This window comes from Rhodococcus aerolatus (assembly GCF_054783215.1).
In genome coordinates, this window is sequence record NZ_BAAGQZ010000018.1 from 1 (window position 1) to 55816 (window position 55816).

Below are 55816 nucleotides of genomic sequence, written 5' to 3' on the forward strand. Positions count from 1 at the left end.
CGCGGCGGCGCGGGCGACCGGGGTCAGCCGGGTCCGCGCGGCCAGCACCTCCCCCACGGCGCCCCGGCGCCCGGCGGCGACGGCGGCGAGCTCGTCGCGTGCCTGCGCCGCCGTCGGCCGGTCCGCCGGGTCGGCCGCCAGCATCCGCAGCAGCACCGGCTCGAGCGCCCCGGCCCGGGTGGGCGGCAGCGTCGGCCCCGCGGCCGCCCGGGCGACCACCTCGAGGGCGTCACCCCCCGGTCCGTGGGGCGGCACCCCCTCCAGGCAGGCGAACAGGGTCGCGCCGAGGGCGTAGACGTCGCTCGCCGCGGTGCTGGGCCCGCCCCGCGCCACCTCCGGCGCCAGGTAGGCGGGGGTGCCGGCGACGAACCCCGGGAGCACCGCGGCGTCGTCCCCGGGGGCCAGGGCGATGCCGAAGTCGGCCAGCTTGACCACGGCGTCGCCCGGGCCGCCCTCCCCGACCAGCACGTTGTCCGGCTTGACGTCGCGGTGCACGATGCCGGCGGCGTGCGCGTCTGCCAGCGCGTCCGCGACCTGGGCCCCGACCTGGGCGGTCTGGGCGACGGGGAGCACCTGGTCCGCCTCGACGACCTCGGCGAGGTCCCGCGAGGGCAGGTGCTCCAGGACCAGCCAGGGGTCGTCGTCGTGGAGCACCACGTCGAACACGGTCACCGCGTGCCGGGTGGCGAGCCGGGCGGCGGTGCGGCCCTCGTGCATTGCGTGGTCGCGCTGCTCGGCCCGGTCCGCCGCGCTCGCGCCGGGCACGGTGCGGACCTGCTTGAGCGCGACCGTCCGTCGCAGCACCTCGTCCTGGGCCAGCCACACGGTGCCCATGCCCCCGCCGCCCAGCCTTCCCCGCACCCGGTAGCGCGACGCGACGACGTCCGGCGCCCCGTCCCCCGGACCGGGGGCGTCCGACGACGGGTCGAGCGGGACCGTGGGGGCGCGGTGCGCGCCGTGCGTCCGGGGCCGCGGCGTCACCTCACCCGTCCCGGACACGGCGGTGACGCTAGATCGGACGGCGACGGGGACGCAGCGGGGAAGGAGGCGGGAGCCGCCGGTGTTGGACCCGGCATGAGCATGACGGTGGAGATCTGGTCGGACGTGGTGTGCCCCTGGTGCTACGTGGGCAAGCGGAAGTTCGAGGCGGCCCTGGAGCGCTTCGAGCACGCCGAGGACGTCGACCTGGTGTGGCGCAGCTTCGAGCTCGACCCCGGCGCGCCCGAGAGCCCCGCCGAGGCCGGCTCCTACGCCGCGCGCATCGCCGCCAAGTACGGCAGCACCCCCGAGCAGGCCCAGCAGATGGTCGACACCATGACCGCGAACGCGGCCGCCGAGGGTCTCGACTTCCGCTTCGACCTGGCCCGGCCCGGCAACACCTTCGACGCGCACCGCCTGCTGCACCTGGCCCGGGAGCACGGCCTGCAGGACACGCTCAAGGAGCGGCTCGACCGGGCCACCTTCACCGAGGGCTCGCCGTCGTCCGACCACACCGCGCTGCGCGGCCTGGCCGTCGAGGTGGGGCTGCCCGGCGACGAAGTCGACGCGGTGCTGGCCTCGGACCGCTACGCCGACGCGGTGCGGGCCGACGAGGCACAGGCCCGGGCCTACGGCATCTCCGGCGTGCCGTTCTTCGTCATCGACCAGAAGTACGGCATCTCCGGCGCGCAGCCGTCCGACGTGGTGCTCGACGCGCTGCAGCAGGCGTGGTCGGCCCGCTCCCCGCTGAGCATGGTCGCGGCGGCGGGGGACGCCCCGGGCTGCGAGGGCGACTCCTGCGCGGTCTGACCCCGGTCAGGGAACCGTCCGGACGACGGCCGCGACGGCCCGGGCCAGCGCGCGGGCCAGGTCGTCGGCCCCCAGCGGGTGCGGCGAGACGCTCTCGTCGTCGACCAGCGCCTGCGCGGCGCCGAGGGAGTACAGCACCCGCCAGGCGGCGTCCGCGTCCTGCGGCGAGCAGCCGAAGCGGTGCTGCAGCCACTCGGTGACCAGCACGGAGAGCCGGTGCGCGCTGCGGACCGTGCGCGCGGTGAACGCGTCCCCGTCCGGGTGGTGGCGCGCCTCGACGAGGAACGCCCGCATCGCGGCGCGGTGGTCGGCGAACACCGCCAGCGCGGCCCGGGCGAGCTGCAGCACCGCGGCGTCGTCGTCCGGCTCGGCGCCCGCCGCGTGGAACGCCGCGGCGGTGGCGGCCTCGACCCGGTGCAGCACGCGCTCCTCGACCGCCAGCAGCAGCCCGGTGCGGTCGCCGAAGCGGTGGTAGAGCGCGCCGTTGGAGGCCCCGGCGCGCCGGGCGACGGCCGCGACGGTGACCGCCGCCAGCCCGCCCGCGGCCAACAGCTCCTCGGTGGCCGCCAGCATCCGCTCGGACGAGGACTCGCTGCGGGTCTGGACCGGGGTGCGCACGCCCCACCCTAGCCAGAACGGAGCGAGTGCTCTAGTTTCGGGGCATGCCGACCTTCACGGTGCGTGGCCAACGGTTCGGCGGCCTGCCCCGCGACCACTGGGCGCGGGCCAACGCCGAGCTCGACCCGGAGACCGACTTCGTCGAGATCTACCGCAACCTGGCGGCGCGCGAGTTCCCCTGGGACACCACCCAGGCGCTGTCGTTCGCGCTGTTCCGCACCTACGCCGTGCCGGGCATCGGGCGGCTGCTCGACGAGACCGGCGAGTTCACGACCCGGGTGCAGAAGCGCTACGACGACACGGTGCTGCTGCTCGAGCCGCCGTTCCATCTCGGGTTCGCCGACCCGCAGGCTCGCGCGGCCATCCGCCGGGTCAACCGGATGCACCGCAGCTACGCCATCCCCGACCACGAGATGCGCTACGTGCTGGCCACGTTCGTCGTCGTGCCCCAGCGGTGGCTGGCCGAGCACGGCCCGCGGCCGCTGACCGAGGGCGAGACGCGGGCGTCGGTGCAGTACTACCGGACCCTGGGGGCGCACCTGGGCATCCCTGACGTCCCCGAGACGTTCGCCGGGTTCGCGGAGCTGATGGACGGCTACGAGGCCGAGCACTTCGGGTACACCCCGGGCGGGCGCCGGGTCGCCGACGCCACCCTCGGGCTGATGACGACGTTCTACCCGCGGGTGGCCGCCCCGGGGGTGCGGCTGCTCAGCCGCGCGCTGATGGACCCGCCGCTGCGGGACGCGCTGGGCTACGCGGCCCCGCCCGCCCCGGTCGAGCGCGCGCTGCGGGCGGCGGTGCGGGCGCGGGGACGGCTGCTGCGCCTGTTCCCCACCCGGGTCACGCCGGTGCGGGCTGCGGACTCCCACCGGGTGCGGTCCTACCCCGACGGGGCCGACGTCGAGGAGATGGGGACCTTCCCGGTGCCCGGACGCGCGGGCTGCCCCGTCCCGCACGCCTGAGAGGCTGTCGGCATGGACCGTGCCTTCGCCCAGGTCGACGTCTTCGGCTCCGCGGCCTACCGCGGCAACCCGGTGGCCGTGGTGCTCGACGCCGAGGGGCTCGACGACGCCGCCATGGCGCGCTTCGCGTCGTGGACCAACCTCAGCGAGACCACGTTCGTGCTGCCCGCGACCGACCCGGGGGCGGACTACCGGCTGCGCATCTTCACCCCGAGCCGGGAGCTGCCCTTCGCCGGGCACCCGACGCTGGGCTCGGCCCACGCGTGGCTCGAGGCCGGCGGTGCCCCGGCCCGCGACGGCGTGGTGGTGCAGGAGTGCGGGGCGGGCCTGGTCACGCTGCGCCGCAGCACCTCCGGCCTCGCCTTCGCCGCACCGCCGGTCACCCACGGCGGCGACGTGGAGCCCGAGGTGCTCGAGCGGCTGGTGCGCGGCCTGCGCGTCACTGCGTCCGACGTCGTGGCCTCGCAGTGGGTCGACAACGGCCCCGGCTGGGTGGCGGTGCAGCTGCCCGACGCGGCCGCGGTGCTCGCGCTCGAGCCGGACCACGCGGCGCTGGCCGGGCTGAACGTCGGCGTGGTCGGGGCGCACCCGGAGGGGGCGCCCGAGGCGTTCGAGGTCCGCGCCTTCGCCCACCGGGCCGGGGTGACCGAGGACCCCGTCACGGGCAGCCTCAACGCCAGCCTCGGGCAGTGGCTGACCGGCACCGGCCGCGCCCCCGAGCGCTACCTCGCCCGCCAGGGCACCCGGTTCGGGCGCCACGGCGTGGTCGCGGTGCAGCGGGTCGACGGCGAGGTCTGGGTGGGCGGCGCGACGACCACCTGCGTGCGCGGCACCGTCGACCTCTGACGTCGCCCCCGGCCGGCCGCGGTGGGAGGCTCGGGGGCATGCGCATCTTCTTCACCGGCGGCAGCGGCAAGGCCGGTCACCACGTCGCCCCCTTCCTCGCCTCCCAGGGCCACCACGTCACCAACGCCGACCTCACCCCGCTGGGGCACGACGACGTCACCGACCTGCGGGTCGACCTCACCGACGCGGGGGAGACGTACTCGGCGATGGCGGGCGCCCCGACGGCGGCCGACCTCGACGACTCGGACCTCGACCTGACCCACGGCTCGGCCTACGACGCCGTCGTCCACTACGCGGCCATCCCGGCGCCGTTCCTGTCCTCCGACGCCGAGACCTACCGCACCAACGTCCTGGCCCAGTACAACGTGTTCGAGGCCGCGACCCGGCTCGGCATCCGCAAGGTCGTGTTCGCCTCCTCGGAGACCACCTACGGCATCTGCTTCGGCCAGGGCGACCGCAAGCCGCTCTACGTCCCCGTCGACGAGGAGCACCCCGTCGTCCCCGAGGACTCCTACGCCATGTCCAAGGTGGCCGGGGAGGTCACCGCGCGGTCCTTCCACGCCCGCACCGGGGCCGACGTCTACGGCCTGCGGATCAACAACGTCATCGAGCCGCACGAGTACGCGGAGCTGTTCCCGGCGTTCCTGGAGGACCCCTCGTTGCGCCGGCGGAACCTGTTCGCCTACATCGACACCCGCGACCTGGGCCAGATGACGCTGCGCTGCCTGGAGACCGACGGCCTCGGCTTCGAGGTGTTCAACGTGGCCAACGCGGACATGTCCGTCGCCGCCACCACCAGCCAGGTCATCGAGCGGTTCTACGACGGCGTGGAGGTGCGCCGCGAGATGGGCCGCGACGAGACGTTCTACTCGATCGAGAAGGCGCGGCGGGTGCTCGGCTACGAGCCGCAGCACTCGTGGCGCGACGTGCTGGCCGACCCGGGCGCCGGGACCGAACCGGGGAGCTGACCCGCGCCGGGGGCGGACCGCGTCGCCGCGATCCCGCGGCGACCGGCCGGGCCCTAGGGTGGTCCGAGATGTCCGGTGTCGACCCGGTCGTCCCCTCCGACCCCCGAGGAACCCCATGTGCCGCGTGCTCGCCTTCCTCGGTCCGGAGACGCCGCTGGAGATGCTGCTGCTCAACCCGGACAACAGCCTGGTCAACCAGTCGCTCGACCCCGAGCGCCACCCCGAGCTGCAGCTCGCCGGCTGGGGGTTCGGGCTGTGGAGCGAGCACCTGCTCAAGCCGGAGGAGCCCTTCCTCTACCGCCGGCCGATGGCGGCGTTCTACGACGACAACGCCGAGCGCATCATCCCCAGCCTGCAGGCCAGCACGATGCTCGCGCACGTGCGGGCCGCGGCCTACGACGCGCAGGTCGTGCTGGTCGACGAGAACTGCCACCCGTTCTCCTTCGAGGGCACGCCGTGGATCGTCGCCCAGAACGGCTACCTGCCGCGCTGGCAGCTGCTGCAGCGCGAGCTCCTGGCGCACTGCCAGGACCGGTACCTCGAGCAGATGCGGGGCACGACCGACACCGAGTTCCTCTACGTGCTGCTGCTCTCCCTGCTGGAGGGCGACGGTGACGAGGACGTCGCGCGCGCGGTGGAGACGATGCTCGGGCTCATCGCCCGGGCCATGCGCGACCTGGACCTGCCCGGCCTGACCAAGCTGAAGATGGCGCTGGTGTCCCAGGACCGGGTCATCGGGGTGAACGTGGGCCTCGGCCTGCAGGGGGAGACCGAGCCGGCCGGCGACTGGCGGGAGCTGCGCAAGTCCGACCCGGGCAGCGACGAGTTCTCGCTGTCGATGCTCCTGGAGCCGATGTACCTGCTGATGGGACGCAACTTCTCCGACGTCGCGGCCTCCTACGCCTTCGAGGAGTGCGCCGAGGAGGACGCGACGGGCGTCGTCTTCGCCTCCGAGCCCCTGACCGAGGACGAGGCCGGCTGGACGCACCTGGAGTTCGGCCACATCGTCTTCCTGGCCAAGAAGGACGGCCGCATCACCAAGACGGTGCGTCGGCTCGACGTCTGACCGACCAGCCCCAGGCCCCATCGGATAGACGTTACGGCGGGTATCAGTTACTTTCCGTCCATGGACGGAGCACCGAGGACCGCCCGGGACCGCACCGTGGTCTCGGCCGACGGCACCCGGCTCGCCATCCAGGAGTCGGGTGACCCGTCGGCCCCGACCGTCGTCGCCGTGCACGGCTACCCCGACCACCACACGGTGTGGGACGGCGTCGTCGCGATCCTGTCGGCGCGGTTCCACGTCGTCACCTACGACGTCCGCGGCGCGGGAGGGTCCGACAAGCCGACGGACCGCGCCGCGTACCGCATGGAGCGCCTCGTCGAGGACCTCTCGGCCGTGGTCGACGCGGTCAGCCCCGACGAGCCGGTGCACCTGCTGGCCCACGACTGGGGGTCCATCCAGACCTGGCCCTCGCTCACCGCGCCCGGCCGGGAGGGCCGCTACGCCAGCTACACCTCGATCTCCGGGCCGTCGCTCGACCACGCCGGGGCCTGGGTGCGCGACGCCCGCCACCACCCCGGCGCGGCCGTGCGCCAGCTGCTCGACTCCTACTACATCGGCGTGTTCCACGTGCCCGGCCTGGCCGAGAAGCTGTGGCGCTCGGGTGCTCTCGACGGCCTGCTGACGCTGAGCGGCAGGCTCGGCCGCGGCGACAGCGCCCACGCCGCCGTGCCCGACCGGACCGAGGCCGACAAGGTCAACGGCCTCGAGCTGTACCGCGCCAACATCGGCCGCCACGTGGCCCGGCCCGCACCGACCCCCACCGACGTGCCCGTGCAGGTGCTCGCCCCCACCCACGACATCTACGTCAGCGCCGCGCTGCAGACCCAGGCGCCGGTGCCGTGGGCGCGGCGGCTGCACACCCGGTCGGTCCACGGCGGGCACTGGGTGGTCAGCGACCGGCCCGACGTCGTGGCCCGCTGCGTCACCGAGCTCGTCGACGCCGTCACCGGCGGCCCGGTGGTGCGCGAGCTGCGGCCGCGCAGCCGCACCGGCCGCTTCGCCCACCAGCTGGCCGTCGTCACCGGGGGCGGTCGCGGCATCGGTCGGGCCACCGCGCTCGAGCTGGCCCGCGAGGGCGCAGACGTCGTTCTCGTCGACCTCGACGCCGACGCCGCGGCCGCGGTGGCCGACGAGGTGCGCGCCCTCGGGGTCGAGGCCGACCACCAGCGCCTCGACGTCTCCGACGCCGACGGGTGGGAGACCTTCGCGCGGTGGCTCGCCGAGACCCACGGCACGCCCGACGTCGTGGTCAACAACGCCGGCATCGGCATGGGCGGGCCGTTCCTGGGCACCACGGTGGCGGACTGGCGACGCGTGCTCGACGTCAACCTGTGGGGCGTCGTGCACGGCTGCCGGCTGCTGGCCGCGCAGATGGTCGCCCGCGGGCAGGGCGGGCAGGTCGTCACCATCGCCTCCGCGGCCGGGTTCGCCCCGTCGCGCATCTACCCCGCCTACGCCACGTCGAAGGCGGCGGTGCTGATGCTGACGGAGTGCCTGCGCCCCGAGCTGCGCCGCGAGGGCATCGGCGTCACCGCGATCTGCCCCGGCTTCGTCGACACCGACATCTCCGCCACCACCGTGCACGTCGGGGTGGACGCCGACGAGCAGGCGCGGCGGCGCGAGCACGCCGTCGCCTCCTACGCCCGTCGCGGCTACACCCCGGAACGCCTCGCCCGCCACGCCGTCCGGGCCGCCGCCCGCAACCGCCCCGTGGCCGCCATCAGCGCGGAGTCCAAGCTCTTCCTCGTCGCCAACCGCACCGTGCCCCCGCTGGGCCGGCTGCTGGCCCGGCTCGACCTGAACAAGCTGTGAGAGGACGGTTCTCGTGACGACGACCCCCGAGCGCAGGACGGCCCGCCCGTCGCCCGACACCAGCGCGGACAAGGTGGCGCTGCACGCCCGCAACGTCAGCTTCGACTGGGACGGCCTGCCCGTGCAGTGGATCCCGGGCGAGGCGTTCGCCTCCCACCTGCTCAACGTGCTGCACCTGCTGCTGCCCGAGGGCGAGCGGTTCTTCGTGCGGGTGTTCTCCGACGCGCTGCCGCTGATCCGCGACCCGCAGCTGCGCGAGGACGTCATCGGCTTCATCGGCCAGGAAGGCATGCACGCCAGCGCCCACCAGGGTGCGCAGGACCACCTCGCCGCGGCCGGGCTCGACGCGGACGGCTCGCTGTCGACCTACGTCGACGAGATCGCGACCCTCTTCCACCGGCTCCTCGGTGACCGGCGGCTGTCCGGGAAGGCCAAGGAGGAGTGGCTGGTCGAGCGCCTGGCGATCATCGCCGGCATCGAGCACGTCACCGCGTTCCTGGGCCACTGGGTGCTGAACTCCCCGGGCCTGGACCGGGCAGGCGCCGACCCGCGCATGCTGGACCTGCTGCGCTGGCACGGGTCCGAGGAGGTCGAGCACCGCAGCGTCGCCCACGACCTCTACTCCCACGTGGACGGTCGCTACCCTCGGCGGCTGCGCACCTACTTCCTCGGCGGCCCGGGCCTGATCTGGCTGTGGATCAGCGGGATCAAGGTCCTCATGGCCGCCGACCCGTCGGTGCCGGCCGGGGTGAAGCCGCGGTGGCGGGACCTGCGCCGCAGCCGCCGCAAGGGCATCACCCCCGGGTACTGGGACCTGGCCAAGTTCTCGGTGCACTACCTCAAGCCCAGCTACCACCCGTCGCAGGTCGGCTCGACCGAGCAGGCCGTCGCCTACCTGGCGCAGTCGCCGGCCGCGCTGGCCGCGGACCAGCCCGGGTGAGCCACCCCGCGGGCCGGCCGACCCGGCGCCCCATGACCCCGACCATGCGGGCCGTGGCCGCGGCGCTGGTCGGCTACCAGCGGATCGCGCTGGCCTCGGGCCGGGGTCGTCGCGAGCCCCGCGAGGTCGACCGTGACCTGCGGGTGCGCGTGGACGCGGTCACGCCGGTGGCCGACGGGGTCGTCGAGGTGCGCTTCGTCCCCCGCGAGGGCGAGCTGCCCCGCTACCACCCAGGGGCGCACGTCGACGTGGTGCTGCCCTCGGGCACGCTGCGGCAGTACACGTTGTGCGGCGCGGTGCCCCGCGCGGACGAGTACCGCATCGCGGTGCGGGCCGTGCCCGACGGCGTGGGCTCCGCCGAGGTGCACGCCCTGACCCCGGGCACCGAGCTGGTGCTGCGGGGGCCGCGCAACGCGTTCCCGTTCATCCGGGCGGAGCGCTACCTGTTCGTCGCCGGGGGCATCGGGGTGACACCGATCCGGCCGATGGTGCACGACGCGCACGCCCGCGGGGCGGACTGGCGGCTGGTCCTCACCGGCCGGGACCGGGCGTCGATGCCGTTCGTCGACGAGCTGGTGGCGCTGGACCCGACGCGGGTGCACGTGCGGCCGGACACCGAGTTCGGCATCCCCGACGGGGAGGACCTGCTCTCCCTCGCCCCGCCCGGTGCGGCCCTGTACTGCTGCGGTCCGCCGCCGATGGTGGACACCGTGCGCCGGGCGATCCCGGACCCGCGGGTGACGACGCTGCACACCGAGCGCTTCTCCCCGCCCCCGGTGCGCGGCGGGGAGCCGTTCGAGCTGGTGCTGGCCCGGACCGGGGCGGTGGTGCCCGTCGGGGCCACGCAGACCGCGCTCGACGCGGTGCGCACGGTGCTGCCCGACGTGGCCTACTCGTGCCGGCAGGGGTTCTGCGGGACGTGCGTGGTGCGGGTGATCGGCGGTGAGGTGGAGCACCGCGACCACTGCCTGACCCCGGCGCAGCAGGCGGGCACGGCCGAGCGGCTCGCCGAGATGGCCATCTGCGTGTCCCGCGGTGCCGACCGCCTCACCCTCGACCTCTGACCGCGCATCCAGCGGGCTGGATGCAGTCCTGAGCGCCCCTGGGGTGCATCGAGCCCGCGGGATGCAGGGGGCGGCGTCAGGACCGCAGCTCGCGGCGCAGGATCTTGCCGGTGACGGTCTTGGGCAGCTCGTCGACCACCTCGACCTGGCGCGGGTACTTGTAGGCGGCCATCCGCTCCTTGCAGTGCGCCACCAGCTCGTCCGTCGGCACCGCCCGCCCGGGCTTGAACGACACGAACGCCTTCACCGTCTCCCCGCGGTAGGGGTCCGGCACGCCCACCACCGCGGCCTCGCGCACGGCGGGGTGCTCGTAGAGGACGTCCTCCACCTCGCGCGGCCACACCTTGTACCCCGAGGCGACGATCATGTCCTTGGTGCGGTCGACGACGAACACCCAGCCCTCGGCCGTCATGAACCCGACGTCCCCGGTGTGCACCTCGCGGCCCGGCAACGCGTGCGCGGTCTCCTCCGGCTTGCCCCAGTAGCCGAGCACCACCTGCGGCCCGGTGGCGCAGATCTCGCCGATCTCGCCCGGCGGCACCGGGTCCCCCGCCTCGTCGAGGATCCGCACCACCGTGTTGTTCACCGGCACGCCGACCGACAGCGCCCCCGAGGTCGGGTCCACCGGGGACCGTGCCCCCCGCGGGGTGGCCGTCATCGGCGACGTCGTCTCGGTGAGGCCGTAGGCGTTGTGGATCGGCACCCCCGTCGCGTCGAGGAAGGCGCGCGCCGTGGACGGGGCGATGGCCGCGCCCCCGGAGTAGACGTGCTCGAACGAGGCGAAGTCGTCCCGGTCGAAGCCGGGGGCGTTCATCAGCGCGATGAACGCCGTGATGGCCCCGATGGTGAACGTGGGCCGGTGCTCCCGGACCGCGTCGAGCACCACCTGCGGCTCGAACCGGTACGCGAGCACCAGCGGTGAGCCGGTCAGCAGGCAGACCAGGACGTGGCCGACGAGGCCGGTGATGTGGAACAGCGGCGCGATGCCGAGCACGGAGCCCTCCGACCCGACGCCGACGAAGTCGCGGTACACCTGGGCGGTGAAGCACACGTTGCCGTGGGTGTTCATGGCGCCCTTGGGGGTTCCCGTCGTCCCCGAGGTGTAGGTGAGGAACGCGACGTCGTCCGCGGTGTAGCGCTGCGGCGGGACGTCAGGGCCCCGGTGCTCGGCGATGAACGCGGCCAGGTCGGTGGTGCCCTCGTGCCGGGCGCGGGAGACGCCGGCGAGGAGCCGTGCGTCGTCCCGGGTCTGGTGCTCCAGCTCGGAGCAGGTGAGCACCAGCCGGACGTCGGTCTCCGGCACCACCGTGCGAGCGACGCTGTCGTACAACGACTCCAGGCACAGCAGCACCGTCGCCCCGGAGTCGACGAGCTGGTGGCGCAGCTCGCGCTCGCGGCTCATCGGGTTGACGCTGACCATGGTCCCGCCGGCCTTCCACGTGGCCACCACGGCGAGGACGAACTGCGGCACGTTCTGCAGGTACACCGCCAGCCGGTCGCCGCGGTCGAAGCCGTGGGCCCGCAGCCCGGCCGCCAGCGCGGTGGTCTGCTCGTCGAGCTCGCGCCAGGTGAGCGCGCCGTCGAAGTAGCGCACGGCGTCGTCGTCGGGCCGGGCGGCGACGGTCGCGGCCACCATGGCGAGCGCGTCGGTGTGCTCGGGCTCGACGTCGGGCCGCTGGTCGGCGGTGTAGTGCACCAGCCACGGCCGCGCCCGGTACGGGTCGGGGGCACCGGGGGAGGGGGCGTCGGTCATGGCCCCAGTGTGATCCACGCCATGCCCTCGCGGCCGTCGGGTGGGCGCGGGTGTCAGGCGGGGTCGACGGGGCGGATGCCGGCGGCATGGCGACGGGCCAGGTCCCGGTAGGTCTGCGGGTTGTTCTCCACCCACCACGACGCGCCCTCGGTGAGCGGCCCACGCTCGGTCGCGGGCGAGCCGGCGGCGAGCATCCCGGCACCGATGACCGTGCGCGGCACGACCAACGAGCCCGCGGCCACGAGGGCGCGGTCGCCGATGCGGGCCCCGTCCTGAACCACCGCGCCGTTGCCGACGAGTGCCTCGGCGCCGACGACCGCGCCGTGCACCACGCACAGGTGCCCGATGGTGGCGCCCGCGCCGATCGTCGTCACCGGGTCGTCCCCGCCGTGCAGCACCGAGCCGTCCTGCACGTTGGCGCCGTCCTCGACGACGATCGGGCCGAAGTCCGCGCGCAGCACCGCGCCGTACCAGATCGACGCCCCGGCGCCGACGCGGACGTCGCCGACCAGGGTGGCGGTGGGGGCGACCCACGCGTCGGGGTGCACCTGCGGGCTGTGGCCCTCGAAGCTGAACAGCGGCATGGGCCGGACGCTAGCCGCCCGAGCCCCCGCCGACACCGGACAGTGCGCCCGGCGCGGTCTCGGCGGCGCGCGGACACCGGGAAGTGCGCCCGGCGCGGTCCTGGGGGGCGCGCCAGCACCGGGAAGTGCGCCCGGCGCGGTGAGCGCCAGGGCTAGAGCGCGCTGAGGTCGTCCGGCACGTCCACGGCGTGCTCGCGCAGCAGCTCCAGCGGCACCACCTCGAGCACCGCCGCGTTCGTCGCGGCCAGCACCACCCCGGCCGCGGCCCCGGCCTGCGCCGCCTGCAGCCAACGCGCGGCCACCACGCACCACCGGTCGCCCGGGGTGAGCCCGGCGAAGCCGTACTGCGGGCGCGGGGTCTGCAGGTCGTTTCCCACCGAGAGCTGGTGGGCCAGGAACTCCGCGGACACGACGGCACAGACACCGTGCACCCCGACGTCCTCGGGCCCCACCGTGCAGCAGCCGTCGCGGTAGAACCCGGTCACCGGGTCGCGGCCGCACTCGGCCAGCTCGCCCCCCAGCACGTTGCGTCCCTCGGTCATGCCCGCAGCCTCCCGCACGGAGGTGCGCCGCGTCGACGGCTTGCGTCGGGTTAGGCCAGCCTCATCTAATGACGGGGTGACCGCCCAGCACCCGACGGACCTCCTCGACGGCCTGCGCCGCCGCGGCGACGCCCCCGCCCTGCTGACGCCCGACGGCACGACCACCCACGCCGAGCTGGCGCAGCGCGCCGCACGAGCCGGGGCCGCGCTCGGCCCGGGCCGGCGCCTGGTGGTGGTCGCCGCGCGGAGCACACCCGGCACCGTGGCCCAGCTGCTCGGCGCCCTCGCCGCGGGCCACGTCGTCCTGCTGGCCCCCGCCGACGACCCCGCCCGGCTGCGCGACCTCGTCACCACCTACGACCCCGACGCCGTGCTCGAGCCGTCCGGGGCGCTGCGGCTGCGCACGCCCGCCACTGCCCCGCCGCGCCACGCCCTGCACCCCGAGCTGGCCCTGCTGCTGCCCACGTCGGGCTCGACGGGCACGCCGAAGACCGTCCGCCTGTCCCGCGAGAACCTGCGCAGCAACGCCCGGGCCATCGCCGAGGTCCTCGACGTGCGGTCCACCGATCGTGCGGCGCTGACCCTCCCGCTGCACTACTGCTACGGCCTGTCCGTGCTGACCAGCAACCTGCTGGCCGGCGCGGCGGTGTGGCTGCCGGGCTGCTCGGTGGCCGACCCCGGCTTCGTCGACGCCGCTGCGGCCGCCGGCGCCACCAGCCTGCACGCCGTCCCCCACACCCTCGAGCTCCTCGAGCGCACCGGGTTCGCCGACCGCACCCTCCCGACCCTGCGCTACGTCACCCAGGCCGGGGGACGCCTGGAGCCGGCCGCGGTGCGCCGGTGGGCGGGCCTCGGCGCCCGGGCGGGCTGGCGCTTCGTCGTCATGTACGGCCAGACGGAGGCCACCGCGCGCATGGCCCACCTGCCCGCCCACCTGCTGCCCGCCGCGGCCGGTGCGGTCGGGGTGGCGATCCCCGGGGGCAGCCTCGAGGTCCGCGACCCCGGGCCCGACGGCACGGGTGACGTCGTCTACCGCGGCCCCAACGTCATGCTCGGCTACGCCACCGGGCCCGCCGACCTCGCCCGGGGCCGCGACGTCACCGAGCTGGTCACCGGCGACCGGGGACGGCTGCGGCCCGACGGCCTGCTCGAGGTGACCGGCCGCCGCGACCGGGTGGTCAAGCCGTTCGGCATCCGGGTCGACCTCGACGAGCTCGCCCGCGACCTCTCCCGCCCCGGGGCGCCGGTGGCGGTCGCCGGCTCGGCCGCCGGGCTGGTGCTCGCGGTGCGGGGCGACGACCCCGCCCCGGTGCGCGCCGCCGCGGCCGCGCGCACCGGGCTGCCGCCCGCCCACCTGCGGGCCGTCGCGGTGGCCGAGCTGCCCCGCACGGCGGCCGGCAAGGTCGACCACGCCGCCGTCGCCGCGCTGGGCGCCGGGCGCGAGCGCACGCCCACCACCGTGCGCGGCGTGCTGGAGGACGTGTTCGACGAGGCGGACCTGCCCGGCGACGCCAGCTTCACCAGCCTGGGCGGGGACTCGCTGAGCTACGTGCGCACCGCGGTCGGCCTGGAGCGGGTGCTGGGCCGGGTGCCCGCGGGCTGGGCCGACACCCCGCTGGCCGAGCTCGAGCGCCTCACCCCGCGCCGCGGCCGGGTCTCCGTCGTCGAGCCCGCCCTCGTGCTGCGCGCCCTGGCCGTGCTCACCATCGTCGCCTCCCACGTGGGCCTGGTCCACGTCCTCGGCGGGGCGCACCTGCTGCTGGCCGTCTCGGGCTGGGTGCTGGCCCGGGTGGTGCTGCGGCCCGGGCTGCCCGGCCGCTCCCGGGCCGTGCTGCGCTCGGCGGCGCACGTCGCCGTGCCTGCCGCGCTGTGGGTGGGGCTGCGCTCGCTGACCGAGCCCGACGTCGACCCGGTGAACGCGCTGCTGGTCAACGTGGTCCTCGACCCCGAGGCGTGGGGGTACTGGTTCGTCGAGACGCTGCCGCAGGTGCTGCTCGCCGTGGCCGCGCTGTGGGCGGTGCCCGCGTTCCGCCGGGCCGAACGGGCGCAGCCCTTCGGCGCGGCGCTCGCGGTGCTCGCCGCGACGACGGCCCTGGCCTGGGGCTGGCGCCTGCTCGTGGTGGCCGACGACCCCTTCGACGGCCGGTTGTTCAGCCCGTGGCTCGTGGCGTGGCTCGTCGCGCTGGGGTGGACCGTCGAGCGTGCCGCGACCACCCGGCAGCGCCTCGTCGTCGCCGCGGCGGTGCTGGCCCTGGTCCCGCCGTTCCTGGCCGCCCCCGGCAGCACCGCCCCGTGGCTGGCGACCGCGGGGGTGCTGGCCCTGCTGGCCCCCGGGGTGCCGGTGCCGCGCGTCGCGGTCCGCCCGCTGGGGCTGCTGGCGGGTGCGTCGCTGGCGGTCTACCTGACCCACCACGCCGTCTTCCCCCCGCTGCTGGCCGCCGGGGTCCCCCCGCTCGTGGTCGTCGCGGCCTGCCTCGCCGTGGGCGTGGCCGTGACCGCGCTGCTCACCCGGCTGCGGCCCGCGGCCCGGGCGCGCGCGCTGGGCGCCACGCTCGTCCCGGCCCGCCGTGGTCCCCGCACGGCTCGCGCTGCGATCACCCCGGCCCGCTCCTAGCGTCGCGACCATGACTTCTGCTCACGAGACCGCCTCGCTCGTCGTCGTCGGTGGGGGACCCGCCGCGCTCTCCGCCGTCAAGGGCTACCGCGACCACGGCGGCACCGGCGCCGTCCGTCTCATCACCGGCGAGGACACCCCGCCCTACGACCGCCCGCCGCTGTCGAAGTTCTTCCTCACCGGCGACCGCGACGTGCCCTCCCTGCCGCTGGAGGACGACGACTTCTACGCGAGCAACGACGTCACCGTGACGCTGTCGGACCCGGTCAGCGCCGTCGACACCGACGCCTGCACCGTCACCACCGCCTCGGGGGAGACGGTCGGCTACGAGACGCTCGTCCTCGCGACCGGCGGTGACGCGGCCGCGCTGCCCGTGCCCGGCGGCGACCACCCCGCCGTGCTGCGGCTGCGCTCGCTGGCCCAGGCCGTGCAGCTCAAGGAGGCCGTCGAGGCCGCCCGCTCCGTGGTCGTCATCGGCTCCGGCTTCATCGGCTGCGAGACCGCGGCAACGCTGGCCGCCTCCCTGGGCAAGGACGTCACCATGATCGGCATGGAGGACGTGCCGCAGGCCGAGCGCCTCGGTGACCACGTCGGGCAGCAGCTGGCCGACTGGCTCACCCACGACGGGGTGACCCTGCTCGGCGGCGTCACCGTCGAGGGCATCGAGGACGGCACCACCGTGCACCTGCAGGGCCGCGACCCGGTGACGGCCGACCTCGTCATCACCGCCACCGGCTCCGCCCCCTCCTCCCAGCTGGCCAAGGACGCCGGCCTCGAGACCCGCCAGGGCCGCGTCGTCGTCGACGCCCACCTGCGCACCTCGGTGCCGACCGTGCTCGCCGCCGGGGACGTGGCGCTGGCCCACAACGCCACCGCCGACCGGCCCGTGCCCACCGAGCACTGGATCGACGCGCAGGGCCAGGGCGAGGTCGCCGGGGCCGTCGCCGCGGGCGCGGACACCACCTGGACCGACGTCCCCTACTTCTGGACGCGCATCAACGGCCGCACCCTGCAGTACGCGGCGTGGGGCGACGGCTTCGACGAGGTCGTCGTCGACTCCTCCGCCGGCGAGCACGACAGCTCCTTCGCGGTCTGGTACGGCCGCGGCGGCGTCACCGTCGGCGTGCTCACCTACGAGGCGGACGACGAGCTCGAGCGCGGCACCACGCTGGTCTCCGAGGGCGGCCCCCTGCCCCGGGCGTGACTGCTGGACCCAGGACGCGAGGTCCCGTCCGCAGGTGGCAGGGTCGGCGCCGTGGACGAGCAGCGGTTCTGGGACCTCATCGACAGCTCCCGCGCCGAGGCGGGGGGCCGGCTCGAGGAGCAGGCGGAGGCGCTGCACACGGCGCTGAGCGGCCTCGACCCCGACGACGTGGCCCGCTTCGACGCGCTGCTCACCGAGGCCAACCACGCGCTGTACACCTGGGCGCACTGGGGCGCGGCCGACCTGGTGCTGGGCGAGGTGCGCGACGACACCTTCACCGACGTCCGCTCCTGGGTGGTGGCCCAGGGCAGCGAGGTGTTCCACGCGGTGGTCGAGGACCCCGACGCCCTGGCCGACACCGACGACGACCTCACCGAGGACGGCGCCCTGCTGGCCCGGGAGTGGGCCGACACCGCCGACGCGGTGCACACCGGGCTGACCGGGCACCCGCTGGACGCCGCCGCAGCCGACCGGGTGCTGCGCCACGAGCCCGACGACCAGCCGCTGGGCACCCAGCTCAGCGACGAGCCCGAGGACCTCGCCGTGCACTTCCCGCGGCTGGCGCAGCGCTACCGGTAGCCCCGCCGCGTCCCTGTGACGTCGGGTACACCCCCTGTGACCTGCGCCGCGAACCGATTCGCGCAGTGGCGAGCGCTGAGGACCATGGGGGTCATGGCGGAGCCCATCAACCTCAACGCCCACCGGCCGGTGCCCCGGTACCCGCGCTGCGAGCAGTGCCGGCACACCTGGCACGGCACCCGGTGCACCGCGCCGCGGTTCTCCCTCAAGGTCCACCGCGCCGCGCCCTGCGGCTGCGAGTCCAGCGCCCGCCGGGCCGGGTGAGCGGGACGGGACCGCACCGCCGGGGCTGCACCGCCCGCCCGGAGCGGGCAGGCTGGGGCGCGTGAAGGTACTGGTGACCGGTGCGTCCGGCTTCGTGGGGTCCCGGCTGTGCCGCGCGCTGGAGGAGGCGGGGCACGAGGTGGCGGCGATGACGCGGCACCCCGACACCTACGACGGCGCCGGCACCGCGGTGTTCGGCGACGTCGACGACCCCGGCTCGCTGGCCGCGGCGGTGGACGGCTGCGAGGCCGCCTACTACCTGGTCCACTCCCTGGACAGCGCCGACTTCGAGAAGCAGGACGCGGCGGCGGCGAAGGCCTTCGCCGAGGCCGCGGCGCAGGCGGGGCTGACCCAGGTCATCTACCTCGGCGGGCTGGGCGACGACGACGACGACCTGTCGGCGCACCTGCGCAGCCGCCGCGAGGTGGAGCGCCTGCTGGGCACCACCGGCGTCCCCGTCACCGCGCTGCGGGCGGGCATCGTCGTCGGCCACGGCGGCATCTCCTGGGAGATGACCCGCCAGCTCGTGGCCCACCTGCCCGCGATGATCACCCCGCGCTGGGTGCACACCAAGACCCAGCCCATCGGCGTCGCGGACGTCGTGCGCTACCTCGTCGGCGTGCTCGGCCTGGAGGAGGCGAAGGGCCGGAGCTTCGACGTCGGCGGCCCCGACGTCCTGGAGTACCTGGAGATGATGCGGCGGGTGGGGGTGATCCAGGGCCGGCGGATGCTCATCATCCCGGTGCCGGTGCTCAGCCCGTCGCTGTCGAGCCACTGGCTGTCGCTGGTGACCGACGTCGACACCCAGACCGGCCGCTCGCTCATCGACTCCATGAGCAACGAGGTGGTGGTCAAGGACGACAGCATCCGGCGCCTCGTCCCGTTCGAGCCGATGGACTACGACCAGCAGGTGCTGGCCGCGCTCGGGGAACGCGCCGCGGCGCTGCGGGCGGCGGCGTCATGAGCCCGCTGGTCGACCGGGCGGGCCCGCTGTCGCGCACCAACCGCGTGCGTACCCGGGCCGCGGGCTCGCTGCCGCACTGGCTCGTCGACAAGGTGCCGCGGGACCACCGCGAGAGCGACGCGGCGTTCGCCCGCCGGCGCAAGGTCGTCGCCGGGGTGTCCGTGGCCGGCGCCGGGCTGCTCGGCGTCTCGCTGTCCACCAAGCCCGCCTCGGCCGAGTTCTACGGGCTGACCCTCGGGGTCGCGGGCACCTGGATCGCCGGCGGGGTGGCCTCCGGGCCGCTGCACCTGGGCTGGATGCAGTCCCCCGACGACACGCTCAAGCGGCCCGTGCTGACTCCCGTCGCGCTCGGCGCCGGCGCGTTCGCGGTGTTCTACGCGGGCGCCCTGGTCAGCCGGAAGATCCCGCCCCTGGAGCGGGCCGTGGCCAAGATCCTGCGCTACGCCCAGCAGGGCAACCAGCCGCTGGTGTACCTGACGACGCTGGCCAACGGTGCCGCCGAGGAGGTCTTCTTCCGCGGGGCGCTGTACGCCGCGCTGGGCGTCCACAAGCCGGTGCTCAAGTCCACCGCCATCTACGCGCTGGCCACCACGGCCACCCGCAACCCGTCGCTGGTGCTGGCCTCGGCCGTCATGGGCGCGCTGTTCGGGGCGCAGCGGCGGGCCTCCGGCGGCATCCAGGCCCCGATGCTGACCCACCTCACCTGGTCGACGCTGATGCTGCGCTTCCTGCCGCCGCTGTTCGCCGACTCCGCCGAGCTCGAGGTCCCCGCCCCACCGACCTGAGGTCCGGGGCAGGATCACCTGGCATGACGAGCCGCTTCGTGGTCCTGGCCATCGACACCGTCGACCCCGCCCCGCTCGCCCGCTTCTGGTGCGCGGTGCTGGGCTGGGAGGTGGTCGACTCCGACGAGGACGGGGTCGGCATCGGCCCCGCCGACGGGGTCGGCCCCCGCATCGACCTGCTCCGGGTCCCGGAGGCCAAGGCGGGCAAGAACCGGCTGCACCTCGACCTGCGCGCCGACGGCGGCACCACCGCCGAGGAGCTGGACCGGCTGCTCGCCCTGGGGGCGCGCCGGGTCGACGTCGGGCAGTCCGACGACGTGTCCTGGGTGGTGCTGGCCGACCCCGAGGGCAACGAGTTCTGCCTGCTCAGCCGCACCGTGGCCGAGGTCGCGGCCGGCTAGGACGGCCGGGCAGGACGGGCCGGGCCGGTCTCAGCGAGGTGGCCCGGCCGCGTCGAGGAAGGCGACCACCCGCTCGTAGCGGCGCGGCACCACCCAGCCGTGCCACACCGTCCACGCCACGACCACCACGGCGACCACCGCGGCGACCTCCACCAGCGGGGCGTCCCCCCGGGTGGGCACGAGCAGCGACGGGACGACGAACAGCAGCACCAGCGCGCCCTGCAGGCGCCGGGTGAAGCGGCCCAGCTCGGCCTCGTCGGCGGCGTAGCGCCGGGCCAGCTCGCGGCTGGTGGGGTCGGACGTCGGGGCCCGGCCGGCGTCGACCTGCTCGGCGATGGCCCGCAGGTCGTCCTCGCGCCCACCCCACCGGGTGCGGTCGGCCAGGGTGCGCTCCCGGTTGACCTCCACGTAGCGGCCCAGCAGCACCCCCACCCCGACGCCGACCAGCGGCGAGAGCACCGCGGGCAGGGAGAGCACCACGACGCAGACCTGGCCGAGGTAGAGCCCGGCCGCCGCGAGCAGCACCGTCACCCCGCCCCGGGGTCCGGTCCTGGCCATCACGACGGCCAGTACACACCGCCGCACCGGGGCCGGGCAGCGCGGCGGGACCCGGTCAGGGGCGGGTGGTCTCCAGGAAGCGGCCGACGGTGTCGACGAAGAGCTCCGGCGCCTGGGCGTGCACCCAGTGCCCCACGCCCTTGAAGCGCACCAGCCGGGCCCGCGGGAACAGCTCCACCATCCGCGCGCGGTGCTCGTCGCGCACGTAGGAGGAGTCCGTCCCCGCGATCCACAGCACCGGCCCCTCGTAGGTCGCCCCACCGGGGTCGGGGAACCCGCCGAGGCGCTGCACGTCGCGGTCGAGGACGTCGAGGTTGAGCCGCCAGCGCCACCCGGGGCCGCCGCCGTCGGGGGTGTCGCGCACCAGGTTCTGCAGCAGGAAGGAGCGCGTCGAGTCCTGCGGGACCCCCTCGCGCAGCGCCGCCTCCGCGTCGGCCCGGGTGCTCAGGCCGGCCAGGTCGAGCCCGCGCATGAGCCCCACGTAGCCGGCCATCTCGTCGCCGTCCGTCCCGCCCGTGCCGCCGTAGTCGACCGGCGCGATGTCGACGACGACGAGGCCCGCCAGCAGCTCCGGGCGGCGCAGCGCCAGCATCATCGCCGTCTTGCCGCCCATCGAGTGGCCCAGCAGCCGCACCGGCTCGTCCCGCGCGCCCAGCCCCTCGAGCTCGGCGGCGACCGCGTCGGCCATGTCGGTGTAGTCGACCCGCTCGGTCCAGGGGGAGTGGCCGTGGTTGGGCAGGTCCAGCAGCGTCACCCGCCAGCCGCGCTCGGCCACGGCCCGGGCGACGGTGGTGAAGTTGCGGCCCTGCCCGAACAGTCCGTGCAGGAACACCGCGCGGGGACCGTCGTCACCGATCGTCCTGCCGTCCAGCGCCACCCCGTGATCACACCAGACGGGTCCGTCCCCCGGCGTGACCACGGGGCGCCGGGCGGGGTGGATCACCGGTTGGGTGGTCCACGAGCGGTCGGGTTACGGTCGATGACCGTGACGACGACCACGGAGCCGACGAGCACCCGACCGACGCGCCCGCTGCGGGGCCTGCCCCCGGAGGGCTCGGGCGTCGAGGTCCGCTCGGTCCACGTGCGGCTGCACGGGCACCGCGTCCGCTACCTCACCGCGGGCGACGGCGAGCAGGTCCTCGTGCTGGTCCACGGCCTGGCCGGGGACGCCGACACCTGGTCGCCCCTGCTCAGCGAGCTGGCGCGCCACCACACCGTCATCGCCCCCGACCTCATGGGCCACGGCGAGTCGGACAAGCCCCGCGGCGACTACTCCACCGCCGCGTTCGCCGCCTACGTCCGCGACCTGGTGCTGCTGCTGGGCCACGAGCGGGTGACCGTCGTCGGGCACTCCCTCGGCGGCGGGGTGGCCATGCAGTTCAGCTACCTGTTCCCCGAGCTCACCGAGCGGCTGGTGCTCATCTCCTCGGGCGGGCTCGGCCGCGGGGTCAACCTCGGCATCCGGCTGGCCACGCTGCCGCTGAGCCAGCGCGTCATCCCCCTCGGGGCCAACCGGGTCACCGCGCCGCTGGCCCAGGGTGCGGTGCGCGCGCTCGAGGCGGCCGGGGTGACCCTGCCGCTGCCCGTGGCCGAGGCCGTCGCGGGCTGGGTGCGGATGTCGCAGGCCGACGCCGCCCGCTCCTTCGTCACCACCGTCAAGACCAGCGTCGACCTGTGGGGGCAGCGCACGAAGGCCCTCGACCGGCTCTACCTGGCCCGGCTGCTGCCCGTCCTCGTGGTCGTCGGCGACCGCGACACGGTCATCCCGCCGCACCACTCCTACCGGGCCGCCGAGATCACCGGGGGCCGGCTCGAGGTGGTGCCCGGCGCCGGGCACGTGCCGTGGTGGGACGACGCGTCGGCCGTCGCCCGCGCGTTGCTCGACTTCCTCGCCACCACCGAGCCCGGGGAGATGACGCCCGAGGTGGTCCGCGAGGCCGTCCGCGCGCACGGCGACGGCTAGCCGCGCTCAGCCCATGCTGAGGGCGCCGTCGATCGACTCCCGCAGGATGTCGGCGTGCCCGGCGTGCTGGGAGGTCTCCGCGATGACGTGCAGCCAGACGCGGCGCACCGACCAGGCCGCGCCCGGGGGGAACCACGGCGCCTCCGGCAGCGGGTGGGTGGTGTCGAGGTCGAGGGTGCGCACCAGCTCGTCGGTCCGCGCGGCCACCTGCGTGTAGCGGTCCAGCAGGGCGGCGAGGGTGTCGCCCGCGCCGAGGACGAACCGGGGGTCACCCGCGGACCAGTCGACCTCGCCACCGGCCGCCATGCCGCCCGGGTCGCCCTCGGCGAAGCGCGCCCAGCCGGCCTCGGTGTCGGCGACGTGCTTGAGCAGGCCGGCCAGGGTCAGCGCGCTCACCGTCGGGCGGCTGCGGGCCTGGGAGTCGGTCAGGTCGCGCACGGTGTGGCGCAGGAAGAAGCGGTGCTTGCCGAGGGTCTCGAGCAGGTCGTCGCGCTCGGTGGTGGGCTCGGTCGGTGTCATCGGGGGGTCCTCTCGTCGTCGGTGAGGACGACGGTAGGAGGGGTTGCGGCCAGTTCCCGTCCGTTGCCCGACCTGCCGTCGGCGGTGGTGGTGGGCCAGACTGGTCGGCGTGCCGGAGCTGCCCGAGGTCGACGCCCTCGCGGGCTTCCTGCGCGCGCACGCCGTCGGGTCGATGGTCGGCCGGGTCGACGTCGCGGCGCTCAACGTGCTCAAGACGTTCGACCCGCCCGTCAGCGAGCTCTCCGCCCGGCTGGTCACCGACGTCACCCGCCACGGCAAGCACCTCGACGTCGACTGCGAGGGCCTGCACCTCGTGGTGCACCTCTCCCGCGCCGGGTGGCTGCGCTGGTCCGACGCGCTGAGCCCGGTGCCGCCGCGGCCGGGCGGGAAGTCGCCGATCGCGTTGCGGGTGCACCTGTCCGGTGGCGGCGGGTTCGACCTCACCGAGGCGGGCACCCAGAAGCGGCTCGCGGTGTGGCTGGTGACCGACCCGCAGCAGGTGCCCGGGGTGGCGGCGCTGGGACCCGACGCGCTGTCGCTGGACCTCGGGTCGTTCGCCGCGCTGCTGGCCGCGCACCGGACGCGGCTCAAGACCCTGCTGGTGGACCAGCGCGTGCTCGCCGGCATCGGCAACGCCTACTCCGACGAGATCCTGCACGTGGCGAAGCTGTCCCCGTTCGCCACCGCGGCCACGCTGAAGGAGCCGCAGGTGGTGGCGCTGCACACCGCGGTGGTCGACGTGCTGACCACGGCGCGGGACAAGCAGGCCGGGCAGGAGGCGGCGCGGCTCAAGGGCGAGAAGCGCTCGGGGATGCGGGTGCACGCCCGCACCGGCCTGCCGTGCCCGGTGTGCGGGGACACGGTGCGCGAGGTCAGCTTCACCAACCGCTCGTTCCAGTACTGCCCCACGTGCCAGACCGGCGGCCGCGTCCTCGCCGACCGCCGCATGAGCAAGCTGCTCCGCTAGCCGTGCGTGATTACTGCACCCAGGACGCGAGGTTCCGTTCACAGTGGGCCCGGCCGTGACGCCGGACGCCGTCCGGGCGCTGCTGCCCGACGCCACGTCCGCCCGCGCGATGTCCGGCGGCGACCTCGGCGACGCCTGGTGGGTCGAGACCCCGGGCGGCGACCGCGTCGTGAAGTCCTACCCGGACCCCGCCCCGGGGCTCGTCGAGGCCGAGGCGGCGGGCCTGGCCTGGCTGGCCGTCGACGGCGGGCCCCCGGTGCCGACCGTCCACGCGACCACGCGCACCGCCCTGGCCATGGACGCCGTGCCCGCGGGCCGTCCGTCGTCGTCCTCGGCGGAGCGGTTCGGCCGCGAGCTGGCCGTGCTGCACGGCACGGTCGCGCCGGCGTTCGGGGCGGTCCCGCCGGGCGGCCCGGAGTGGGGGTTCCTCGGCAGCGTCCGGCTGCCGGCGGCGTCGTACCCGGACTGGCCGTCGCTGTGGCGGGCGCGCACCGCGCACCTGCTCACGCTGCTGCCCCCCGACCGGGAGCTCCACGACGCCCTGGACCGGCTCGACGCCCGGCTCGAGGACGTCGCGGGGGACCCCGTGCCGGCGGCGCGGCTGCACGGCGACCTGTGGTCGGGCAACGTCGTGTGGGCGCCCGACCGGGCCTGGCTCGTCGACCCCGCGGCGCACGGCGGGCACCCGGAGACCGACCTCGCCCTGCTCGCGCTGTTCGGCCTGCCCGAGCTGGCCCGGGTGCAGGCGGCCTGGGCGGAGTCGCACGGCCCGGCCGACGGCTGGCGGGAGCGCACGGCCCTGCACCAGGTGCACACCCTGCTGTTCCACGAGCTCGCGTTCGGCGGGTACCGGGCGAGCGTGCTGTCCGCCGTCCGCCGCTACCTGTGAGTGACGGCTGCAGCCAGGACGCGAGGGTGCGGGCACAGGTGCGACGATCGCGCCCATGACCCTGCGCTTCGGCTGGCTCTCCCCCGCGATCGGCAACCGGTTCAGCGACGGCCGGCCGATCGCCGCGTTCCAGGACACCGAGATCCTGCCGACCGCGCTGCCGCACTTCGACGCGCTGTGGCTGGCCGACCACTTCTACGGCATGGACGTCCCCACCGACCCGTTCCTCGAGGCCTGGACCACCCTGACCTGGCTGGCCGCCCGCCACGACCACGTCGAGCTGTGCCACCACGTGCTCGGCGTCGGCTACCGGTACCCGCCGCTGCTCGCGAAGATGGCCGCGACCCTGCAGCACCTCTGCGGCGGCCGGTTGGTCCTCGGCATCGGCGCGGGCTGGCGCGAGGAGGAGTACGCCGCGTACGGCTACGACTTCCCGAAGCCGTCGGTGCGGTTCGCGCAGCTGGAGGAGGCCGTCGCGATCTGCCGGGAGATGTGGACCCAGGACTCCCCGTCCTACGAGGGCCGCTTCTGGCGCATCGACGGCGCCGCCGCCCCGCCGCTGCCCGACCCGCCGCCGCGGGTGTGCATCGGCGCGGCCGGGGAGAAGGTGGGGCTGCCGCTGGTCGGCCGCATCGCCGACGCGTGGAACGGCCCCGCCGGGGACGGCTTCACCCGTCGCCTGGGCATCGTGCGGGCGGCCGCGGAGCAGGCAGGCCGCGACCCGGACGCGATCGAGGTGTCGGTGACCCTGGAGCGGGCGCTGCCCGAGGACGACGCCGCGTCCGCGCGGCTGGTCGACGAGCTGGCCGCGCAGCACGAGCTCGGCGTCGACCAGGTCGTCCTCGACCCCGGCCACCCCCGCTCGACCGAGCCGGTGCTCCGCCTCGTCGAGCAGGTCCTCACCCCGCTGCGGGCCGGCTGACCCCAGGCCCGGCGACTCAGGCGGGCGACCAGCCCAGCGCCGGGCCCAGGTGGGTCGCGATGTCGGTGACGATCTGCACGTAGTCGGCGTGGTCGAAGCTGAACGGCAGCGCGAACGCCACCTCGTCGACCTCCTGGAAGCCGGCGTGCTCGGCCAGCGCGGCCGCGATCTGCTCCGACGTGCCGACGAGGTCCGGGGCGAACAGCAGCCGGCCCGGGCCCTGCGGCTCCCGGGTGCGGGGCAGCCGGGCCGCGGCGTAGGCCTCGTACTTCTCGCGCTGCGCGCGGGTGGCGGTGTCGGTGGGGACGACGACGAGGCCCTGCGACGCCCGGGCGGCCGCGCCGTCGGGGTGCGCGGCCCGGAACGCCCGGACCTGCCCGGCCTGGATCGCGGCGAAGTCCGGCTCGTCCCCCTCGGCCCGGACGACGCTGCTGGAGAGCAGGTTCAGGCCGTGCTCCCCGGCCCACACGGCGGACGACGTGCTGGCCGCGCCGTGCCAGACGCGGGAGGCGAGGCCGGGGGAGTGCGGCTGCACGTGGTCGGAGAACACCTCGATGCCCTGCGTGCCGGCCTCGGCCACCGGCTCGCCGCGGACGAGGGCCAGGAACCGCTCGAGCCGCTCGGGCCCGAGGTCCTCGACGTCGGCGGTGTCGGGGTACGCGACGTCCTTGAGGCGGTCCCACCCCATGGGGGTGCCGGTCGACAGGCCGGGGTTGACGCGCCCGCCGGAGAGGACGTCGACGGTGGCCAGGTCCTCGGCCAGCCGCAGCGGGTTCTCCAGTCCCAGCGGGGTGACGGCCGTGCCCAGCTCGACGTGGCGCGTGCGCTGGGAGGCCGCGGCCATGATCGCGACGGGTGAGGACACGCCGTGCTGCAGGTGGCGGTGGCGGAACCACACGCTGTCGTAGCCCAGGCGCTCGGCCAGCTCGACCTCGGCGAGCAGCGCCTCGTGGCCGGGGGCGGGATCGGCCGCGTCGAACACGCCGATGGTGAGGAAGCCGAGCTTGCGCAGGGGTCGCGTCACGCGGACCAGCCTGCCCGACGCTCAGTCCGGGGCGTCGCGCAGCCGCAGCACGATGCGCACCAGCTGCTCCACGGCCGACTCGAACGCGCCGCCGCGCAGCTCGCCGCGGACGACCAGGGCGTCGGACGCCAGCTGCAGCACCAGGTCCTGGCCGTGCCGGCGGACGACCATCGCCGCCAGCTCGTCGAGCTCGAGGCCGGGGTGGTCCAGGCGCGTCAGCGCCACCTCCACCAGCAGCTCGTCGTCGGTCACGGGCCCATCCTCGCGCGCGGACCGGCCGGGCCCGCACAACCCGGTGGACGGCCGTGGTGGGCTGGACGCGTGCTGGAACGCTCCCGCGGCCTGACCGACGACGCCCACGCCGCGATCACGGACCTCGAGCGCGCCGTGGTGGCCCACGACGGCGGACGGCTCAAGCTCGAGCACGGCGTGCTGCGCTCCCGCCCCGCCGACCGCGTGCAGGACCTGCTGTGGTGGGACGACGGCCGGCTGCTCGGGTTCCTCGGCCTCTACCGGTTCGGGGACCACCCGCTCGAGCTGGCCGGGATGGTCGCGCCCGACGCCCGGCGCCGCGGGATCGGCTCGGCCCTGCTCGACGCGGCCGTCGGGCTGGCGGCCGAGCAGGGGCTGGACCGGGCGCTCGTCGTGGTGCCCAGCGTCTCCGACGGTGGCCGTGCCCTGGTGCGCCGGCGCGGCGCCACCCCCGCCCACGCCGAGCACGCGCTGGCCCTGCACGGCGACCCCACGCCCGGCCCCGCCGACCCCCGCACCACCCTCGCCCCCGCCGGGGTGGTCGACGCCGCCGACGTCGCCCGCGTGCTCGCCGCGGGGTTCGGCGAGCCCGCCCGCGACCTGACCGACCAGCTGGCGGCCGAGCAGGACGGCGAGCGCACCTGGGCCGTCCGCCGCGACGGGGTGGTGGTCGGCAGCCTGCGGCTGACCCGGGACGGGGCGCTGGGCGCGGTGCACGGGTTCGCCGTCGACCCGGCGTGGCAGGGCCGGGGCATCGGCCGCGACGTGCTGCGCCGGGCGTGCGCCCACCTGCGCGCCGGAGGGGTGCGGCGGGTCACGCTGGAGGTGGAGACGACGAACGACCGGGCGCTCGGGCTCTACCTGTCGGTCGGGTTCGAGCGGGCGGCGACGGACGAGTACTGGTCGCTGCCGGTCGACCGTGAACGGAACCTCGCGTCCTGGGTGCAGTAATCACACACGGTCAGGCCAGGTCGTCGAGGTGGTCGGCCCACTGCCGGGCCAGGACGGGCGGCACGTCGCCGGCGAGCGCGGCCCGCAGCGCGTCGACCTGCCCCGTGTCGAGCGGCACCGCGGGGAACGCCCGACCGACGGTGCGGGCGAACGCCTGCCCGCGTGCGGCCCACCCCGGCGCCTCGGCGAGGTAGCGGGCGACGAACGGGCGGACCAGGTCGGCGTGGCGGGGCGTGAACAGCCCGGCCGTGACGGCCTCGAACCGGCGGTTGCCGACGTCGGGCGCGGCCACCTCCGCCCACGCCTGCTCCTTGGCCGCGGCCGTGGGCCGGGCGGCCAGCGCCCGGGCCGCACCGAGGTCGCCCTGCACCGAACCGTCCCGGCGCCGCTCGTCCTCGACCACCTCCGCCTCCGCGGCGCCCAGCTCGGCCAGCCGCCGCACGACCGCCCACCGCAGGGTCGGGGTCAGCGCCAGCGGGGCCCCACCGTCCAGCCAGCCGCGCAGCAGACCGGGGTCGTCCGTGGTCGCCGCGAGCCCGGATGCCCACGCGGCCAGCAGGTCCGGGTCGTCACCGGCGCGGGCCAGGCCGTCCGCGCAGGCCGCGGCCAGCGTCCGCTCGACCTCGACCACGTCGTCCGCGGCCACCCGCAGCGGCAGCACGCGGCCCAGGGTGCGGGTGAGCACGGCGTCGACCAGCAGCCAGTGCGGCTCGGTGGGCAGCTGGTCCGCCACCAGCGCGACGTGGGCCGCGGCGGGGTCCGTGCGGGTCTGCACCCGGGTGGCCGCGGTCGACCACAGCACCGCGCGCAGCAGCGGGTCGTCGACGGCCAAGAGGTGCCGGGCCACCGTCGACCAGGTGGCGTCGTCGAGGTCGAGCCGGGCGAAGGTCTCACCCCCGGCGTTGGGGACGACGGCCAGACCCGCCCACGACGGCAGCTCCGCGGGGACGTCGACGACCGTCCGCTCGACGACCCGTCCGGTAGGAGGCTCCAGCGCCGCCACCCCCACCCGGTGCGGCCGAGTGCCGTCGCTCACCAGCGCGCCGCCGTCGACCCGCAGGGTGTCGTGCCCGCTGGTCCGCAGCCACGCCTGCGCCCAGGCCCGGACGTCGCGGTCGGAGGCGTCGTCCAGCGCGGTGACCAGGTCGTCGAGGGTGGCGTTGCCGAAGCGGTGGCGCGACAGGTAGGCGTTCACCCCGCGCAGGAAGGCCGCGTCGCCGAGCCAGACCACGAGCTGGTGCAGCGCGGCGTTCCCCTTGGCGTAGCTGATCATGTCGAAGTTGCCGGCCGCCGCGTCGACGTCGGGCACGTCCTCCGGGCGCGGAGCCACGGGGTGGGTGGAGCGACGGCGGTCGGCGTCGTACCCGGTGACCTTGCGCTGGACCTCGCGGCGCAGCGGGGCGTCGGTGCGGCCGCACGCGTCCGCGGCCACCCGGTAGCCCATGTAGTCGGCGAAGGACTCCTGCAGCCAGGTGTCCTCCCACCACGTCATGGTGACCAGGTCGCCGAACCACATGTGCGCCATCTCGTGGGCGATCGTGGTGGTGCGCGCGCCGCGCTGGACCTCCGTGGTGCGCCCGCGCGGCAGCAGCTCGTCGCGGTAGGTCACGCAGCCCGGGGTCTCCAGGGCCCCCCAGTTCTGCCCGGGGACGAAGGCCTGGTCGTAGGAGTCGAACGCATAGGGCTCGTCGAACAGGGTGGCGTAGTGGTCGAAGCACGCCTCGGTGGTGGCGCGCAGCTCGTCGAAGTCGCGGTCGAGGTCGGCGGCCAGCGAGGCCCGGGCGTGCCAGCCGAACGGCAGCCCGGCGTGGGTCCAGGTGCGGGAGTGCCACGGCCCGGCGCACACCACGACCATCGCGGTGGGCAGCGGGGGTGTGGTCGCGAACTCCCAGCGGCCGTCCCCGGCGTCGTGGCCGTCGCGGGTGGCGCGGCCGTTGGCCAGCACGGTCGCGGCGGGGTCGGCGTCCACCGTGAGGGTGAGCGGGGCCTTGACGTCGTTCTGGTCGGCGCAGCAGAACACCTTCTGCGCGACGTCCATCCCCAGGTAGGCGCTGACGTAGGTGGCGCCGTCGGCCGGGTCGGTGACGACGTGCATCCCGTCGCCGTCGGTGACCAGCGGCAGCCGCGCGTCGACGACCACCTCGTGGGGCCCCGGGGGCAGGTCGAGGTGCAGCCGCACCCCGTCGTAGGCCGGCTCCCGCGCCGCACCGTCGACCGTCAGGCGCAGCTCCGACGCCCCGGTGAGCTCGAGGAACGTCGAGCCGGACGCGGTGGTGAACCGCGCGGTGGTGCGGCTGCCGAAGTCCCCCCGCCCGGGCTCGCGGAGGTCCAGGTGCACCGCGTAGGACACCTCGGACAGGTCGGCCGCCCGCGCGCGGGCCTCGGTCAGCGTCAGGCTCACGGCCCGAACCTACGGGCCCTCGACGTGCGCCTGCCCGGTCGAGGCCATCGTCCCGCCGTCCACGGGCAGCACCACCCCGGTGACGTACGCGGCGGCGTCGCTGGCCAGGAACAGCGTCGGCCCGGCCAGGTCCTCGGGCTGCCCGACGCGGCCCACCGCGGTGCGGTTCTCGAACCGCGGGCGCAGGTCGTCGTCCGTCGCGATGGCCCGCGTGAGGTCGGTGACGGTGAGGGCGGGGGCGACGGCGTTGATCCGCACGCCCCGGGTGCCCCAGTCCAGGGCGAGCGAGCGGACGAACGTGCTGACCGACGCCTTCGTCGCGTTGTAGGCGGCCTGCCCCCAGTCGCCCCGCTCGCCGGACACCGACGACACGGCGACGAGGTTGCCGCCGCTGGCCTCCAGGTGCGGCAGCGCGGCCTTGGCCAGGTGGAAGAAGCCGTCGACGTTCAGCGCGCGCATCGCGGCCCAGTCGTCGTCGTCGACCTCGGTGATGTCCCCGCCGGCGTAGGCCCCCGCGTTGCTGACCAGGACGTCGAGGCGCCCGAAGTGCTCGACGACGCCGGCCACGACCTCGCGGACCTGCGCGGCGTCGGTGAGGTCGGCGGGGACGGCCAGGGTGCGCTCGTCCGGGTGCCCGGCGAGCGCCTCGTCGAGCTTGTCGCGGCGGCGGCCGGTGATGGCGACGGACGCCCCGGCCTGCAGGAACGCCTCGGTGATGGCGCGGCCGATGCCGGTGCCACCCCCCGTGACGAGGACGACGGAGCCGGTGAAGTCGAAGGTGCTCGTGCTGGACGCGGTCGGTGTCATGGCGCCAGTGTCACCCGCGGGTGATGACGGCACCCAGGACGCGTGGTCCCGCCCGCAGACGGCCGGTCGACCGGCGCGTGCGCGACACTGGTCCCGTGAGCCCCGAGCCGAGCCCCGCACCGACGAGCCCCCCGCCGACGTCGACCGACGGGTTCCGCTCGCTCTACGCCCACGGCTTCGCCCGCGTCGCCGCCTGCACCCAGCGCACCGCCCTGGCCGACCCGGCCGCCAACGCCGGGGCCGTGCTGCGCCAGGCCCGCGCCTGCCACGACGAGGGCGTCGCCGTCGCCGTGTTCCCCGAGCTGACGCTGTCGGGCTACTCCATCGAGGACCTGCTGCTGCAGGACGTCCTGCTCGACGCGGTCGAGGCAGCCCTGGCCGACGTGGTCGCGGGCAGCGCGGACCTGCTGCCGGTGCTCGTCGTCGGGGCCCCGCTGCGCCACCGCCACCGCGTGCACAACTGCGCCGTCGTCGTGCACCGCGGCGCGGTCCTCGGGGTCGCGCCGAAGTCCTACCTGCCAACGTACCGAGAGTTCTACGAGCGCCGCCAGCTCGCCCCGGGCGACGACCAGCGCGGCACGATCCGGGTGTCCGGTGTGGACGTCCCCTTCGGACCGGACCTGCTCTTCGCGGCCACCGACGTGCCCGGCCTGGTGCTGCACGCCGAGGTGTGCGAGGACATGTGGGTCCCGGTGCCCCCCAGCGCCGACGCCGCCCTGGCGGGTGCGACGCTGCTGGCCAACCTCTCCGGCTCGCCGATCACCGTGGGCCGCGCGGAGGATCGCCGGCTGCTGGCCCGCTCGGCGTCCGCCCGGTGCCTGGCCGCGCACGTCTACGCCGCCGCGGGGGAGGGGGAGTCGACGACCGACCTCTCGTGGGACGGGCAGACCCTGGTCCACGAGCTGGGTGACCTGCTCGACGAGACCGACCGCTTCCCCGACGGGGACCGTCGCGCGGTGGCCGACGTCGACCTCGACCGGATCCGCAACGAGCGCGCCCGCACCGGCACCTTCGACGACAACCGCCGCACCCACGCCGACCGGCTCACGGGCCACCGCACCGTCGCCTTCACCCTCGACCCGCCGCGCACCGACCTCGGGCTGCGCCGGCCGCTCGAGCGCTTCCCGTTCGTGCCCAGCGACGACGCCCGCCTCGCCCAGGACTGCTACGAGGCCTACAACATCCAGGTCGCCGGGCTCGCCCAGCGGCTCACCGCGATCGGCGGGCCCAAGGTCGTCATCGGGGTCTCCGGCGGGCTCGACTCCACCCACGCCCTCATCGTCGCCGCCCAGGTCATGGACCGGCTCGGCCGCCCCCGCAGCGACGTCCTCGCGTTCACCCTGCCCGGCTTCGCGACCTCCGACGGCACGAAGGCGAACGCGTGGGCGCTCATGCGCGCGCTCGGGGTGACCGCGGCCGAGCTCGACATCACCCCCACCGCGCGGCTCATGCTCGCCGAGATGGAGCACCCCTTCGCCGCCGGGGAGCCGCAGTACGACGTCACCTTCGAGAACGTGCAGGCCGGGCTGCGGACGGACTACCTGTTCCGCATCGCCAACCAGCGCGGCGGCATCGTGCTCGGCACCGGCGACCTCAGCGAGCTCGCCCTGGGCTGGTCCACCTACGGCGTCGGCGACCAGATGAGCCACTACAACGTCAACGGCGGGGTGCCGAAGACGTTGGTGCAGCACCTGATCCGCTGGGTCATCGGTTCCGGGCAGTTCGACGACGAGGTCGGCCGGGTGCTGCAGGCCGTCGTCGACACCGAGATCAGCCCCGAGCTCGTCCCCGGCGAGCAGGTGCAGTCCACCGAGGACACCATCGGGCCGTACGCGCTGCACGACTTCACCCTGTTCCACGTGCTGCGCCACGGCGCCCGACCGTCCAAGGTGGCCTTCCTGGCCTGGCACGCGTGGCACGACGCGGCGGCCGGGCGGTGGCCGCACGGCTTCCCCGAGGCGAAGCACGTCGCCTACGACCTCCCCGAGATCCGCCGCTGGCTCGAGGTGTTCTGCCGGCGCTTCTTCGGGTTCAGCCAGTTCAAGCGCTCCGCGATGCCCAACGGCCCCAAGGTGTCCGCCGGCGGGTCGCTGAGCCCGCGCGGGGACTGGCGCGCCCCGTCCGACGGCAACGCCGCCGCTTGGCTGGCCGAGCTGGAGCGCGTGCCCCGGGACTGACGGCGGCTCACCAGGGCTGGACGCCGGTCTCGTCGCGGAACGTGCCGCTGGGCCCGTCGTCGGGCAGGGTGGCCAGCTCGAGGAACACCGCCGCGCCCTGCTCCGGCGTGCGGTGGCCCTGGTGGCCGTTGAGGTCGGTCGCGACGTAGCCGGGGCAGCCGGCGTTGACGAGGATGCCGGTGCCCGCCAGCTCCTTCGCGTACTGCACGGTGACGGCGTTCAGGTAGGTCTTGGTCGGCGAGTAGGCCGCGGAGATCGGCCCCACGGCCTCGGCCTGCGCGGTCTGCAGCGTCAGCGACCCGACGGTGCTGGACACGTTGACGACGCGCGGGGACGCCGACCGGCGCAGCAGCGGCAGCACGGCGTTGGTGACCCGGATGACGCCGACGACGTTGACGTCGACGACCTCGAGCACCTGCGCGGCGCTGACCCGGGTCGGCTCCTGGGTTGAGCCGCCGGTGATGCCGGCGTTGTTGACGAGCACGTCGAGGCCACCCTCGCGCTCGAGCTGCTCCGAAGCGGCGGCCACGCTGGCGTCGTCCGTCACGTCGAGGGCGACGCCGAACACGTCGAGGCCCTCGGCCCGCAGCCTCGCCACCGCGTCGTCGCGCCGGGCCGCGTCGCGGGCGCCGACCCCGACGCGGAAGCCGCGCCGGGCCAGGCCGGCCGCGATCTCGTACCCGATCCCCTTGTTGGCCCCGGTCACCAGGGCGGTCCTCGTCTGCTGCGTGCTGTTCCCGGTCATGACCCCAGGGTGCGGACGCGGGCGGCGGGCCTCCAACACCGATCGGGTCCGAGCCGATACCCGGCCGGTATCACGGCAGGTCGTAGCATCGCAGGCGTGGAGACCCGGGAGCTGCGCTACTTCGTCGCCGTCGCCGAGGAGTCCCACGTCGGCCGGGCCGCCGAGAGGCTGGGGATGAGCCAGCCCCCGCTGTCCCGGGCGATCGCCCGGCTCGAGCGCCGTCTGGGGGTCGAGCTGCTGGTCCGCGGGCCGCGCGGGGTGCGGCTGACCGGCGCCGGCGAGACGCTGCTGCAGGAGGGCCGGGCCGCGCTGGCCGCGGTCGAGGCGGCGGAGCGGCGGACCCGACGGTCGGTGCATGCCCCCGACGGCGGCCGGATCGTCCTGACCGCCAAGGCCGGGGCCTCCAGCGAGCTCATGGCGAAGCTGCTCGACGCCTACGCCGCGGAGCCCGACGCCGTCGAGGTCGAGGTGGTGCTGAGCCCGCCGCGGCACCAGGCGGTCATGCTGCGCGACGGCCGCGCCGACGTGGCGATCCTGCACCGGCCGTTCGACGACCTCAGCGGCTTCGACACAGAGACCCTGCTCGTGGAGGAGCAGGTCCTGGTCCTGCCCGCGGGGCACCCGCTGAGCAGCCGGACCTCGCTGACGGTGTCCGAGGCGAGCGCGATCCCCGGACTTCCCGCCCCGCGCTGGCCCAACCTCGACGGCAGCTACCCCGACGGTCCGGGCCCGGAGCTGCGGGACCTGACGCAGGTGCTGCAGCTCGTGCGCCTCGGCCGGACGGCGCTGGTGCTGCCGGAGTCGGCGCGGGCCAACCTCCGCGACGAGGTGGCCGTGGTCCCGCTCTCCGACGCCCCGCCCGTCACCACCGTCATCGCCTGGCCGCCGCACTCCACCTCGCGCGGGGTGGCCGGCCTGGTGCGGACGGCCTCATGTCTCTGACCCACGCTCGGCCTGCGCGAACGACGCGACCCACCCGCGCTGCCAGGGGGTCTCGACCGCGCGGGGGTGGTGGTGGGCACGGACGTGCCGCACCGCACCCTCGGCCCCGAGCCCGTCGAGCACGGCCAGGCACGCCAGTGCCGTGCCCGTCCGGCCCACCCCGCCGCGGCACCCGACCTCGACGCGCGCGCCGGCGAGCCGTCCCCACGCGTCGCGCAGGGCGTCGCGGGCGTCCACCGGGTCGAGGGGGACGCCGAAGTCCGGCCACCGCACCCACCGGGTGCCCGGGGCGGGGGCGGGCCGGGTCAGCCGGAGCACGAGGTGGAGGTCGGCGGCGGGCCCGGGCAGGTGCCGGCGCAGGCTCCGGGCGCGGACCAGCCGACCGGAGGGCAGGGCCAGCACGCCGGCGTCGTCGGGGTCCCACGTGGCCACCGCTGCACGGTAGGCAGAACTGTCGGGGGTCGGTCGTAGGTTCCGACCATGAGCACGACCCGGCTGCTGGAGGCGTTGGCGTCCCTCGACGCCGCCGCGCAGTCGGTGCTGGCCGAGTCCGCGGCCCCGCTCACCGAGGCCGAGGTGCTCGACGCCGCCCGCGCGCTCGAGGTGGTCGGCCGACGGCTCGAGGCCGCGTGGCACCCGCTGTGCGCCGAGCTGGGGATCCGCTCGACCGCGGTCCGCCACCACGAGCGGGGCACCGGCGCGCTGCTCGCGCAGGTGCTGGGCATCGACGCGTCGGAGGGTCGACGGCGGGTCGCGGCGGCCGCGCAGCTCGCCCCCCGGACCTCCCTGCAGGGCGAGCCGCAGGAGCCGCTGCTCCCGGCGACCGCGGCGGCCCAGGCCCGGGGCGAGGTCTCGGGCGCGCACGCCGCGGTCGTCGCCCGGACCCTCGACGCCCTGCCCGGCTCCGTCACGCCGGCCGAGCGCACCGCCGCGGCGGCCGACCTCGCCGCGGCGGCGGCCGAGCTGACCCCGTCGCAGCTGACGGCCGCCGCGGACCGCGTGCGGGTCCACCTCGACCCGGACGGTCGGCTCACCGACGACCGCGACCACGCCCGGCGCCGCTCGTTCACCGTCGGTCGCCAGGGCGGTGACGGGATGACCCCGGTCCGCGGCCTGCTGGACCCCCGGGCCCGGGCGCTGCTCGACGCGGCGTTCGTCGCGCTCGCGGCCCCCGACCCGGCGGCGGACGGCAGCGGTGCCGACGGTGGTGACGGACCGGGCGCCGACGGCCCCGGCGTGCGTGACACCCGGTCGACCGGCCAGCGCCACCACGACGCCCTCGCCGCGGTCTGCGACCTGGCGATGCGGGCCGGCCGGGTCGGCAGCGCCCACGGGAGCCCCGCCGCCGTGGTGCTGACGATGGGCATCGACGACCTGGAGCGCCGGGCGGGCCGGGCCACGACCGCGACGGGCGGCACGATGAGCGTGCCCGACGCGCTGGAGCTGGCCGCGGACGGCGCCTGGTCGCTGCTGGTGACGGGCGGACGGGGTGAGCCGCTCTTCCTGGGTCGTGACCAGCGCCTCGCGACCGCCGGGCAGCGCCGGGCCCTGAGCGTGCGCGACGGGGGCTGCACCCGCCCGGGCTGCGACATCCCCGCGGCCTGGTGCCAGGTCCACCACCTGGTGCCGTGGGCGCAGGGTGGTGCCACCGACGTCGACGCGATGTGCCTGGTCTGCGCGTTCGACCACCCGCTGGTCGACCAGGGGTGGACCCTCGCGCTGGACGACGGCCGCGTCACCTGGACCGCCCCGGCGTGGCTCGACCCCGAGCAGGTGCCGCGGGTCAACCTGCTGCGCCACCCACCGGACCCGGCCCTGCGACTGCCGCTGCCCGACGGCCGGGAACCGCGGCGCCGCACCCGGCGGAGACCGCTGCTCAGGCCGTCGCGCCGGTCCACCGCGTCGGGGCCCGGCTGACGGCTGGGCTCAGAGCACCGACTCGAGCAGGCCGGGGAAGCGCGCGTCCACCTCGTCGCGGCGCAGCGTGACCGTGCGCTGACGTCCCGACGGCTCGTTGCGCACCAGGCCCGCCTCGCGCAAGGTCTTGAGGTGGTGGGAGAAGGTCGACTTCGCCACCTGCGGGTCGACGACCTGGCACTGCGCCACGGTCTGCGGTCCGCGCTCGGCGATCAGCCGGACCAGCTCGAGGCGCGCCGGGTCGCTCAGGGCGAACAGCACGGCCGTCAGCTCCACGTCGGCCAGGTCGGGGTGGTCGAGGACCCGGGGCATGCCGGTCGTCACGGTTCGAACTCCTTGGAACAACGGGAGGCGGTGGGCGTTGCACACGTCGATCGACGTCGAACCGTACGCCCGAGGAGGACCCCCGTGACCGACACGACGCCCCGCGACGACCGGACCACCACGCCGCACCGCCGACGGCTCGGCCGCGCCCCCGCGTTCTGGACCGTGGCCGGTGCCACCGCCACGATGCTCGCCGCCTCCAGCGCCCCGAGCCCGCTCTACCCCGTCCTGCAGCAGAAGATCGGGTTCTCGGCGCTGACCCTCACGGTCATCTTCGCCGTGTACGTCCTCGCCCTGCTGCTCAGCCTGCTGACCGTGGGCAGCCTGTCCGACGTCGTGGGCCGCCGGCCGGTCCTCCTGGCCGCGCTGCTGGTCGAGGCCGCCTCGATGGGGCTCTTCCTGGCCGCGGACGGGGTCGCGCTGCTGGTCGCGGCCCGCGTGGTGCAGGGCCTCGCGACGGGGGCGGGCATCGGGGTGCTCGGGGCCTACCTGCTGGACCTGCAGCCCGACGACGGCCGCCGCCTCGGCTCGCTCGTCAACGGCGCCGCGCCCACCGCGGGCCTCGCCCTCGGGGCCGTCGGCACCGGTGCGCTGGTGCAGTGGGCACCCGCCCCCACCCACCTGGTGTTCGTCGTGCTGGGCGTCGTGTTCCTGGCGCTCGCGCTCGTCACCGCCACGCTGCTGCCGGAGACGACGGCCCGCACGCCCGGTGCGCTGCGCTCGCTGCGGCCCCAGGTCGCCGTGCCCGCCGCCGCCCGGGCCGAGTTCCTGGGTGCGCTGCCCTCGATGGTGGCCACCTGGGCGCTGGGCGGGCTGGTGCTCTCCGTCGGCGGCAGCGTGCTGGCGTCCGTCTTCGGCCAGACGGACCACGCCGTCGTGGGCCTGGCGCTCGCGCTGTTCGCCGGGACCGGCTCCGTCGTCTCCGTCCTGGTGCGCGACGTGAGCGTCCCGGCGACCTCCCTCGGCGGTGTGACCGCCCTGCTCGTCGGCGTCGGGATGGTCGAGCTGGCCCTGACCACGGCCTCGCTGCCGCTCTTCGTCGTCGCCGCGGTGGTGGCCGGCGGCGGGTTCGGGGCCGCGTTCCTCGGTGGGCTCCGGGCGGTGACGCAGCTGGCCGCCCCGCACGAGCGCGCCGCGCTGCTCTCCGCCGTGTACGTCGTCAGCTACCTCGCCTTCAGCATCCCCGCCCTGGTCGCCGGGGTGGCCATCACCCGCGTCGGGCTGCGGAGCACGGTGCTGGCCTACGGCGGCGTCGTCGCCTTGCTCGCCGCGGTCTCCCTGGTGGTGCAGCTCGTGCCCCGCCGCACCTCCGTCCCGGCCTGAGCCCCGCGGCGCTGCTGGCCGGGGTCGCGGGTGGCAGGCTGGCACCCATGGCTGACACGGAGAACACCGACGAGATGCTCGACGCCGAGGAGAGCCTGGACTCCGACGAGATCGGCGAGCGCGCCGGCGACGACGGCGTCGACGCCCCCGACGGCTGGGCCGGCGCCACCAAGTTCGGCACCACCGCCGAGGAGCAGTCCGAGGGCGAGTCGCTGGACCAGAAGCTGGCCGAGGAGCGTCCCGACGCGCCCTTCGAGGAGGACCTCCCGCTGCCCGGTGCGGCCACCCCGGACGCCGAGCTCGACGAGTCCGTCGACCAGGTCGTCGACGACGCGGAGCCGGCCGAGGACGACGAGGCCATCAGCGACGACCCCGACCTGCGCAGCGTCGTCGACTCCTGACCCGGGCCGCCCCGCCCGGCGTGGGACGCTGGGCGGGTGGGCACCGTCGCGGCGCTGGGGGCCCTCGCCCTGCTGCTCGTCGCGGCCACGGTGTGGGGGGTGCGCCGGCTGCGCGCCCGGCGCGCCTTCGCCTCGCCCGAGCAGCACGCCGCGTTCGACGCCCTGCACGCCGCCTCGCTCGCCGCCCCGGCCCTGCGCGCCGGGCTCTCGCCGGACTCCGCCGCCGCCGCGGTCCCGCACCTGCGTGACCTGCTCGGCACCGCCGTCACCGCGCTGACCGACGAGCACGGCACGCTGCTCGCCTGGACCGGGCCGCCCACCCGGCACGAGCCCGACGTCCTCGCCGCCGCCGCGCGCGCGGCCACGACGGGCCGCCGTGAGCTCGTCGGGCACGACGTCGTGGACTGCGGCCGGCTCGACTGCGAGGTGCGCGCCCTGGTCGTCGTCCCGCTGGTCCCCGGGGAGCGGGGCGTGGCGGGCGTGCTCTGCGCGGTGGCCACCGCCGCGGCCGGGCCCGGGCTGCTGCGCGCGACCGCCGAGGTGGCCCACTACGCCGCCACCCAGCTCGAGCTGGCCGAGCTCGACGACTCCCGCTCCCGCGTGGCCCGGGCCGAGCTGCGCGCGCTGCGCGCCCAGATCAGCCCGCACTTCCTCTACAACGCGCTCACCACCGTCGCGTCGTTCGTCCGCACCGACCCGGAGCGGGCCCGCGAGCTCGTGCTGGAGTTCGCCGACTTCACCCGCTACTCGTTCCGCGCGGCCGGGGAGTTCACCACCCTGGCCGACGAGCTGCGCAACATCGACCGCTACCTCACCCTGGAGCGCGCGCGCTTCGGGTCCCGGCTGGCCGTCGTCGTCCGGGTGGCGCCGGAGGTGCTCGGCGTGACGCTGCCCTTCCTCGCGCTGCAGCCCCTCGTCGAGAACGCCGTCCGCCACGGCCTGGCCCCGCGGACCGAGGGCGGCACCGTCACCGTCGTCGCCGAGGACGTGGGCACCCAGTGCGTCATCAGCATCGAGGACGACGGGGTGGGGATGGACCCGGCCACCCTCGCCTCGCTGCACGCCGCGCCGCTCGACGGGGGCGCGCACGTCGGGCTGCGCAACGTCGACGACCGGCTGCGCGCGGTCTTCGGCGACCAGTACGGGCTCGACGTGGAGACGGCGCCCGGCGCGGGGACCCGGGTGAGCCTGCGCGTGCCCAAGTTCGCCCCCGACGTCCGGCCCTGACGCCCGCAGCCGTGCCGCCCCGGCTCAGCCGTGCGCGGCGCAGCAGGGCGTCGGGTCCGGCACCTCGAACGGGGCCACCGCCCCGTCGGCGCCGAGGGGTCGCACCTGCAGCACCAGCCGCCCGGCGGCGAGCAAGGGCCGCACGTGCTCGCGGGTGACCAGGGCGACGCCCGCCGTGGGGGTCCCCGCGATCCCGACGACCGCCTCGACGGCGCTGAGCGCGGGCACGTCGTCCGCGGCCACCGTGCCGACGAGGCGGTCCTGGCCGCCGAACACGACCGCCCGGCCCCCGGTGCGGTCCCGCAGCGCGGCGGCAGCGCTCGCCGCCGCCGCGCGCCACGCCGGGTCGCCGTGCGCGGCACCGTCGGGCCCGGCGACGGCCGCCCCCAGCGCCACCGCGAGCCCGGCGGCGTCCACCGGGGCGTCCTGGCCGGGGCCGGCGAGCTGCACCGACCCCGCCCAGCGCCCGTCCACGACGTGGGTGCACGCGAGCTCCGCCGGCCCCACCACGGCGACGGCGCGGGCCAGCAGGTGCTCCAGCTCGGCCCGGTCCGTGTGCCCGGCGGCGAGCCCGAGCACGGCCGTCACCGGGTCGGCACCGCGAAGATCGGGTTCGTGTAGAACCACAGGTCCTGCCACGGGTCGGCGTTGCCGAGGGCGTCGACCACGGGCCCGGCCGGGTCCTGGCCCGGGTACAGCCCCGGCCCCACCCGCTTGCCGTCGCTGCCGCGCAGCCGCACGTAGAACGGGTCCTTCCCGTCGCCGCCGACGGGCAGCCGGACCGAGAAGACGCCGCCGGGCACCGAGGCCGGCACGGCGTAGGACTTCACCACGCGGGTCTGCGGGGCGGTGAAGGCGTCCCGGTCGGCCGCGGGGCCGGTCACCGTGCCCACGACGACGTCGAGCTTGCGCAGCACGGGGACGTCGCCGTGGTAGTTCGGCCGGTCGGCCAGCGCGACGTCGACCTGCAGCTCGACCTGGTTCACCCGCGGCGCGGTGAGCGTCCCGCCGAGGGTGGCCGGCGCCGCCCCGGGTCGCACCAGGCGCGCCGAGACCGCGCCGACGAGCCCGCCGTGCACCACGTAGACCCGGCCCGCGCGGATGCCGGCCATGACGGCGCCGTAGGAGAAGTCGGTGGCCCCGACGACGGTGCCCGAGTAGTACCCGGGCCAGAAGTCGCCGTAGGAGTAGATCGGCGCGCCGGTGTCGACCGGGGCGCCGCGGCTGCCGGTGGTGGTGAGGTCGGCGGTGCCCGGGGCGAACGTGTCGCCGTAGACCTGGTGGGAGTCGGAGTTGGCGGTGATCCACCAGCCCTTGCCCTCGGCGAGCAGGGAGTCCCACAGCCCGCCGACGGTCGAGGTCATCCAGTCGAACCCGCCGTAGGTGACGTAGGACTCGGCGGGGTAGCCGGGGAAGCTGGCCGCGGACGGCGCGTTGTCGTAGTACCCGCGGCCGTTGGTGGCGTGCCCGGGCCCGGGGATGGCGGCGGCCTGGTGTCCCGGCGCGCCCTCCATGCCGACGGCGATGGTGGGGTCGGTGTCGCGCCAGCCGCGGATCTCGTGGGGGCTGTCGATCCCCTTGCGCGCCGGGTGGTTCGCGAGCATCAGCGCGTCCGCCACGCGTCCGCTGCGGACCTGCGCACCGAGGAACGCGACCCCGGCGCGGGCCTGGGCCTCGTTGGCCGCGCTGGAGCCGGTGGTGCCGTTGACGACGCCGTCGTAGGTGGTCTCGAACTCCTTGAGGGTGGCGACGTCGTTCGTGCCCGGGGCGACGATGACGGTGCCGTGCTCCGCGGCCGGGATGTTCCACTCGAGGCCCTGGAAGACCAGCGTGCGGGCGTTGTCGATCCGGGACTGCACGATGTCGGGGTGCGTGGCCTCGACGCCGATCTTGGCGTGGCCGACGGAGCCGTGGTCGGTGATGACCATCCAGTCCAGGCCGTACCGGGTGGCGTGGTCGACCTGCTGCGAGACGCGGTACTGCGCGTCGGGGCTGTACTGGGTGTGGATGTGGTGGTCCCCGGTGAGCCACAGCAGGTCCTGCGGGTCCACGGTGGCGTGCCCCTGGCCCGCGCCCGGACCGGCGCCCGGCCCGGGGGCGGCCGCGGCGCTGCCGGCCACGCCGGGCAGCACGCTCGCCCCGGCGGCGGCCGCGCCGAGCAGGCCCACGCGCTGCAGGAAGCGGCGGCGACCGAGCTGGTTCGCGGGCAGGTCCTCGGCGGCGACGGCGAGGTCCAGCGCGGGCGGCAGGGCGACCGGCCCGCCGTGCCCGTGCCCGTGCCCGTGGTGGTGGCTGTGCGGGTCGTCGGCACCGTGGTCGTGGGTGTGCCCGTGGTCGTGGCTCATGCGGGGTCCTCGCGTCGGTGGGGCGCACCGGTGGGCCGGTGCGGGGCAGCGTCCGAGCATGCGCAGCCCTGCCCACGACGGGCCGTCGTCCGGGTGGCCGGCAGGTGAACGCGGGCTGTCGGGATCGTCGGCGGCCCCCGGGGGCGGGTTCCCGGCGGCTTCCGCCCGCGGTGCGGGCCCGGGTACCGTCCGGGCGTGATCCTGGTCCGGCACGGCCTCGCCCGGAGCAAGTCGCGCTGGTCGGGGTCGGACCACGACCGCCCGCTCGTGGGCACCGGTCGGGCGCAGGGGGAGTCGCTGGTGCACCGGCTGCGCCACGACACCGTCTCCGCGGTGTTCTCCAGCCCGGCCGTGCGGTGCGCGCAGACCGTCGCCCCGCTGGCCGGCGCCCGGGACCTGCCGGTGCAGCCCCACCCGGTGCTGGCCAAGGACGTGCCCCCGCAGGAGCTGCTGCGCTGGTTGCGGCGCCGCAGCCGGGCCGACGCGGTGGTGTGCACCCACGGCGAGGTGTTCGAGGCCCTGCTCGAGCTGGTCCGCTCCGTCGGCCTCGTCGAGCTGCCGTCGAGCACGCAGACCGAGAAGGGCTCCGCGTGGCGCGTGCTCGGCTGCCGGGGCGACGTCGTCGAGCTGGAGTACCTCAAGCCCCGTCCGCCGCGCTGACGGGGCCGCGGGGACGAAAAGGACGTGTGGGACAAGGGGTTCCGGCCCGGGTGACGACGCGATAACGTCGCGTGACCAGCGCCGCGGGAGCCCGCGGCCACCGCAGACCTGGGGGTTCCTGTGGCCATCCGTCACCTCGTCGCCGTGCTCACCCTGCTCGCCGCCGGCGCGGCGACTGCCGCCGGGACCGCCTCGGCGGCGCCCTCGCCCGTCGGCCTGGCGCACCGCCACGCGGTGGACGTCTGCCCGCCCGCGTCCCCCGGCTCCGCGTCGTGCGACTCGAAGGTGCTCGTGGACGACGCGACGGGCGCACCCGCCGCCACCACCGGCCCCGCCCCGGGCAGCTACGGCCCCGCCGACCTGCACAGCGCCTACGCCCTGCCCGCCACCGGGGGCGCGGGGCAGACCATCGCCATCGTCGACGCCTACGACGACCCGAACGCCGCCGCCGACCTCGCCGTCTACCGGTCCCAGTACGGCCTGCCCGCCTGCACCGCGGCGTCCGGGTGCTTCCGGAAGGTGGGCGGGACGGGCACGAGCAAGCTGCCGCGGGCCAACAGCGGCTGGGCGCAGGAGATCTCGCTCGACCTCGACATGGCCTCCGCGATCTGCCCGGCCTGCAAGATCCTGCTCGTCGAGACCTCCACCGCGAGCCTGACCGACCTGGGCACCGGGGTGAACACGGCGGTGCGCCTCGGGGCGACCGTGGTGAGCAACAGCTACGGGGGGTCGGAGTACTCCTCGGAGACCAGCTCGGACGCCTACTACAACCACCCGGGCGTGCCCATCACGGTGTCGTCCGGGGACTCCGGGTACGGGGTGCAGTACCCCGCGGCGTCGCGCTACGTCACCGCCGTCGGTGGCACCAGCCTGACCCGCGCGGCGAACGCCCGCGGGTGGACCGAGTCGGCGTGGAGCGGGGCGGGCAGCGGCTGCTCGGCCTACGAGCCCAAGCCGGCGTGGCAGCAGGACGCGGGCTGCGCGCGGCGCACCGTGGCCGACGTCGCCGCGGTGGCCGACCCGAGCACCGGGGTGGCGGTGTACGACACCTACGGCAGCAGCGGCGGCTGGCTCGTCTTCGGCGGGACCAGCGTCGCCGCCCCGGTCGTGGCCGGGGTCTACGCGCTGGCCGGCAACGGGTCCGCCCTCACCGCCGGGTCCTCGCCGTACGCCGCCACGAGCGCGCTGGACGACGTCACCAGCGGCAGCAACGGCAGCTGCGGCGGCAGCTACCTGTGCACCGCGGTGACCGGGTACGACGGACCGACCGGACTGGGCACGCCGAACGGGACCGCCGCGTTCTGAGGCCGGCGGCTCAGCTGCCGAGGATGTTGACCGCCCGGGCCACGACCAGCGCCACGGTGACCAGCGCGACCGCGGACTGCCCCAGCATCGTCAGCTTGGCCCAGCGGGTCAGGGGCATCGTGTCGGTGGGGCTGAACGCGGTGGCGTTGGTGGCCGAGACGTAGAGGTAGTCGACGAAGCGCGGCTCCCAGTGCGGCGGCACCACGTGGTGGGCGGGGTCGTCCAACGTCATCTGCGGGAACAGGAAGTCCGGCCGGGACCGGCCCTGCGCCCGCCGGGCCGGGCCGCCGCGGTCGAGCTCCCAGTACCAGAGCGCGAACACCACGACGTTGGTCAGGTAGATCGAGCCGCTGGTGGTCAGCAGCGGCCCGGCGGAGCCGCCGACCGAGCCGTCGAGCAGGCCCTGCACCAGCCGCACCACCGAGTAGGCGTTGGCCAGGCTGGCCACCGCGACCAGCGCCAGCCCGAGGTGGCGCAGCCAGCCCGACGACCGGTCGACCCGGCTGCCGTTGGTCGCCAGCAGGACCACGAGCAGCGCGGCCTCGACCGACGGCAGCAGGAACGGCGAGGCGAACGTCAGCTGGTCCGGCAGGCCCAGCTGCAGCGCGACGACGACCACCGTCGCCAGCGCCGCGGGCCAGCGCCGCTCCGCCGGGGTCTCGCGCCGCCAGGCCGGGGTCGGGTGCTCCTCCACGACCACGATCCTGCGCCCGCGCGCCGAGGTGCGCGGCGGGACCCGCCCGCGGCAGGCTCGACGGCGTGAGCACGCCCCGCACCCCCGTCCCCCGCTGGGTCGCGCCGGCCACGGCGGTGCTCGCCGTCGCCGCCGTCGTGCTGACGGTGCTCGTCGCCGTCCGGTCCGGCCCGGTGGTGCGCCTGGACACGGCGGTGCTGGACGCGGTGAACCGGTCCGTCGCCGCGCACCGCGGCCAGGTCGGGCCGTGGAAGGCGGTGAGCGCGGTGCTCGGGCCGACGGTGCTGCGGATGCTGGCCGTCGTGGTCGTCGTCGTGGCGTGGTGGCGCCGGCACCGCCGCACCGCGGTGCTCGTCGCGGTGGGGATGCTGGGCGCCGCCGTGCTCAGCACCGGCCTGAAGGTGCTCCTGGACCGGCCGCGCCCCCGGCCCGCCGTGGTGCTCGACACCGCGGCGGGCGCCTCGTTCCCCAGCGGGCACGCGCTGACCTCGGTCGCGGCCGCGGCGCTGCTGCTGGCCGTGCTGGCGCCCCGGCTGCGCAGCGCCGCCCGGGCCGGGCTCATCGCCGTCGCCGTGCTCGCCGTGGCGGCCGTGGGTGCGAGCCGGCTCGCCCTGGCCGACCACTTCCCGTCCGACGTGCTCGGCGGCTGGCTCCTGGGCGCGGCGTGGGTGGGGGTGTCCGTCCTGCTCGCGGCGCGGCTGGTGCCGGGGCGTCCGTAGGCTGGCCGGCATGGTCAAGCTCCCCTCCGGCATGCCCGCCCAGCTCACCGACCGGCTCCCCGCCCGCCTCGGTGGCGAGGGCAAGCCGGTGGTCAGCGTGGTGCGGCTGCACGGGATGATCGCCTCCGGCCCCGGCGGGATCGGCCGGCAGACCCTGAACGCCGAGGGCGTGGAGGGCGCGCTGAAGCGGGCGTTCACCGCCGACGGGGTGGCCGCGGTGGCGCTGTCGATCAACTCCCCCGGCGGCTCGCCCGCGCAGAGCCTGCTCATCGGCGAGCGCATCCGCGGCCTGGCCCAGGAGCACGAGGTGCCGGTGCTGGCCTTCTGCGAGGACGTCGCCGCCTCGGGCGGGTACTGGCTGGCCTGCGCCGCCGACGAGATCATCGCCACCCCCGTCTCGGTCGTCGGGTCCATCGGCGTGGTCAGCGCCGGGTTCGGCCTCGAGGGGCTCATTGAGAAGGTCGGGGTGGAGCGGCGGCTGCACACCTCCGGGGCCAACAAGGCCCGGCTGGACCCGTTCTCCCCGGAGAAGTCCGAGGACGTCGACTGGCTGCTGGCCACCCAGGAGCAGATCCACGCCGAGTTCCGCCGCTGGGTGCGCGAGCGCCGCGGCGACAAGCTCGTCGGCAGCGACGACGACCTGTTCACCGGGGAGGTCTGGATCGGCCGGCGCGCCGTCGAGCTGGGGCTCGCGGACTCCCTCGGCTCGCTGCGCGCCGTGGTCGAGGAGCGCTACCCCGACGCGGAGGTGCTCGTCTCCTCCCCGCGCAAGTCCCTGGCCCAGCGCCTCGGCCTCCCCGGCGGCGAGCGCGGCCGGGCTGGGCGCCGCGGTCGCGTCGGGCCTGGTCAGCGCGGCGATCGCCGCCGTCGAGGACCGCGCCGGCTGGGCCCGCTTCGGGCTGTAGCGACCGCGCTCGTCACCCCGACCCTGGCGCTGAACGCGCGGTCAGCCTACGGTGCTGACCATGCGTTCAGCGTCCGACCGCCCGCCCGGGCCCGGTGACGTCCCGCCGGCCGACGCGGTCGACCGCATCCGCGACGCGGCCCTCGAGCTCTTCGCCGCGCACGGGGTGCGGGCCACCTCGGTGCGGGCCGTGGCCGAGCGGGCCGGGGTCTCCCCGCCCCTGGTCATCCACCACTACGGCAGCAAGGACGCGCTGCGCACGGCCTGCGACCGTCACCTGGCCGCGACGGTCCGCGCCCGCAAGCGCACCACGCTCACGGGCGGGGCCGACCCGCTGGTCCACCTGCGCGCGCCCGGCGGTCCGCCGCTCATGGCCTACCTCGCCCGGACGGTGGCCGACGGTACCCCCGAGGTGGCGGCGCTGGTCGACGAGCTGGTCGACGACGCCGAGGCCTACCTCGCCGAGGGCGTGCTCGCGGGGACGGTGCTGCCCAGCGAGGACCCCCGCGGCCGGGCCGTCGTCCTCACGCTGTGGTCCCTCGGCTCCCTGGCCCTCGGGGGGCACGTCGCCCGGCTGACAGGGGTCGACCTCACCGCCGACCCGACCACGCTGGGCCCCTGGGCGGTGCCCGCCGCCGAGGTGCTCAGCCGGGGCGTGCTGCCGGAGGACACCTACCGGCAGGTGCGCGACGGGTACCGCGCGCTCGACCCGGGAGCGACCCCGTGAGCCCCGACCCCGTCGTCCTGGCCGAGGGCGTGCGCAAGACGTTCGGCTCCGTGGTCGCGCTCGACGGGCTGGACCTGGAGGTCCGGCGCGGTGAGGTGTTCGGCTTCCTCGGCCCCAACGGCGCGGGCAAGTCCACCACCACCGCCCTGCTCGTCGACCTGATCCGGCCCACCTCGGGCCGGCTCGAGGTGCTCGGCACCAGCCCCCGGGCCGGCGGGGCGGCGCTGCGGGCCCGGATCGGGTACCTGCCCGGGGAGCTGCACCTCGACGGCACCCGCACCGCCGGCCGGCTGCTGGCCGACCTGGTGGCCCTGCGCGGCGGACGCGGCGCCGACCGCGTCGGCCCGCTGGCGGAGCGGCTCGGGCTGCCGCTGGACCGGCCGGTGCGCGGGCTGTCGAAGGGGAACAAGCAGAAGGTCGGCCTCGTGCAGGCCTTCGCGCCCGCGCCCGAGCTGCTGGTGCTCGACGAGCCGACGAGCGGGCTGGACCCGTTGCTGCAGCAGGAGTTCGCGGCCCTCGTCCGCGAGGCCCGCGACGCCGGCGCCACCGTCCTCATGAGCTCGCACGTCCTCGCCGAGGTGCAGGAGGTGGCCGACCGCGCCGCGGTGCTGCGGGCGGGCCGGGTGGTCGACGTCGACGACGTGGCCGCGCTGCGCGACCACGCCGGCCAGCGGGTCTCGCTGCGCCTCGCCGGCCGGGTCGACGTCGACGCGTGGGCCGACCTGCCGGGGGTGTCGGGCCTGGCCGCCACCCACGGCGAGGACACGCTCGTCACCTGCCTGCTCCGTGGCGAGCCCGACGCGCTGCTCCGCGCCGCGGCCGCGCACCACGTGCTGGCCTGGTCGGCGGCCGACCGCGACCTGGAGGACCTGTTCCTCGACCACTACCGCACCGAGGCCCCGGAGGGGTCCGCATGAGCCCCGCCACGGCCCCGGCCACGACCCCGACCGCCCGGGTCCCGCGGTTCCCGGTCCTGGCGGCGCAGCTGCGGGCCGACCGCCGCTCGCTGCTGCTGTGGGCGGTGGCCGTGGGCGCGGTGGCCGCCGTCTACACCTCGGCCTGGTCCGCCGTGGGCTCCGCCAAGTCCTCTGTGGTCGACTCGCTGCCCCCGGCGCTGGTGGAGGCCCTGAACCTGGGCTCGATCGGGACCCCGGGCGGGTTCCTGGCCAGCACCGTCTACGGCCTGCTCGGCCCCGCCCTGCTGCTCGTCCACGCGGTGGGCCGCGGCGCCCGGCTGCTCGCGGGCGAGGAGGAGGACGGCACCCTCGAGCTGGTGCTCACCGCCCCCGTCAGCCGCGGGCAGGTCTACCGCGAGCGGCTGGCCGCGGTGTGGCTGGGCAGCCTGGTGCTGGTGGCCGTGCTCACCGCGGTGGTCCTGCTGCTGAGCTCCGCCACGGGGATGGGTGTCCCGGTGGGGGACGTCCTCGCCGGCAGCGCCGGGCTCGCCCTGCTCGTCCTCGGCGTCGGGGCCGTGGCGTTCGCGGTCGGGGCCGCCACGGGCCGCCGCGCGGTCGCGCTCGCCGGCGGTGCCGCGGTGGCGGTCCTGGCCTACCTGGCAAACGCCCTCGGGGCGGTCCTCGGCTGGGGCTGGCTCAGCGCGGTGTCACCGTGGTCGTGGTACCTGGGCGGGGAGCCGCTGACCCGGGGCGTGGACGTGGTGGGTCTGCTCCGGCTCGCGGTGCTCGCCCTGGTGGTGGCCGCCGCCGGCCGGTTCGCCGTGGACCGGCGGGACCTGCGCACCTGACCGACCGGACGACCCGTCAGGGCAGGGCGGCGGGGGGCAGCTGCTCCGGGTCGCCCAGCGGCCACGCCAGCGGGTCCGGGCCCAGCGGGGCCAGCGCCGCCACCTGGTCGGCGGCCCACGGGGACAACGGGTCCGAGGCCACCTCGGCGGTGAACTCCGACCAGGTCTCCCACCACACGTCGTCGACCTCGGCCGGGTTCGGGTCGCCGACCCGCGCCCGGTCGGCGGCACCGGCACCGTCGTCGTCACCGGGGGCGCCCGGCTCGTCGAGCACCGTGCGGTACACCGGGCACAGCTCGTTCTCCACCGTGCCGTCGGCCATCACCGCGCGGTAGCGGAAGCGGGGCAGCACCAGCTCGACCGGGCCGACGGCGAGGCCGAGCTCGTCGCGCAGCCGGCGGCGGACCGCCTCGGGCAGCGGTTCGTCGGGCGCGGGGTGCCCGCAGCAGGTGTTGGTGCGCACCCCGGGCCACGTCTGCTTCACCGACGCCCGCCGCGTCACCAGCACCCGGCCGCGCGAGTCGACCACGTAGCAGGAGAACGCGAGGTGCAGCGGGGTGTCGCGGTGGTGCACGGTCGCCTTCGGGGTGGTCCCCAGCGCGGTCCCGTCCTCGTCGACCAGCACCACCAGCTCGTCCGGCCCGGTCGTCGTCACGTGCGCACCCCTCCTCGTCCCGCGGTCGCCCGCACCTCGTGCACCGGTGCCCGGTCGAGCAGCAGCAGGGCCGCCACGCCGAGCAGCCACACCGAGGTCACGACCGTACGGACCCGCTCGAGCACCCCCACGTCGGCCCCGGCCAGCAGCGCGGCGACGTCGAGCAGCCCGCACCCCGCGACGACGACGCCGCAGGTGATGCTCGCCCACCCCCAGCCGGGCCGGCCGGCCCGGCCGACCGCGGAGCCGAGCAGCACCGGGCCCAGGCCGGTGCCGAGGAACGCGAGCACCGCGGACGCGGTGTGGACGTCGACCAGCGCCCCGAGCATCGCCCCGACGGTGTCGACGTCGGCGGCGCAGCGCCCCGGGGCCGCACCGGCGCAGCTCATCCCGTGGGCCGCGTCGAGCAGGGCGCTGACCCCGGTGAGGCCGACGAGCCCGGCCGCGACGACCTCCCGCCGCAGGCCCGTCCTCCCCCGCGCCAGCACGGCCGCGAGGACCAGCAGCGCCAGCCCGGCCACGAGGTCCCCGGTGCGGAACAGCCCGGCCCCCGGTGAGCTCGACGACTCCAGCTCGCTGACGAACCCGTAGGTGGTGAAGCCGGGCGGCCCGGTGACGACGTCGAGCAGGAACACGCTCCAGGCCAGGGCGGCCACGACGGCCGCCGCGGCCCCGAGCCGCGCCGTCGTCACCAGACCTCCAGCGGCACCGGGCCGTCGGGGGCCAGGGTGATGCCGGCCCGCAGCCGGGGCTGGTCGTCGAGCGCGCGCAGCCGCACCCCGGCCAGGCCCTCGAGCACCCCGGTGAGCACGGCGCGGGCGTAGCTGCGGCCCAGGCAGGTCCGCTCCCCGGCGGCGAAGGGGATGTGCCCCCAGGACGGCACCGGGTCGGCGAACCGCTCCGGGCGGAACACCAGCGGGTCCTTCCACAGCCCGGGGTCGCGGTGGGTCAGGTACGGGCTGTAGAGCACGAGGGTGCCGCGGGGCAGGTCCACCCCGGCGACGCAGGTGTCGTGGGCGGTGCTGCGGCTGCCCAGCCAGCCGGCCGGGTAGAGCCGCAGCACCTCGTCGACCGTGGCGCGGTGCAGGGCGGGGTCGAGCAGCCGCGGCTCGCGGGCCACGTGCCACAGCAGCAGCGCGAGGGTGTGGGCGGTGGTGTCGTACCCGGCGGCCAGCGCCACCCGCAGCTCGGTCACCCCGCCGGGGAAGCCCGCCTCGGCGAGCCCGCGGAACGCGGCGGCCAGGGTGCCCTCGGGGGCGACCTCGACGGCGTGGGCAAGAGCGGCCTCCACCCGGCGGAACAGCCTGGGTCGCGGCAGGAACGGGACCGGCAGCGGGGCGTCGAGCGGGGTGAGGAACGCGTCGAGCAGGTCGTCGGGGACGGTGCCCGCGCACAGGGTGGCCGACAGCACGCGACGCACCACCCGGGAGGACCACTCGCTCGCGTCGAACGCGCCCGTGGGCAGCGCCCGGGCGACGACGTCGGCGACGACGGGACCCACCGGGGCCAGCGACCGCCGGGCGAACGGGGGGTTCAGCGCGCGACGACGACCCTTGTGCTCGGGGGCGTCGGTGTGGACGACGCCCGCGCCGAGGTACGGCGAGAGCGCGGACATGGAGCCGTGGCTGCGGAACGTGTCCAGGTCGCCGAGCACGCCGCGGTTCCACTCCGGGGAGTACCCGACGACGGCCCGGCGCCAGAGCCGCAGCGAGAACGCCGGTCCCAGCGTCGCGCCCTCCTCCAGCAGGGCCAGCGGGTCGGTGCCCCAGCGGCCCAGGTGCCCGACGGGCCGCTGCTCCCGGGGGGCGGGCAGGGTGGCGGCGGGCGTGCTCACGGCAGGGCCCGTCCGCGCCAGGTGCGGCCCGGGCGCAGCGCCCCGACGACGACGGGGGTGGCGGCCAGCGGGGCGAGCGGGCCGAGCAGCCCCTCCCACTCCCGGCCGGGGCGGGTGCGGTGCGCGACGAGCCCGCGGCACAGCACCGAGAGCAGCGCGGGCAGCGCCCAGCGGCGGTCGCGCGCGGCGAGCACCAGGGGCGCCGACTGCGCCACCAGGTGCCAGCCGAGCCCGACGACGAGGCCGGTGCGCGAGCCCAGCGCGACCCCGACCATCCCGCGGGCCAGGCCCGTCACGGCCGCGCGGTAGCCGGGGTACATCCGGGTGGACACCAGGTCCCCGCCCAGCGCGAGGCCCAGCCGCATCCCCAGCGCCCGGGTGCGCCGGGCCAGCGGGACGTCCTCGATGATCTCGTGGCGCACCGACTCGTGGCCGCCGAGGCGGGCGTAGGCGTCCCGGTCGCAGACCACCAGCGAGCCGTTGGCCGCGGCGGCGTGGCGCACCGCGGCGGGCTCGTCGAGCCCCAGCAGCGCGAACGGCAGCCCCGTCAGCAGCACCTCGTCGAGGAAGGGCACCAGCACGGCCTCGCCGAGGCTCCCGACCACCTGACGGGGGAACACGGAGAACACGTCCGCGCCCTGCCGGTCGGCCTCGGCCAGCGCCGCGGTGACCGCACCGGGGGCCAGCGCGACGTCGACGTCGACGAACACCAGCCGGCCCCCGCTCGCGGCGGCGGCGAGCTGGTGGCAGGCCCAGCTCTTGCCGACCCAGCCGCCCGGCTGGGGGTCGCCCTCGATGACGCGGGCGTGGGGGTGCCCGGCGAGCAGTGCCCGGGCGGCCGCCGCGGTGCCGTCGGTCGAGCAGTCGTCGAGCAGCAGCAGCTCGTCGACGTCCTGGGCCGCGATGGAACCCAGGGTGTCGGCGATCCGGTCGGTCTCGTCGCGCACCGGCACCAGCAGCGACACCCGGCCGCGGCGGGCCGGGGCCGCACCGGGGGCGGTGCGCAGCACGGGGAACGCGCGGAGGTTGTGGACCAGCACACCCAGCTTGAGCAGCCAGAACCCGAGCACGGCCCGCCGCAGCACCCCCGCGGCACGCCCCGTCCGCGGGGCGGGTCCTCGGGTCACGGTGTCTCCTGCGGGTCGTCGGTCACCGACGGCGCGGTCAGGGTCGGACGTACCCGGCCAGCCTACGAGGCCCGCCGCACCCGCGCTGGGCGCACACCTCCCTAGGGTGGGCGGTCCCACCCGCGCGCCCCCGGAGGTACCCGTGAGCACCCTGTTCGACCTGTCCGGCCGCTTCGCCGTCGTCACCGGGGGCACCCGCGGCATCGGCCTGATGATCGCCCGGGGCCTGCTGCAGGCCGGGGCCACCGTGGCCGTGTCCTCCCGCAAGGCCGACGCCTGCGAGGCGGCGAGGGACGAGCTGCTGGCCGAGGTGGACGGGGACACCTCCCGGGTGCACGCCGTGCCGGCGGACCTGTCGACCGAGGCGGAGTGCGTCCGGCTGGCCGAGGCCGTGGGCGGGCTGACCGACCGGGTGCACGTGCTGGTCAACAACGCCGGTGCCACCTGGGGTGCGCCGCTGGCGGAGTTCCCGGCCTCGGCGTGGGACAAGGTGCTCGACCTCAACCTCAAGGCACCGTTCTTCACCACCCGCGCCCTGCTCGGGCTGCTCGAGGCCGACGCGAGCCACGACGACCCGGCCCGCGTGATCAACATCGGCTCCATCGACGGGCTGCGCGTGCCCGGCATGCCGACGTACTCGTACTCGTCGTCCAAGGCCGGGCTGCACCACCTCACGCGGGTGCTGGCCGGGGAGCTGGCGGCGCGGAAGGTCACGGTCAACGCGATCGCCCCGGGCCCGTTCGAGTCGAAGATGATGGCCGCGACCCTGGCCGAGCACGGCGACGCGATCGCCGCCCACACCCCGATGGGCCGGATCGGCCGTCCCGACGACATGGCCGGCACGGCGGTGTTCCTGGCCTCCCGCGCGGGCGCCTACCTCACCGGCGCGGTCATCCCCGTGGACGGGGGGATCTCGACGGTGCGGTAGCGCTACCCGCTGACGGCACCCTTGGCGGCCGAGCCGACGAGCTTGGCGAACTTGCCGAGCACCCCGGTGGTGAACTTCGGGGTGAGCGGCTCCCAGCCGTCGCGCCGCGCGGCCAGCTCGTCGGAGTCCACGACGAGGTCGAGGGTCTTGGCCGTCATGTCCAGGCGCACCAGGTCGCCGTCGCGGACGAAGGCGATGGGCCCGCCGACGGTGGCCTCGGGGGCGACGTGGCCGATGCACAGCCCCGTCGTGCCGCCGGAGAACCGGCCGTCGGTCAGCAGCAGCACGTCCTTGCCCAGCCCGGCGCCCTTGATGGCACCGGTGACGGCCAGCATCTCCCGCATCCCCGGGCCGCCCTTGGGGCCCTCGTAGCGGATGATGATCACGTCCTTCGGCTTCAGCGTGCCCGCGGCGATCGCGTCCATGGCGTGCTGCTCGCGCTCGAAGACCCGCGCGGGGCCCTCCCACACCTCGGCGTCGAAGCCGGCGGACTTGACCACCGCGCCCTCGGGGGCGAGCGAGCCGTGCAGCACCGCGATGCCGCCGGTGGGGTGGATGGGGTCGGTCATCGCGTGGATGATCTTGCCGTCCGGGTCGGGCGGGGCGATGTCGGCCAGGTTCTCCGCCACGGTCTTCCCGGTGACGGTCAGCGCGTCGCCGTGCAGCAGGCCCGCGTCGAGCAGCGCCTTCATCACGACGGGCACGCCGCCGATCTGGTCCACGTCGGTCATGACGTACTGCCCGAACGGCTTGACGTCGGCCAGGTGGGGGACCTTGTCACCGATGCGGTTGAAGTCGTCCAGGGTCAGGTCGACCTGCGCCTCGTGGGCGATGGCCAGCAGGTGCAGCACCGCGTTGGTCGAGCCGCCCAGGGCCATGACCACGGTGATGGCGTTCTCGAAGGCCTGCTTGGTCAGGATGTCCCGCGCGGTGATCCCGGCGTCGACGAGGGCGACGACGGCCTGCCCGGACTGCTCGGCGAAGGCGTCGCGGCGGCGGTCCGGGGCCGGCGGGGCGGCCGAGCCGGGCAGCGAGAGGCCCAGGGCCTCGGCGGCGGAGGCCATGGTGTTGGCGGTGTACATGCCGCCGCAGGCGCCCTCGCCCGGGCAGATGGCGCGCTCGATCTCGGTGACCTCGTCGCGGGTGATGCGCCCGGCCAGGCACGCCCCGACGGCCTCGAAGGCGTCGATGATGGTGACGGTGCGGTCGCCGATCTTGCCCGGCAGAGTGGAGCCGGCGTAGAGGAACACCGCGGCCACGTCGAGGCGGGCGGCGGCCATCATCATCCCGGGCAGGGACTTGTCGCAGCCGGCCAGCAGGACCCCGCCGTCGAGCTGCTCGGCGCGGAACACTGTCTCCACCGAGTCGGCGATGACCTCGCGGCTGACCAGCGACCAGTGCATGCCGTCGTGGCCCATGGAGATGCCGTCGGAGACGGAGATGGTGCCGAACTCCAGCGGGTAGCCGTCGGCGGCGTGCACGCCCACCTTGGCCTGCTTGGCCAGGCGGTCCAGCGACAGGTTGCAGGGGGTGATCTCGTTCCACGACGAGGCCACGCCGATCTGCGGCTTGCGCCAGTCGTCGTCGCCCATGCCGACCGCGCGGAGCATGCCGCGGGCGGCGGCGCGCTCCACCCCGTCGGTGACGGTGCCGGAGTGCGGCTTGCGGTGCTGACGGGGCGCGCTGGGGGTCTGCTCGGTCACGCGCACGAGCCTACGACCGCGCCCGCCGCGGGGGGCCGCGCGGTGGCGTCCCGCGAGCGCCCCGCAGCCCGCTGACCTCGAATGACAGCGGTGTAATACACCGTCACCCTCGGCGCGCCCCGATGCGACACGCCGCAAATCCCGAAAATGTGGCCCCTGAGGTACCTCGAGTCACAGGAGTCACTTTAGTCTCGCTGCCATGCCGCTCCTGCTCCGTCGCTCCCGCCGTCCCCGGCGCGGGGCTCTCGCCGTTGCCACCACCGCGCTGCTGCTCGTCACCGGGGCGGGGCTCGCCGTCGCCGCCAACCCGGGCGGGCCGGACGTCGCGTCCTACCAGCACCCGGGCGGGGCCAGCATCGACTGGACCCGCGTCAAGGCCGCCGGCCAGAGCTTCGCGCTCGTGAAGTC

The 55816-nt window shown here is 76.0% G+C and carries 57 protein-coding genes and 1 pseudogene (1 of these 58 cut by a window edge); 35 read left to right on the top strand and 23 right to left on the bottom strand.

Translation table 11 applies throughout. The features are described from left to right. The coding region (locus ACYVOF_RS07465) for a serine/threonine-protein kinase (protein ID WP_460865218.1) at positions 1-999 on the bottom strand (999 nt) is incomplete at its 3' end. Positions 1000-1074: 75 nt separating this feature from the next. Here ACYVOF_RS07465 and ACYVOF_RS07470 point away from each other — a divergent pair. Beyond that, the gene (locus ACYVOF_RS07470; protein ID WP_460865220.1) at positions 1075-1788 is read left to right on the top strand and encodes a DsbA family oxidoreductase; all 714 of its coding nucleotides are present in this window, start codon (positions 1075-1077) and stop codon (positions 1786-1788) included. Between the two features lie 6 nt (positions 1789-1794). Here ACYVOF_RS07470 and ACYVOF_RS07475 read toward each other — a convergent pair whose 3' ends face one another. Then, entirely contained in the window at positions 1795-2406 is a 612-nt protein-coding gene (locus ACYVOF_RS07475; protein ID WP_460865222.1) for a TetR/AcrR family transcriptional regulator, read from the bottom strand. Between the two features lie 44 nt (positions 2407-2450). Between ACYVOF_RS07475 and ACYVOF_RS07480 the strand changes: the two genes are divergently transcribed. From ACYVOF_RS07480 to ACYVOF_RS07510, 7 genes are all read left to right on the top strand, one after another. Beyond that, positions 2451-3368 (top strand): oxygenase MpaB family protein, encoded by a 918-nt coding sequence (locus ACYVOF_RS07480; protein ID WP_460865223.1) that lies wholly within the window; start codon positions 2451-2453, stop codon positions 3366-3368. A gap of 12 nt (positions 3369-3380) precedes the next feature. Next, entirely contained in the window at positions 3381-4214 is an 834-nt protein-coding gene (locus ACYVOF_RS07485; protein ID WP_460865225.1) for a PhzF family phenazine biosynthesis protein, read from the top strand. 38 nt (positions 4215-4252) lie between these two features. Continuing rightward, complete coding sequence (locus ACYVOF_RS07490; RefSeq protein ID WP_460865226.1) at positions 4253-5182, top strand: NAD-dependent epimerase/dehydratase family protein; 930 nt, start codon at positions 4253-4255, stop codon at positions 5180-5182. 124 nt (positions 5183-5306) lie between these two features. After that, positions 5307-6248 (top strand): class II glutamine amidotransferase, encoded by a 942-nt coding sequence (locus ACYVOF_RS07495; RefSeq protein WP_460865228.1) that lies wholly within the window; start codon positions 5307-5309, stop codon positions 6246-6248. Positions 6249-6308: 60 nt separating this feature from the next. After that, entirely contained in the window at positions 6309-8060 is a 1752-nt protein-coding gene (locus ACYVOF_RS07500) for an SDR family oxidoreductase (RefSeq protein WP_460865230.1), read from the top strand. A gap of 13 nt (positions 8061-8073) precedes the next feature. Continuing rightward, the gene (locus ACYVOF_RS07505; protein WP_460865232.1) at positions 8074-9000 is read left to right on the top strand and encodes a metal-dependent hydrolase; all 927 of its coding nucleotides are present in this window, start codon (positions 8074-8076) and stop codon (positions 8998-9000) included. A 32-nt stretch (positions 9001-9032) separates the two neighbouring features. Next, positions 9033-10064, top strand: coding sequence for a PDR/VanB family oxidoreductase (locus tag ACYVOF_RS07510; protein ID WP_460865234.1), 1032 nt, complete (start codon positions 9033-9035; stop codon positions 10062-10064). Between the two features lie 76 nt (positions 10065-10140). Here ACYVOF_RS07510 and ACYVOF_RS07515 read toward each other — a convergent pair whose 3' ends face one another. From ACYVOF_RS07515 to ACYVOF_RS07525, 3 genes are all read right to left on the bottom strand, one after another. Then, positions 10141-11817 carry a class I adenylate-forming enzyme family protein gene (locus ACYVOF_RS07515; RefSeq protein ID WP_460865237.1) on the bottom strand — a complete coding sequence of 559 codons (1677 nt, stop codon included), beginning with the start codon at positions 11815-11817 and terminating at the stop codon, positions 10141-10143. Positions 11818-11870: 53 nt separating this feature from the next. Then, positions 11871-12401, bottom strand: coding sequence for a gamma carbonic anhydrase family protein (locus ACYVOF_RS07520; protein WP_460865239.1), 531 nt, complete (start codon positions 12399-12401; stop codon positions 11871-11873). A gap of 152 nt (positions 12402-12553) precedes the next feature. Then, entirely contained in the window at positions 12554-12943 is a 390-nt protein-coding gene (locus ACYVOF_RS07525) for a DUF2237 family protein (RefSeq protein ID WP_460865241.1), read from the bottom strand. A gap of 76 nt (positions 12944-13019) precedes the next feature. Here ACYVOF_RS07525 and ACYVOF_RS07530 point away from each other — a divergent pair, with 76 nt between their 5' ends. The 7 genes from ACYVOF_RS07530 (at position 13020) to ACYVOF_RS07560 (ending at position 19754) form a co-directional block, all read left to right on the top strand. Beyond that, positions 13020-15557 carry an AMP-binding protein gene (locus ACYVOF_RS07530; RefSeq protein WP_460865242.1) on the top strand — a complete coding sequence of 846 codons (2538 nt, stop codon included), beginning with the start codon at positions 13020-13022 and terminating at the stop codon, positions 15555-15557. 10 nt (positions 15558-15567) lie between these two features. After that, complete coding sequence (locus tag ACYVOF_RS07535) at positions 15568-16761, top strand: NAD(P)/FAD-dependent oxidoreductase (protein WP_460865244.1); 1194 nt, start codon at positions 15568-15570, stop codon at positions 16759-16761. A gap of 51 nt (positions 16762-16812) precedes the next feature. Continuing rightward, positions 16813-17340 (top strand): DUF4240 domain-containing protein, encoded by a 528-nt coding sequence (locus tag ACYVOF_RS07540; protein WP_460865246.1) that lies wholly within the window; start codon positions 16813-16815, stop codon positions 17338-17340. 93 nt (positions 17341-17433) lie between these two features. Continuing rightward, complete coding sequence (locus tag ACYVOF_RS07545; protein WP_460865247.1) at positions 17434-17604, top strand: hypothetical protein; 171 nt, start codon at positions 17434-17436, stop codon at positions 17602-17604. Between the two features lie 61 nt (positions 17605-17665). Further along, complete coding sequence (locus ACYVOF_RS07550) at positions 17666-18568, top strand: NAD(P)H-binding protein (RefSeq protein ID WP_460865249.1); 903 nt, start codon at positions 17666-17668, stop codon at positions 18566-18568. After that, positions 18565-19353 carry a CPBP family intramembrane glutamic endopeptidase gene (locus ACYVOF_RS07555; RefSeq protein ID WP_460865251.1) on the top strand — a complete coding sequence of 263 codons (789 nt, stop codon included), beginning with the start codon at positions 18565-18567 and terminating at the stop codon, positions 19351-19353. Before ACYVOF_RS07550 ends, ACYVOF_RS07555 begins: the two co-directional genes overlap by 4 nt. Positions 19354-19376: 23 nt before the next feature. Beyond that, positions 19377-19754, top strand: a complete 378-nt coding sequence (locus tag ACYVOF_RS07560) for a VOC family protein (protein ID WP_460865252.1) — start codon at positions 19377-19379, stop codon at positions 19752-19754. 30 nt (positions 19755-19784) lie between these two features. On the opposite strand, the gene ACYVOF_RS07565 is transcribed toward ACYVOF_RS07560, so the two are convergent. Beyond that, complete coding sequence (locus tag ACYVOF_RS07565) at positions 19785-20315, bottom strand: hypothetical protein (protein WP_460865254.1); 531 nt, start codon at positions 20313-20315, stop codon at positions 19785-19787. A gap of 52 nt (positions 20316-20367) precedes the next feature. Then, entirely contained in the window at positions 20368-21189 is an 822-nt protein-coding gene (locus tag ACYVOF_RS07570) for an alpha/beta fold hydrolase (RefSeq protein WP_460865256.1), read from the bottom strand. 108 nt (positions 21190-21297) lie between these two features. On the opposite strand from ACYVOF_RS07570, the gene ACYVOF_RS07575 reads away from it, so the two are divergent. Further along, on the top strand, positions 21298-22275 hold the full coding sequence (locus ACYVOF_RS07575; protein WP_460865258.1) for an alpha/beta fold hydrolase: 978 nt from the start codon (positions 21298-21300) through the stop codon (positions 22273-22275). A gap of 6 nt (positions 22276-22281) precedes the next feature. Here the strand turns inward: ACYVOF_RS07575 and ACYVOF_RS07580 are convergent, their stop codons facing one another. Then, a complete protein-coding gene (locus ACYVOF_RS07580) occupies positions 22282-22794 on the bottom strand; it encodes a DinB family protein (RefSeq protein WP_460865259.1) in 513 nt (170 codons plus the stop codon). Between the two features lie 109 nt (positions 22795-22903). Between ACYVOF_RS07580 and ACYVOF_RS07585 the strand changes: the two genes are divergently transcribed. Genes ACYVOF_RS07585 through ACYVOF_RS07595 form a run of 3 tightly spaced genes read left to right on the top strand, consistent with a single transcriptional unit; the run spans position 22904 to position 25572 of the window. Next, a complete protein-coding gene (locus ACYVOF_RS07585; RefSeq protein ID WP_460865261.1) occupies positions 22904-23761 on the top strand; it encodes an Fpg/Nei family DNA glycosylase in 858 nt (285 codons plus the stop codon). Positions 23762-23816: 55 nt separating this feature from the next. Further along, the gene (locus tag ACYVOF_RS07590; RefSeq protein ID WP_460865262.1) at positions 23817-24650 is read left to right on the top strand and encodes a fructosamine kinase family protein; all 834 of its coding nucleotides are present in this window, start codon (positions 23817-23819) and stop codon (positions 24648-24650) included. Positions 24651-24705: 55 nt separating this feature from the next. Beyond that, on the top strand, positions 24706-25572 hold the full coding sequence (locus ACYVOF_RS07595) for an LLM class flavin-dependent oxidoreductase (RefSeq protein WP_460865263.1): 867 nt from the start codon (positions 24706-24708) through the stop codon (positions 25570-25572). 16 nt (positions 25573-25588) lie between these two features. On the opposite strand, the gene ACYVOF_RS07600 is transcribed toward ACYVOF_RS07595, so the two are convergent. Both ACYVOF_RS07600 and ACYVOF_RS07605 read right to left on the bottom strand, forming a co-directional pair. Further along, positions 25589-26605, bottom strand: a complete 1017-nt coding sequence (locus ACYVOF_RS07600; RefSeq protein WP_460865512.1) for an LLM class flavin-dependent oxidoreductase — start codon at positions 26603-26605, stop codon at positions 25589-25591. Positions 26606-26617: 12 nt separating this feature from the next. Continuing rightward, complete coding sequence (locus ACYVOF_RS07605; protein WP_460865264.1) at positions 26618-26848, bottom strand: hypothetical protein; 231 nt, start codon at positions 26846-26848, stop codon at positions 26618-26620. Between the two features lie 69 nt (positions 26849-26917). On the opposite strand from ACYVOF_RS07605, the gene ACYVOF_RS07610 reads away from it, so the two are divergent. Continuing rightward, complete coding sequence (locus ACYVOF_RS07610; protein WP_460865266.1) at positions 26918-27799, top strand: GNAT family N-acetyltransferase; 882 nt, start codon at positions 26918-26920, stop codon at positions 27797-27799. Between the two features lie 10 nt (positions 27800-27809). Here the strand turns inward: ACYVOF_RS07610 and pepN are convergent, their stop codons facing one another. After that, complete coding sequence (gene pepN / locus ACYVOF_RS07615; RefSeq protein WP_460865267.1) at positions 27810-30200, bottom strand: aminopeptidase N; 2391 nt, start codon at positions 30198-30200, stop codon at positions 27810-27812. Positions 30201-30209: 9 nt separating this feature from the next. Next, complete coding sequence (gene budC / locus ACYVOF_RS07620) at positions 30210-31007, bottom strand: meso-2,3-butanediol dehydrogenase (RefSeq protein ID WP_460865269.1); 798 nt, start codon at positions 31005-31007, stop codon at positions 30210-30212. 95 nt (positions 31008-31102) lie between these two features. On the opposite strand from budC, the gene ACYVOF_RS07625 reads away from it, so the two are divergent. Next, complete coding sequence (locus ACYVOF_RS07625) at positions 31103-33184, top strand: NAD(+) synthase (RefSeq protein WP_460865271.1); 2082 nt, start codon at positions 31103-31105, stop codon at positions 33182-33184. 7 nt (positions 33185-33191) lie between these two features. Here the strand turns inward: ACYVOF_RS07625 and ACYVOF_RS07630 are convergent, their stop codons facing one another. Beyond that, positions 33192-33929, bottom strand: coding sequence for an SDR family NAD(P)-dependent oxidoreductase (locus tag ACYVOF_RS07630; RefSeq protein WP_460865273.1), 738 nt, complete (start codon positions 33927-33929; stop codon positions 33192-33194). Positions 33930-34025: 96 nt separating this feature from the next. On the opposite strand from ACYVOF_RS07630, the gene ACYVOF_RS07635 reads away from it, so the two are divergent. Next, complete coding sequence (locus tag ACYVOF_RS07635) at positions 34026-34871, top strand: LysR family transcriptional regulator (RefSeq protein ID WP_460865275.1); 846 nt, start codon at positions 34026-34028, stop codon at positions 34869-34871. Here the strand turns inward: ACYVOF_RS07635 and ACYVOF_RS07640 are convergent. Next, on the bottom strand, positions 34860-35303 hold the full coding sequence (locus ACYVOF_RS07640) for a protein-tyrosine phosphatase family protein (RefSeq protein WP_460865277.1): 444 nt from the start codon (positions 35301-35303) through the stop codon (positions 34860-34862). The genes ACYVOF_RS07635 and ACYVOF_RS07640 overlap by 12 nt on opposite strands. Before the next feature lie 48 nt (positions 35304-35351). Between ACYVOF_RS07640 and ACYVOF_RS07645 the strand changes: the two genes are divergently transcribed. Beyond that, positions 35352-36788, top strand: coding sequence for an HNH endonuclease signature motif containing protein (locus tag ACYVOF_RS07645; protein ID WP_460865279.1), 1437 nt, complete (start codon positions 35352-35354; stop codon positions 36786-36788). Positions 36789-36797: 9 nt separating this feature from the next. On the opposite strand, the gene ACYVOF_RS07650 is transcribed toward ACYVOF_RS07645, so the two are convergent. Then, positions 36798-37112, bottom strand: a complete 315-nt coding sequence (locus tag ACYVOF_RS07650) for an ArsR/SmtB family transcription factor (RefSeq protein ID WP_460865281.1) — start codon at positions 37110-37112, stop codon at positions 36798-36800. Between the two features lie 84 nt (positions 37113-37196). Between ACYVOF_RS07650 and ACYVOF_RS07655 the strand changes: the two genes are divergently transcribed. From ACYVOF_RS07655 to ACYVOF_RS07665, 3 genes are read left to right on the top strand one after another with little or no spacing between them, the layout of a single operon-like run. Further along, on the top strand, positions 37197-38435 hold the full coding sequence (locus ACYVOF_RS07655) for an MFS transporter (protein ID WP_460865282.1): 1239 nt from the start codon (positions 37197-37199) through the stop codon (positions 38433-38435). 47 nt (positions 38436-38482) lie between these two features. Next, on the top strand, positions 38483-38836 hold the full coding sequence (locus tag ACYVOF_RS07660; RefSeq protein ID WP_460865284.1) for a hypothetical protein: 354 nt from the start codon (positions 38483-38485) through the stop codon (positions 38834-38836). 36 nt (positions 38837-38872) lie between these two features. Continuing rightward, entirely contained in the window at positions 38873-40063 is a 1191-nt protein-coding gene (locus ACYVOF_RS07665; RefSeq protein WP_460865286.1) for a sensor histidine kinase, read from the top strand. 24 nt (positions 40064-40087) lie between these two features. On the opposite strand, the gene ACYVOF_RS07670 is transcribed toward ACYVOF_RS07665, so the two are convergent. Together ACYVOF_RS07670 and ACYVOF_RS07675 are read right to left on the bottom strand one after the other, a co-directional pair. Beyond that, positions 40088-40651 (bottom strand): hypothetical protein, encoded by a 564-nt coding sequence (locus ACYVOF_RS07670; protein WP_460865288.1) that lies wholly within the window; start codon positions 40649-40651, stop codon positions 40088-40090. Beyond that, positions 40648-42408 (bottom strand): PHP domain-containing protein, encoded by a 1761-nt coding sequence (locus tag ACYVOF_RS07675; RefSeq protein WP_460865290.1) that lies wholly within the window; start codon positions 42406-42408, stop codon positions 40648-40650. The genes ACYVOF_RS07670 and ACYVOF_RS07675 overlap by 4 nt, the downstream gene beginning before the upstream one ends. Positions 42409-42603: 195 nt before the next feature. Here ACYVOF_RS07675 and ACYVOF_RS07680 point away from each other — a divergent pair, with 195 nt between their 5' ends. Both ACYVOF_RS07680 and ACYVOF_RS07685 read left to right on the top strand, forming a co-directional pair. Beyond that, a complete protein-coding gene (locus ACYVOF_RS07680; protein ID WP_460865292.1) occupies positions 42604-43068 on the top strand; it encodes a SixA phosphatase family protein in 465 nt (154 codons plus the stop codon). 120 nt (positions 43069-43188) lie between these two features. Beyond that, positions 43189-44373, top strand: a complete 1185-nt coding sequence (locus ACYVOF_RS07685) for a S53 family peptidase (protein ID WP_460865294.1) — start codon at positions 43189-43191, stop codon at positions 44371-44373. Between the two features lie 10 nt (positions 44374-44383). Here ACYVOF_RS07685 and ACYVOF_RS07690 read toward each other — a convergent pair whose 3' ends face one another. Beyond that, positions 44384-45067: a hypothetical protein gene (locus tag ACYVOF_RS07690; protein ID WP_460865295.1), complete on the bottom strand. Its 684-nt coding sequence runs from the start codon at positions 45065-45067 to the stop codon at positions 44384-44386. 65 nt (positions 45068-45132) lie between these two features. On the opposite strand from ACYVOF_RS07690, the gene ACYVOF_RS07695 reads away from it, so the two are divergent. The 5 genes and pseudogenes from ACYVOF_RS07695 (at position 45133) to ACYVOF_RS07715 (ending at position 49161) form a co-directional block, all read left to right on the top strand. Beyond that, positions 45133-45786, top strand: coding sequence for a phosphatase PAP2 family protein (locus ACYVOF_RS07695; RefSeq protein ID WP_460865298.1), 654 nt, complete (start codon positions 45133-45135; stop codon positions 45784-45786). Positions 45787-45796: 10 nt separating this feature from the next. Beyond that, positions 45797-46691, top strand: a pseudogene (locus ACYVOF_RS07700) (S49 family peptidase). 60 nt (positions 46692-46751) lie between these two features. Next, complete coding sequence (locus ACYVOF_RS07705) at positions 46752-47417, top strand: TetR/AcrR family transcriptional regulator (protein WP_460865299.1); 666 nt, start codon at positions 46752-46754, stop codon at positions 47415-47417. Then, positions 47414-48334 carry an ABC transporter ATP-binding protein gene (locus ACYVOF_RS07710; protein ID WP_460865301.1) on the top strand — a complete coding sequence of 307 codons (921 nt, stop codon included), beginning with the start codon at positions 47414-47416 and terminating at the stop codon, positions 48332-48334. Before ACYVOF_RS07705 ends, ACYVOF_RS07710 begins: the two co-directional genes overlap by 4 nt. Continuing rightward, on the top strand, positions 48331-49161 hold the full coding sequence (locus tag ACYVOF_RS07715; protein WP_460865302.1) for an ABC transporter permease subunit: 831 nt from the start codon (positions 48331-48333) through the stop codon (positions 49159-49161). The genes ACYVOF_RS07710 and ACYVOF_RS07715 overlap by 4 nt, the downstream gene beginning before the upstream one ends. A 16-nt stretch (positions 49162-49177) precedes the next feature. On the opposite strand, the gene idi is transcribed toward ACYVOF_RS07715, so the two are convergent. Genes idi through ACYVOF_RS07735 form a run of 4 tightly spaced genes read right to left on the bottom strand, consistent with a single transcriptional unit; the run spans position 49178 to position 52777 of the window. Next, on the bottom strand, positions 49178-49816 hold the full coding sequence (gene idi / locus ACYVOF_RS07720; RefSeq protein ID WP_460865304.1) for an isopentenyl-diphosphate Delta-isomerase: 639 nt from the start codon (positions 49814-49816) through the stop codon (positions 49178-49180). Further along, positions 49813-50508, bottom strand: a complete 696-nt coding sequence (locus tag ACYVOF_RS07725) for a DUF998 domain-containing protein (RefSeq protein WP_460865306.1) — start codon at positions 50506-50508, stop codon at positions 49813-49815. The genes idi and ACYVOF_RS07725 overlap by 4 nt, the downstream gene beginning before the upstream one ends. Beyond that, positions 50505-51650 (bottom strand): cytochrome P450, encoded by a 1146-nt coding sequence (locus ACYVOF_RS07730; protein ID WP_460865308.1) that lies wholly within the window; start codon positions 51648-51650, stop codon positions 50505-50507. The genes ACYVOF_RS07725 and ACYVOF_RS07730 overlap by 4 nt, the downstream gene beginning before the upstream one ends. Further along, on the bottom strand, positions 51647-52777 hold the full coding sequence (locus ACYVOF_RS07735; protein WP_460865310.1) for a glycosyltransferase family 2 protein: 1131 nt from the start codon (positions 52775-52777) through the stop codon (positions 51647-51649). Before ACYVOF_RS07735 ends, ACYVOF_RS07730 begins: the two co-directional genes overlap by 4 nt. A 142-nt stretch (positions 52778-52919) precedes the next feature. On the opposite strand from ACYVOF_RS07735, the gene ACYVOF_RS07740 reads away from it, so the two are divergent. Continuing rightward, a complete protein-coding gene (locus ACYVOF_RS07740) occupies positions 52920-53705 on the top strand; it encodes an SDR family oxidoreductase (protein ID WP_460865312.1) in 786 nt (261 codons plus the stop codon). Between the two features lie 2 nt (positions 53706-53707). Here the strand turns inward: ACYVOF_RS07740 and ilvD are convergent, their stop codons facing one another. Continuing rightward, positions 53708-55408, bottom strand: coding sequence for a dihydroxy-acid dehydratase (gene ilvD, locus ACYVOF_RS07745; protein ID WP_460865313.1), 1701 nt, complete (start codon positions 55406-55408; stop codon positions 53708-53710). Between the two features lie 199 nt (positions 55409-55607). On the opposite strand from ilvD, the gene ACYVOF_RS07750 reads away from it, so the two are divergent. Beyond that, on the top strand, positions 55608-55816 hold the start of the coding sequence (locus tag ACYVOF_RS07750; protein ID WP_460865315.1) for a GH25 family lysozyme. The gene runs 1090 nt beyond the window's last position; 209 of the gene's 1299 nt are visible here — the first part of the coding sequence; its start codon is at positions 55608-55610; its stop codon lies off the right edge, out of view.

Excerpts from the sequence above, each read along its gene's own strand:
- ACYVOF_RS07470 (WP_460865220.1), top strand. The coding sequence starts at position 1,075 with ATGAGCATGACGGTGGAGATCTGGTCGGACGTGGTGTGCCCCTGGTGC.
- ACYVOF_RS07480 (WP_460865223.1), top strand. The coding sequence starts at position 2,451 with ATGCCGACCTTCACGGTGCGTGGCCAACGGTTCGGCGGCCTGCCCCGC.
- ACYVOF_RS07485 (WP_460865225.1), top strand. The coding sequence starts at position 3,381 with ATGGACCGTGCCTTCGCCCAGGTCGACGTCTTCGGCTCCGCGGCCTAC.
- ACYVOF_RS07490 (WP_460865226.1), top strand. The coding sequence starts at position 4,253 with ATGCGCATCTTCTTCACCGGCGGCAGCGGCAAGGCCGGTCACCACGTC.
- ACYVOF_RS07500 (WP_460865230.1), top strand. The coding sequence starts at position 6,309 with ATGGACGGAGCACCGAGGACCGCCCGGGACCGCACCGTGGTCTCGGCC.
- ACYVOF_RS07510 (WP_460865234.1), top strand. The coding sequence starts at position 9,033 with ATGACCCCGACCATGCGGGCCGTGGCCGCGGCGCTGGTCGGCTACCAG.
- ACYVOF_RS07515 (WP_460865237.1), bottom strand. The coding sequence starts at position 11,817 with ATGACCGACGCCCCCTCCCCCGGTGCCCCCGACCCGTACCGGGCGCGG.
- ACYVOF_RS07520 (WP_460865239.1), bottom strand. The coding sequence starts at position 12,401 with ATGCCGCTGTTCAGCTTCGAGGGCCACAGCCCGCAGGTGCACCCCGAC.
- ACYVOF_RS07525 (WP_460865241.1), bottom strand. The coding sequence starts at position 12,943 with ATGACCGAGGGACGCAACGTGCTGGGGGGCGAGCTGGCCGAGTGCGGC.
- ACYVOF_RS07535 (WP_460865244.1), top strand. The coding sequence starts at position 15,568 with ATGACTTCTGCTCACGAGACCGCCTCGCTCGTCGTCGTCGGTGGGGGA.
- ACYVOF_RS07545 (WP_460865247.1), top strand. The coding sequence starts at position 17,434 with ATGGCGGAGCCCATCAACCTCAACGCCCACCGGCCGGTGCCCCGGTAC.
- ACYVOF_RS07555 (WP_460865251.1), top strand. The coding sequence starts at position 18,565 with ATGAGCCCGCTGGTCGACCGGGCGGGCCCGCTGTCGCGCACCAACCGC.
- ACYVOF_RS07560 (WP_460865252.1), top strand. The coding sequence starts at position 19,377 with ATGACGAGCCGCTTCGTGGTCCTGGCCATCGACACCGTCGACCCCGCC.
- ACYVOF_RS07580 (WP_460865259.1), bottom strand. The coding sequence starts at position 22,794 with ATGACACCGACCGAGCCCACCACCGAGCGCGACGACCTGCTCGAGACC.
- ACYVOF_RS07595 (WP_460865263.1), top strand. The coding sequence starts at position 24,706 with ATGACCCTGCGCTTCGGCTGGCTCTCCCCCGCGATCGGCAACCGGTTC.
- budC (WP_460865269.1), bottom strand. The coding sequence starts at position 31,007 with ATGACACCGACCGCGTCCAGCACGAGCACCTTCGACTTCACCGGCTCC.
- ACYVOF_RS07630 (WP_460865273.1), bottom strand. The coding sequence starts at position 33,929 with ATGACCGGGAACAGCACGCAGCAGACGAGGACCGCCCTGGTGACCGGG.
- ACYVOF_RS07645 (WP_460865279.1), top strand. The coding sequence starts at position 35,352 with ATGAGCACGACCCGGCTGCTGGAGGCGTTGGCGTCCCTCGACGCCGCC.
- ACYVOF_RS07660 (WP_460865284.1), top strand. The coding sequence starts at position 38,483 with ATGGCTGACACGGAGAACACCGACGAGATGCTCGACGCCGAGGAGAGC.
- ACYVOF_RS07675 (WP_460865290.1), bottom strand. The coding sequence starts at position 42,408 with ATGAGCCACGACCACGGGCACACCCACGACCACGGTGCCGACGACCCG.
- ACYVOF_RS07705 (WP_460865299.1), top strand. The coding sequence starts at position 46,752 with ATGCGTTCAGCGTCCGACCGCCCGCCCGGGCCCGGTGACGTCCCGCCG.
- ACYVOF_RS07715 (WP_460865302.1), top strand. The coding sequence starts at position 48,331 with ATGAGCCCCGCCACGGCCCCGGCCACGACCCCGACCGCCCGGGTCCCG.